This is a genomic window from Rhizobium sp. AN5, assembly GCF_900215255.1.
In the GTDB taxonomy this organism is placed as follows: Bacteria; Pseudomonadota; Alphaproteobacteria; order Rhizobiales; family Rhizobiaceae; genus Agrobacterium; species Agrobacterium tumefaciens.
Window position 1 is genome coordinate 1925195 of record NZ_OCMJ01000004.1, and the last position, 56454, is coordinate 1981648.

At 58.9% G+C, this 56454-nt stretch carries 53 protein-coding genes and 2 pseudogenes (2 of these 55 only partly in view); 32 read left to right on the forward strand and 23 right to left on the reverse strand.

What is annotated here, in order from left to right:
* A pseudogene (locus CRP02_RS22115) lies at positions 1–183 on the forward strand (methyl-accepting chemotaxis protein); it begins 1904 nt to the left of the window's first position.
* A gap of 200 nt (positions 184–383) precedes the next feature.
* Positions 384–863 carry a DUF2938 domain-containing protein gene (locus CRP02_RS22120; protein ID WP_038491718.1) on the forward strand — a complete coding sequence of 160 codons (480 nt, stop codon included), beginning with the start codon at positions 384–386 and terminating at the stop codon, positions 861–863.
* A 40-nt stretch (positions 864–903) separates the two neighbouring features.
* Here the strand turns inward: CRP02_RS22120 and CRP02_RS22125 are convergent, their stop codons facing one another.
* Positions 904–1833: a neutral zinc metallopeptidase gene (locus CRP02_RS22125; RefSeq protein WP_097172300.1), complete on the reverse strand. Its 930-nt coding sequence runs from the start codon at positions 1831–1833 to the stop codon at positions 904–906.
* 95 nt (positions 1834–1928) lie between these two features.
* Positions 1929–2417 (reverse strand): DUF2306 domain-containing protein, encoded by a 489-nt coding sequence (locus CRP02_RS22130; RefSeq protein ID WP_097172301.1) that lies wholly within the window; start codon positions 2415–2417, stop codon positions 1929–1931.
* A 48-nt stretch (positions 2418–2465) separates the two neighbouring features.
* Here CRP02_RS22130 and CRP02_RS22135 point away from each other — a divergent pair, with 48 nt between their 5' ends.
* Positions 2466–3332: a LytTR family DNA-binding domain-containing protein gene (locus CRP02_RS22135; protein WP_179784099.1), complete on the forward strand. Its 867-nt coding sequence runs from the start codon at positions 2466–2468 to the stop codon at positions 3330–3332.
* A gap of 156 nt (positions 3333–3488) precedes the next feature.
* Positions 3489–6977, forward strand: a complete 3489-nt coding sequence (gene carB / locus CRP02_RS22140; protein WP_097103002.1) for a carbamoyl-phosphate synthase large subunit — start codon at positions 3489–3491, stop codon at positions 6975–6977.
* Between the two features lie 83 nt (positions 6978–7060).
* Here carB and CRP02_RS22145 read toward each other — a convergent pair whose 3' ends face one another.
* The 3 genes from CRP02_RS22145 to CRP02_RS22155 all read right to left on the reverse strand — a co-directional run bounded on the left by CRP02_RS22145 (position 7061) and on the right by CRP02_RS22155 (position 11030).
* Positions 7061–8200, reverse strand: a complete 1140-nt coding sequence (locus tag CRP02_RS22145; protein ID WP_097172883.1) for a GGDEF domain-containing protein — start codon at positions 8198–8200, stop codon at positions 7061–7063.
* Positions 8201–8349: 149 nt separating this feature from the next.
* Positions 8350–9798, reverse strand: coding sequence for a UdgX family uracil-DNA binding protein (locus CRP02_RS22150; RefSeq protein WP_097172302.1), 1449 nt, complete (start codon positions 9796–9798; stop codon positions 8350–8352).
* Positions 9798–11030 carry a putative DNA modification/repair radical SAM protein gene (locus tag CRP02_RS22155; RefSeq protein WP_097172303.1) on the reverse strand — a complete coding sequence of 411 codons (1233 nt, stop codon included), beginning with the start codon at positions 11028–11030 and terminating at the stop codon, positions 9798–9800. Before CRP02_RS22155 ends, CRP02_RS22150 begins: the two co-directional genes overlap by 1 nt.
* Before the next feature lie 221 nt (positions 11031–11251).
* Here CRP02_RS22155 and greA point away from each other — a divergent pair, with 221 nt between their 5' ends.
* Together greA and CRP02_RS22165 are read left to right on the forward strand one after the other, a co-directional pair.
* Positions 11252–11728: a transcription elongation factor GreA gene (greA, locus tag CRP02_RS22160; RefSeq protein ID WP_003513396.1), complete on the forward strand. Its 477-nt coding sequence runs from the start codon at positions 11252–11254 to the stop codon at positions 11726–11728.
* 91 nt (positions 11729–11819) lie between these two features.
* Positions 11820–12875 carry a glycosyltransferase family 4 protein gene (locus CRP02_RS22165; RefSeq protein ID WP_097172304.1) on the forward strand — a complete coding sequence of 352 codons (1056 nt, stop codon included), beginning with the start codon at positions 11820–11822 and terminating at the stop codon, positions 12873–12875.
* A gap of 31 nt (positions 12876–12906) precedes the next feature.
* On the opposite strand, the gene CRP02_RS22170 is transcribed toward CRP02_RS22165, so the two are convergent.
* Entirely contained in the window at positions 12907–13374 is a 468-nt protein-coding gene (locus CRP02_RS22170; RefSeq protein ID WP_003513401.1) for an Lrp/AsnC family transcriptional regulator, read from the reverse strand.
* A 254-nt stretch (positions 13375–13628) separates the two neighbouring features.
* Here CRP02_RS22170 and trxB point away from each other — a divergent pair, with 254 nt between their 5' ends.
* The 4 genes from trxB (at position 13629) to CRP02_RS22190 (ending at position 17653) form a co-directional block, all read left to right on the forward strand.
* On the forward strand, positions 13629–14603 hold the full coding sequence (gene trxB, locus CRP02_RS22175) for a thioredoxin-disulfide reductase (RefSeq protein ID WP_003513403.1): 975 nt from the start codon (positions 13629–13631) through the stop codon (positions 14601–14603).
* A 24-nt stretch (positions 14604–14627) separates the two neighbouring features.
* Positions 14628–15524 carry a LysR family transcriptional regulator VtlR gene (locus CRP02_RS22180; protein WP_003513405.1) on the forward strand — a complete coding sequence of 299 codons (897 nt, stop codon included), beginning with the start codon at positions 14628–14630 and terminating at the stop codon, positions 15522–15524.
* A 598-nt stretch (positions 15525–16122) separates the two neighbouring features.
* Positions 16123–16413, forward strand: a complete 291-nt coding sequence (locus CRP02_RS22185; RefSeq protein ID WP_003513408.1) for an ArsR/SmtB family transcription factor — start codon at positions 16123–16125, stop codon at positions 16411–16413.
* 127 nt (positions 16414–16540) lie between these two features.
* Positions 16541–17653 (forward strand): alkene reductase, encoded by a 1113-nt coding sequence (locus CRP02_RS22190; RefSeq protein WP_097172305.1) that lies wholly within the window; start codon positions 16541–16543, stop codon positions 17651–17653.
* A 62-nt stretch (positions 17654–17715) separates the two neighbouring features.
* Here the strand turns inward: CRP02_RS22190 and CRP02_RS22195 are convergent.
* Together CRP02_RS22195 and CRP02_RS22200 are read right to left on the reverse strand one after the other, a co-directional pair.
* A pseudogene (locus CRP02_RS22195) lies at positions 17716–18099 on the reverse strand (DUF6220 domain-containing protein); the annotation flags it as partial.
* Complete coding sequence (locus CRP02_RS22200) at positions 18099–19136, reverse strand: NAD-dependent epimerase/dehydratase family protein (RefSeq protein WP_097172884.1); 1038 nt, start codon at positions 19134–19136, stop codon at positions 18099–18101. The pseudogene CRP02_RS22195 and the gene CRP02_RS22200, both read right to left, overlap by 1 nt.
* A gap of 63 nt (positions 19137–19199) precedes the next feature.
* Here CRP02_RS22200 and CRP02_RS22205 point away from each other — a divergent pair, with 63 nt between their 5' ends.
* On the forward strand, positions 19200–20171 hold the full coding sequence (locus CRP02_RS22205; protein ID WP_179784100.1) for a LysR family transcriptional regulator: 972 nt from the start codon (positions 19200–19202) through the stop codon (positions 20169–20171).
* Positions 20172–20280: 109 nt separating this feature from the next.
* On the opposite strand, the gene CRP02_RS22210 is transcribed toward CRP02_RS22205, so the two are convergent.
* Positions 20281–20547: a DUF2188 domain-containing protein gene (locus tag CRP02_RS22210; RefSeq protein ID WP_003513427.1), complete on the reverse strand. Its 267-nt coding sequence runs from the start codon at positions 20545–20547 to the stop codon at positions 20281–20283.
* A 197-nt stretch (positions 20548–20744) separates the two neighbouring features.
* Here CRP02_RS22210 and CRP02_RS22220 point away from each other — a divergent pair, with 197 nt between their 5' ends.
* Positions 20745–21851, forward strand: a complete 1107-nt coding sequence (locus CRP02_RS22220) for a calcium:proton antiporter (protein WP_097172306.1) — start codon at positions 20745–20747, stop codon at positions 21849–21851.
* 59 nt (positions 21852–21910) lie between these two features.
* On the opposite strand, the gene CRP02_RS22225 is transcribed toward CRP02_RS22220, so the two are convergent.
* A complete protein-coding gene (locus tag CRP02_RS22225; RefSeq protein ID WP_003513431.1) occupies positions 21911–23113 on the reverse strand; it encodes a pyridoxal phosphate-dependent aminotransferase in 1203 nt (400 codons plus the stop codon).
* A gap of 209 nt (positions 23114–23322) precedes the next feature.
* Here CRP02_RS22225 and CRP02_RS22230 point away from each other — a divergent pair, with 209 nt between their 5' ends.
* From CRP02_RS22230 to CRP02_RS22245, 4 genes are all read left to right on the forward strand, one after another.
* Entirely contained in the window at positions 23323–24252 is a 930-nt protein-coding gene (locus tag CRP02_RS22230; protein ID WP_097172307.1) for an EAL domain-containing protein, read from the forward strand.
* Between the two features lie 145 nt (positions 24253–24397).
* Positions 24398–24709: a hypothetical protein gene (locus CRP02_RS22235; RefSeq protein ID WP_081307400.1), complete on the forward strand. Its 312-nt coding sequence runs from the start codon at positions 24398–24400 to the stop codon at positions 24707–24709.
* A 141-nt stretch (positions 24710–24850) separates the two neighbouring features.
* Entirely contained in the window at positions 24851–25753 is a 903-nt protein-coding gene (locus tag CRP02_RS22240) for a DMT family transporter (protein ID WP_097172308.1), read from the forward strand.
* A gap of 443 nt (positions 25754–26196) precedes the next feature.
* A complete protein-coding gene (locus CRP02_RS22245) occupies positions 26197–26412 on the forward strand; it encodes a cold-shock protein (RefSeq protein ID WP_003494703.1) in 216 nt (71 codons plus the stop codon).
* Between the two features lie 92 nt (positions 26413–26504).
* On the opposite strand, the gene CRP02_RS22250 is transcribed toward CRP02_RS22245, so the two are convergent.
* Entirely contained in the window at positions 26505–27149 is a 645-nt protein-coding gene (locus tag CRP02_RS22250; protein ID WP_025594124.1) for an MBL fold metallo-hydrolase, read from the reverse strand.
* A gap of 234 nt (positions 27150–27383) precedes the next feature.
* Here CRP02_RS22250 and CRP02_RS22255 point away from each other — a divergent pair, with 234 nt between their 5' ends.
* The 4 genes from CRP02_RS22255 to CRP02_RS22275 all read left to right on the forward strand — a co-directional run bounded on the left by CRP02_RS22255 (position 27384) and on the right by CRP02_RS22275 (position 30839).
* Positions 27384–27983: a DUF1236 domain-containing protein gene (locus CRP02_RS22255; RefSeq protein WP_097172309.1), complete on the forward strand. Its 600-nt coding sequence runs from the start codon at positions 27384–27386 to the stop codon at positions 27981–27983.
* A 202-nt stretch (positions 27984–28185) separates the two neighbouring features.
* Positions 28186–28713: a MarR family winged helix-turn-helix transcriptional regulator gene (locus CRP02_RS22265; RefSeq protein ID WP_003513440.1), complete on the forward strand. Its 528-nt coding sequence runs from the start codon at positions 28186–28188 to the stop codon at positions 28711–28713.
* Between the two features lie 2 nt (positions 28714–28715).
* Positions 28716–29429, forward strand: a complete 714-nt coding sequence (locus tag CRP02_RS22270) for a response regulator (protein ID WP_019565223.1) — start codon at positions 28716–28718, stop codon at positions 29427–29429.
* Positions 29430–29459: 30 nt separating this feature from the next.
* Complete coding sequence (locus CRP02_RS22275; protein ID WP_097172310.1) at positions 29460–30839, forward strand: ATP-binding protein; 1380 nt, start codon at positions 29460–29462, stop codon at positions 30837–30839.
* A 121-nt stretch (positions 30840–30960) separates the two neighbouring features.
* Here CRP02_RS22275 and CRP02_RS22280 read toward each other — a convergent pair whose 3' ends face one another.
* The 5 genes from CRP02_RS22280 to CRP02_RS27350 form a co-directional block, all read right to left on the reverse strand.
* Positions 30961–31302 (reverse strand): tRNA-binding protein, encoded by a 342-nt coding sequence (locus CRP02_RS22280; RefSeq protein WP_003513443.1) that lies wholly within the window; start codon positions 31300–31302, stop codon positions 30961–30963.
* A gap of 27 nt (positions 31303–31329) precedes the next feature.
* Positions 31330–32148, reverse strand: coding sequence for a pyrroline-5-carboxylate reductase (gene proC, locus CRP02_RS22285; protein WP_097172311.1), 819 nt, complete (start codon positions 32146–32148; stop codon positions 31330–31332).
* Between the two features lie 2 nt (positions 32149–32150).
* Positions 32151–32651, reverse strand: coding sequence for a YbjN domain-containing protein (locus tag CRP02_RS22290; RefSeq protein WP_006311131.1), 501 nt, complete (start codon positions 32649–32651; stop codon positions 32151–32153).
* 432 nt (positions 32652–33083) lie between these two features.
* Positions 33084–33347, reverse strand: coding sequence for an accessory factor UbiK family protein (locus CRP02_RS22295; RefSeq protein WP_003513446.1), 264 nt, complete (start codon positions 33345–33347; stop codon positions 33084–33086).
* Positions 33348–33367: 20 nt separating this feature from the next.
* On the reverse strand, positions 33368–33559 hold the full coding sequence (locus tag CRP02_RS27350; protein ID WP_143539336.1) for a hypothetical protein: 192 nt from the start codon (positions 33557–33559) through the stop codon (positions 33368–33370).
* Between the two features lie 96 nt (positions 33560–33655).
* Here CRP02_RS27350 and lgt point away from each other — a divergent pair, with 96 nt between their 5' ends.
* The 6 genes from lgt (at position 33656) to CRP02_RS22325 (ending at position 39711) form a co-directional block, all read left to right on the forward strand.
* A complete protein-coding gene (gene lgt / locus CRP02_RS22300; RefSeq protein ID WP_179784166.1) occupies positions 33656–34468 on the forward strand; it encodes a prolipoprotein diacylglyceryl transferase in 813 nt (270 codons plus the stop codon).
* Positions 34469–34483: 15 nt separating this feature from the next.
* Positions 34484–35584, forward strand: coding sequence for a class I SAM-dependent methyltransferase (locus CRP02_RS22305; RefSeq protein ID WP_097172313.1), 1101 nt, complete (start codon positions 34484–34486; stop codon positions 35582–35584).
* A gap of 160 nt (positions 35585–35744) precedes the next feature.
* Positions 35745–36539 carry a peptidoglycan editing factor PgeF gene (gene pgeF / locus CRP02_RS22310; protein WP_097172314.1) on the forward strand — a complete coding sequence of 265 codons (795 nt, stop codon included), beginning with the start codon at positions 35745–35747 and terminating at the stop codon, positions 36537–36539.
* Positions 36540–37691, forward strand: coding sequence for a M24 family metallopeptidase (locus CRP02_RS22315; protein ID WP_025594132.1), 1152 nt, complete (start codon positions 36540–36542; stop codon positions 37689–37691).
* A gap of 90 nt (positions 37692–37781) precedes the next feature.
* The gene (locus CRP02_RS22320; RefSeq protein ID WP_097172315.1) at positions 37782–38558 is read left to right on the forward strand and encodes a hypothetical protein; all 777 of its coding nucleotides are present in this window, start codon (positions 37782–37784) and stop codon (positions 38556–38558) included.
* Positions 38559–38778: 220 nt separating this feature from the next.
* Complete coding sequence (locus tag CRP02_RS22325) at positions 38779–39711, forward strand: ribose-phosphate pyrophosphokinase (RefSeq protein WP_003513466.1); 933 nt, start codon at positions 38779–38781, stop codon at positions 39709–39711.
* A 231-nt stretch (positions 39712–39942) separates the two neighbouring features.
* Here the strand turns inward: CRP02_RS22325 and CRP02_RS22330 are convergent, their stop codons facing one another.
* From CRP02_RS22330 to CRP02_RS22345, 4 genes are read right to left on the reverse strand one after another with little or no spacing between them, the layout of a single operon-like run.
* On the reverse strand, positions 39943–40791 hold the full coding sequence (locus tag CRP02_RS22330) for a phosphatase PAP2 family protein (RefSeq protein WP_097172316.1): 849 nt from the start codon (positions 40789–40791) through the stop codon (positions 39943–39945).
* Entirely contained in the window at positions 40781–42289 is a 1509-nt protein-coding gene (locus tag CRP02_RS22335) for an ArnT family glycosyltransferase (RefSeq protein WP_179784101.1), read from the reverse strand. Before CRP02_RS22335 ends, CRP02_RS22330 begins: the two co-directional genes overlap by 11 nt.
* On the reverse strand, positions 42264–42551 hold the full coding sequence (locus CRP02_RS22340) for a lipid-A-disaccharide synthase N-terminal domain-containing protein (protein WP_029658792.1): 288 nt from the start codon (positions 42549–42551) through the stop codon (positions 42264–42266). The genes CRP02_RS22335 and CRP02_RS22340 overlap by 26 nt, the downstream gene beginning before the upstream one ends.
* A 20-nt stretch (positions 42552–42571) precedes the next feature.
* Positions 42572–43411 (reverse strand): glycosyltransferase family 2 protein, encoded by an 840-nt coding sequence (locus CRP02_RS22345; RefSeq protein WP_097172318.1) that lies wholly within the window; start codon positions 43409–43411, stop codon positions 42572–42574.
* Between the two features lie 190 nt (positions 43412–43601).
* Here CRP02_RS22345 and CRP02_RS22350 point away from each other — a divergent pair, with 190 nt between their 5' ends.
* Positions 43602–45869 carry a methyl-accepting chemotaxis protein gene (locus tag CRP02_RS22350; protein WP_097172319.1) on the forward strand — a complete coding sequence of 756 codons (2268 nt, stop codon included), beginning with the start codon at positions 43602–43604 and terminating at the stop codon, positions 45867–45869.
* A gap of 143 nt (positions 45870–46012) precedes the next feature.
* Here CRP02_RS22350 and adh read toward each other — a convergent pair whose 3' ends face one another.
* From adh to CRP02_RS22365, 3 genes are all read right to left on the reverse strand, one after another.
* The gene (adh, locus tag CRP02_RS22355; protein ID WP_003513477.1) at positions 46013–47530 is read right to left on the reverse strand and encodes an aldehyde dehydrogenase; all 1518 of its coding nucleotides are present in this window, start codon (positions 47528–47530) and stop codon (positions 46013–46015) included.
* Between the two features lie 173 nt (positions 47531–47703).
* The gene (locus CRP02_RS22360; RefSeq protein ID WP_097172886.1) at positions 47704–48663 is read right to left on the reverse strand and encodes a helix-turn-helix domain-containing protein; all 960 of its coding nucleotides are present in this window, start codon (positions 48661–48663) and stop codon (positions 47704–47706) included.
* A 107-nt stretch (positions 48664–48770) separates the two neighbouring features.
* Positions 48771–50855 (reverse strand): putative bifunctional diguanylate cyclase/phosphodiesterase, encoded by a 2085-nt coding sequence (locus tag CRP02_RS22365; protein ID WP_097172887.1) that lies wholly within the window; start codon positions 50853–50855, stop codon positions 48771–48773.
* 300 nt (positions 50856–51155) lie between these two features.
* Between CRP02_RS22365 and CRP02_RS22370 the strand changes: the two genes are divergently transcribed.
* From CRP02_RS22370 to CRP02_RS22390, 5 genes are all read left to right on the forward strand, one after another.
* Entirely contained in the window at positions 51156–51761 is a 606-nt protein-coding gene (locus tag CRP02_RS22370; protein WP_097100653.1) for a 50S ribosomal protein L25/general stress protein Ctc, read from the forward strand.
* Positions 51762–52066: 305 nt separating this feature from the next.
* Positions 52067–54451 (forward strand): bifunctional diguanylate cyclase/phosphodiesterase, encoded by a 2385-nt coding sequence (locus tag CRP02_RS22375; protein ID WP_097172320.1) that lies wholly within the window; start codon positions 52067–52069, stop codon positions 54449–54451.
* Positions 54452–54467: 16 nt separating this feature from the next.
* Positions 54468–55181 carry a substrate-binding periplasmic protein gene (locus CRP02_RS22380; RefSeq protein WP_097100655.1) on the forward strand — a complete coding sequence of 238 codons (714 nt, stop codon included), beginning with the start codon at positions 54468–54470 and terminating at the stop codon, positions 55179–55181.
* A 102-nt stretch (positions 55182–55283) separates the two neighbouring features.
* Entirely contained in the window at positions 55284–56000 is a 717-nt protein-coding gene (gene pth / locus CRP02_RS22385) for an aminoacyl-tRNA hydrolase (protein ID WP_097172321.1), read from the forward strand.
* A gap of 6 nt (positions 56001–56006) precedes the next feature.
* Positions 56007–56454 carry the 5' portion of a GNAT family N-acetyltransferase gene (locus tag CRP02_RS22390; protein ID WP_097172322.1) on the forward strand. Its footprint extends 5 nt past the window's final position, so 448 of the gene's 453 nt are visible here — the first part of the coding sequence; the start codon lies at positions 56007–56009; its stop codon lies off the right edge, out of view.

Here is a 56454-nt window from a genome sequence, read left to right on the forward strand (position 1 = left end):
GAAATCAACACCGCCATCAACACCATCGATCAGGGCACCCAGCAGAATGCCGCCATGGTCGAAGAACAGACTGCGGCAAGCCACGGCCTCGCCTCGGAAGCGGCGGCGCTCAACGAATTGCTTGCGCAGTTCCAGCTCGCCACGGCAACACGGCGGCAGGCTGAATATGGGCGTGCTGCGTAGAGCGAGAATAGCTCACTGGTGAGACCATCGCACCGTTACCCCGGATCTGGTCCGGCATGACGGAGGAGACGTTTCAGTCTTCATTGTGGTCGGAGCGATCCGGCCATTTTTCTTGTCCGCCCCCAGCAAGCGAAAAACCCTGTTCACGCCACTCACACGATCAGCTAGAGCTTGATCGATCATGATTTGCGGAGGGATCTATGCTGGATTTGATTTGGCGCGGTATTGCCATGGGGGTGGGTGGCACCGTGTTTATGGATATATGGGCTATTGTGCTGCACCGGTTTTTCGGCCAGTCCGCTCCGAACTGGGCACCGGTCGGCCGCTGGTTCTGGCATGTGCCGAAGGGCCGGATATTCCACGATACTATCGCGACGGCCGCACCTTACGAGCATGAACTGGCGCTCGGCTGGGTCTCGCATTATGCCGTCGGCATTCTCTACGGCATCATTCTCGCCCTCATAGTGCCGGCCTCGTGGTTTTCAGAGCCTTCCTTCATTCAGCCTTGGATCGTGGGCATCGTCACGGTCGGCGCGGGCTGGTTCCTGCTGCAACCTGGCCTCGGCATCGGCTGGGCGGCATCGAAGACGCCGAACCCGAACAAGGTTCGCTTTCTCAACCTCGTTGCCCATACGATCTTCGCGCTTGGCATGTATGCCGTGGCGCTGTTGATGCGCTGAATAAAAAGGGGGCTGAAAAGCCCCCTCGTTCATTTGATTCTCAGATATTCGCCGAGAAGGTGTCGCAGTCCTCGACGCGTCCGTTCTGGAAGCCGCGCTTGAACCATTCCATGCGCTGCGCCGACGTGCCGTGGTTGAAACTGTCAGGCACCACATATCCTTGAGTCTGCTTTTGCAGGGTGTCGTCGCCGATCTGGTGAGCGGCGTTGAGCGCTTCCTCAAGGTCACCGGTTTCCAGAATGCCCTTCTGTTCGGTGAACTTGCCCCAGATACCGGCATAACAATCCGCCTGAAGCTCCACACGCACCGACATCTTGTTGGCGTCCACCTGGCTCATGGACTGGCGGCGGCGGTTGAACTCCGGCAGGACACCGGTCAGGTTCTGGACGTGGTGACCCACCTCATGCGCAATCACGTAAGCCTGCGCGAAATCGCCAGACGCGCCGAAACGCTTGTCCAGTTCACTGAAGAAACTGGTGTCGAGATAGACCTTGCGGTCACCAGGGCAATAGAACGGACCGCTGGCCGCCGAAGCAGAACCGCAGGCAGACGCAACCTGCCGGGAAAACAGCACAAGGGTCGGTTTCTGATAGGTCTCGCCGGCGGATTGGAAAATGCCGCTCCACGTATCTTCGGTCTCAGCCAGCACAGTGCGCACGAAAGCCGTCGTCTCGTCGGACGATTGGCCCTGCGGCCGAGTGCCCGCCTGCTGGCCGGATTGCTGCGTGGTACCGCCGCCATCCAGTGAAATGTCACCGCCCGAAAGCAGCGTCAGCGGATTGATGCCGAGCACCCAGCTGATCAGCAGGATCAGCAGAAGACCGCCGATGCCGATGCCGCCGCCGCGACGTCCGATCGGCACGCGCATTCCGCCACGCGAAAACGGATCGTTGCCGGATGGCCCCGATCCCGCCGACATGCCGCGCCGATCCTCGATATTGTCCGACTGGCGGCGCCCTCTCCATTCCATGCTTTTCTCTCCGCAAACGTCGCCTCAACAGGCAACCTTATAACGGCACTATAATACATCTTGTTCCGGAAGAAAGCGGAGGTGGGCGCATTCGTTCAGGAGGCTCGCCGCCTTTGCCTGAAGATGGTCAGAGACAGCAGGGCAAACACGAACACGCCCGCGAAAAGCACCACAAGACCCGGCTGACCGTCACCGAAAGCAACCTCATGCATGATCCGCCCCGGAACGAAGGTGAAACCGCCTGCGATGACGATACCGCCGAGATAAACACTCTGCATGATCCTCATATGGCGCCTGATTTCGCCCCTGCGCGCGAACAGGACCGATTGCAGACAGCCATATATGGTGAAAACCGAGAGAAGATGGATCGGGCTGAAACCGTAAAGCATCCTTAATTCATGGATGAAGAAGGTCGAAACGGACGTCATGACCATCAGCGTCACCCAGATCTTGCCGAGTAGCCGGTGGATGGCGGTTCCTTTGCGGCGAAGGAAAATGAAGGCGCCGAGAATCGCGGCCGGAACAACGGTGGCGACATGGAATTGCACGGCAAGCGGTGCGTCTAGCAAAGGCTGGAGTGACATGGTGAAGCGTTTTGACCCGGTTGAAATTACCGCTAACTTCGGCAAAACATGCGCGAAAGAAAAACGCATTGGCGTCAACCGCAGGAAAACTTCGTGGATCACCTCTCTTTGCAGTCCACGCTTCGTGAAATGCACGCCATCCTGCAATCACGCAGACTGTGGCTGACCTTTCTCGCCATATTGGCGATCTTCATTCTGACCGGCCCTTTCGGGACAAGTGAGACCATGAGTTTCGCCGATCGGCTGCTTTACTGGACAATCGTTCAGGCTGGCGCATGGACGTTCGCCATATCCTTTTCCATCGTCGCCAACACCATCCTTGCCGGCAGCATTGAAAATATGCTGACACGCATGATGATCGGTTCGCTGACGGCGGCCCTGCCCATCGGGCTGCTGCTTTCCATCATGAACCAAATCTTTTCCGGCAGGGAAATGGGTTTCGCGGCCTTTCTGAAAAGCAGCCTGTCGGCCCTGCCGCTCTGCGCCATCTTTTGCCTGCTGAGCTACCTCACGGCCTACCAGTCACGCGCAACGGCCGCGGATGCCGTTTCGGACGCCAATGGAGATGCCAAAGGTGAGGCAAAAACTACCGCGCCGCTGCTGGAGCGGCTGCCGCCGCAAAAGCGCGGAGAATTGCTGCGGCTGTCGGTGCAGGACCACTATACCGAAATCATCACCACGCGCGGCCGTCAGCTCGTTCTGCTGCGTTTTGCCGATGCGCTGAAAGAAATAGGCTTGACGGAAGGCTTGCAGGTGCACCGTTCCCACTGGATTGCCATTTCCGACGTCGTCTCCTTGCGTAAACAGGCTGGCCGTCTGCACGTCATTACACGAGACGGCTCGGAAATACCCGTCAGCCGCTCCCATAGCGCGGCGGTGCAGGCCCGTTTCGCCGCGCATACACCGGCGGGTTAAGAGTTTCTGTCGATTCCGGAATTTATGGGGTTCCGTTCTCAAAAACATTTGCCTATAAGCCGCTTCTAGCCTGAAAACTTTGAATTGCGCGCCCCGGCCGGTGATCTTTCACCCTGGCTGGTGTTTTGCGCAACCAAAACGCGGAACGAGAGAGCCATGCCGAAGCGCCAAGATATCAAGTCCATCCTCATCATTGGCGCAGGACCGATCGTCATCGGCCAGGCATGTGAATTCGACTATTCCGGCACCCAGGCCTGCAAGGCGCTGAAGGAAGAGGGTTACCGGGTCATTCTGGTCAACTCCAACCCGGCCACAATCATGACCGATCCGGGCCTTGCCGACGCAACCTATGTCGAGCCGATCACCCCGGAAGTCGTTGCCAAGATCATCGCCAAGGAACGCCCGGACGCGCTGCTTCCTACCATGGGCGGCCAGACCGCACTCAACACCGCGCTGTCCCTGAAGCGCATGGGCGTTCTCGACCGCTACAATGTGGAAATGATCGGCGCCAAGCCCGAAGCCATCGACATGGCCGAAGACCGCGCCCTCTTCCGCGAGGCCATGGCCCGCATCGGCCTCGAAACGCCGAAGTCCATGCTGGCCAACGCCACTGAAATCAAGGACGCCGACCGCAAGAAGCACGAAGCTGCCCGCGCCGAACTGAAGGCGAAGCTTTCCGGTGCGGAACTGGACAAGGCGCTGGACGATCTGGAAAACCAGTGGAACCTTGGCGAGACCGACCGCAAGCAGCGTTACATGGCGCATGCGATTGCAATCGCCGCCCAGGCGATCGACCATGTCGGCCTGCCCGCCATCATCCGCCCGTCCTTCACGCTCGGCGGCACCGGCGGCGGCATTGCCTATAACCGCTCCGAATTCTTCGACATCGTCTCGGGCGGCCTCGACGCTTCGCCGACCACCGAGGTGCTGGTCGAAGAATCGGTTCTCGGCTGGAAGGAATATGAGATGGAAGTGGTCCGCGACACCGCGGACAACTGCATCATCATCTGCTCCATCGAAAACATCGATCCGATGGGCGTCCACACCGGCGATTCCATCACCGTTGCGCCAGCGCTGACGCTGACCGACAAGGAATACCAGATCATGCGCAACGCCTCCATTGCGGTGCTGCGTGAGATCGGCGTGGAAACCGGCGGCTCGAACGTGCAGTTCGCCGTCAACCCGAAAGACGGCCGCCTCGTCGTCATCGAAATGAACCCGCGCGTTTCGCGCTCGTCCGCTCTCGCCTCCAAGGCGACCGGCTTCCCGATTGCCAAGATCGCCGCCAAGCTCGCCATCGGCTATACGCTCGACGAGCTGGAAAACGATATCACCGGCGGCGCGACGCCTGCATCGTTCGAACCGTCGATCGACTACGTCGTCACCAAGATCCCGCGTTTCGCCTTCGAGAAGTTCCCGGGCGCCTCGCCGATCCTCACCACGGCCATGAAGTCCGTCGGTGAAGTCATGGCCATCGGCCGCACCTTCGCAGAATCGCTGCAGAAGGCGCTGCGTGGCATGGAAACCGGCCTCACCGGTCTCGATGAAATCGAAATCCCCGGCTTTGAAGAGGGCGAAGGCTCCAAGAACGCCATCCGCGCCGCCATCGGCACGCCGACGCCGGATCGCCTGCGCATGGTTGCCCAGGCGCTGCGCATGGGAATGACGGAAGAAGAAGTCCACGAAAACTCGAAGATCGACCCCTGGTTCATCGCCCAGTTCAAGGCAATTGTGGACATGGAAGCCCGTGTCCGTGAGCAAGGCCTCCCGCAGGACGCAGAGAACCTGCGCATGCTCAAAGCCATGGGCTTTTCCGACGCCCGCCTGGCAATTCTGACGGGCAAGCGCCCGAAGGAAGTGGCCGAACTGCGCAACAGCCTCAATGTTCGCCCGGTCTTCAAGCGCATCGATACCTGCGCAGCAGAATTCGCCTCGCCCACCGCCTACATGTATTCGACCTATGAAATCCCCTTCGTCGGCGCCGCCCGCTCTGAAGCGCAGGTTTCCGACCGCAAGAAGGTCGTCATCCTCGGCGGCGGTCCGAACCGTATCGGCCAGGGCATCGAGTTCGATTATTGCTGCTGCCATGCCGCCTTCGCGCTGAAGGATGCAGGCTTCGAAGCGATCATGATCAACTGCAACCCGGAAACGGTTTCGACCGACTACGACACCTCCGACCGCCTCTATTTCGAACCGCTGACGGCCGAAGACGTGATCGAGATCATGCGCGCCGAACAGGAAAAGGGCGAGCTGGTCGGCGTCATCGTACAGTTCGGCGGCCAGACGCCGCTGAAGCTGGCAGAAGCGCTTGAAAAGAACGGTATCCCGATCCTCGGCACCGCGCCTGACATGATCGACCTTGCCGAAGACCGCGACCGCTTCCAGAAGCTGCTGATGAAGCTTGACCTCGCCCAGCCGAACAACGGCATTGCCTATTCGGTCGAGCAGGCGCGCCTCGTCGCTTCGGAAATCGGCTTCCCGCTGGTCGTGCGTCCGTCCTATGTTCTGGGTGGCCGCGCCATGCAGATCATCCATTCGGAAGGCCAGCTCCAGACCTATCTGCTCGACACGGTTCCGGGCCTCGTACCTGAGGACATCAAGCAGCGTTACCCGAACGACAAGACCGGCCAGATCAACACCCTGCTCGGCAAGAACCCGCTTCTGTTCGACAGCTACCTGACCAACGCCGTCGAAGTCGACGTCGATGCACTGTGCGACGGCGAAAGCGTCTTCGTGTCGGGCATCATGGAGCACATCGAAGAAGCCGGTATCCACTCGGGCGACTCGGCCTGCTCGCTGCCGTCCCGTTCGCTGAGCAAGGAAACCCTCGACGAACTGGAACGCCAGACGACGGCGCTTGCAAAGGCGCTCAACGTCGGTGGCCTGATGAACGTTCAATACGCGATCAAGGACGGCACGATCTACGTTCTCGAAGTCAACCCGCGCGCCTCGCGCACGGTGCCCTTCGTTGCAAAAACCATCGGTGCGCCGATTGCCAAGATCGCTGCCCGTGTCATGGCCGGCGAGAAGCTTGATGCGGCGATTGCCGCTTACGGCAAGAAACCCGACCCGCGCAACCTGAAGCACATCGCCGTCAAGGAAGCCGTTTTCCCGTTCGCCCGCTTCCCCGGCGTCGACATTCTGCTCGGACCGGAAATGCGCTCGACCGGCGAAGTCATCGGCCTCGACACCGATTTCGCACTGGCCTTCGCCAAGAGCCAGCTCGGCGCCGGCGTCGACCTGCCGCGCTCCGGCACCGTCTTCGTCTCGGTGCGCGACGACGACAAGGACCGCGTATTGCCCGCAATCCGTATTCTGGTCGAGAGCGGCTTCAGGGTACTGGCAACCGGCGGCACCCAGCGTTTCCTTGCTGAACAGGGCATCAACGCCGAGAAGATCAACAAGGTGCAGGAAGGTCGTCCGCATATCGAAGACGCCATCCGCAACCGTCAGGTACAGCTGGTCATCAACACCACCGACAGCAACAAGGCGATCTCCGACTCGAAGTCGCTGCGCCGCGCAACGCTGATGCAGAAAGTGCCCTACTACACCACGATGGCCGGTGCCGAAGCAGCAGCCCTTGCCATCAAGGCGCTGAAAGCCGGCAACCTCGAAGTGAAGCCCTTGCAGAGCTACTTCCTGTAAAACCAGCCGACAACGAAGATCATGGAAACGCCGCGGGTCATGCCTGCGGCGTTTTGCATTGTCTCACAAAAAGCTCAAAAGCCTCATGCCGCCAGCGCTTCTCGCACGCAATTACGCCCATCTGTCTTGGCGCGGTAAAGGGCGCGGTCCGCCATTTCCGCCAGGGTCTGAAGATCGCAGCGCACATCTCCGCTGGTTGCGACGCCGATGCTGATCGTCACGCCGACACGCAAACCGCCGCAATCGACTTCGGTTATCGCAATCGCATCGCGAATGCGTTCTCCGATCATGGAAGCCTTTTGAACACCGGCACCCGGCAGGAAGATGATGAACTCCTCGCCACCGTAACGCGCCAGCACGTCACCACCGCGTATGCTGCCGCCGATACGCTTCGCCACTTCCTGAAGAACGCTGTCGCCGACGGCGTGGCCGAAGCGGTCGTTGATTGATTTGAAGTGGTCGATATCGAGCAGCATCGCCGCATCGGTGGGACCCGGCACCGCCGGCATGGCCTGGAAGAAAAAACGACGGTTCTTGACGCCCGTCAGAGGATCGGTGTTGGCGAGAACCAGCAATTTCCGCTCTGACCGCTCGGCTACCAGCATCATCACGAACAGCGCAATGGCGAAGTTCAACATGATGATCAAGAAAAACGCATTGACCAGATCGATGGTGGCGTATTGGGGCAAAAGCACGCTCTTTGCCACCGACAACGAAATCAGGCCGGAAATACCCGCAATCGCGCCCAGCGCGAAGCGGGACAGGAGTGGCTCCTTGCGCCACCGCGCGAAAAGCCCGCCCGCTCCCGCAAGATAGGCCAGAGCCGCACAGCCGTTGAACAGGGCCGCACGATAAGCGTTGTTGTCAGCCACCTGCTGTGCAAGGACAATTGCCAGCAAGGCAATGAAACAGACAGTTGACACTGTCCTCCTGCTGGCAGCACGTCCGTCGCTCAGGATTTTCAGGCCAAGCCAGATCAGCGCATAACCCACAATACCGAAGACGATGCTGCCGAATTGCCACAAGGCCGGAGACATTATTCCCCACTCACCATACCCAGCGAGCGTGGAGCCGGCAGCCATGGCTGCGAAGCCTGCTGCAAGAGATGTCGGGCCGCGCAAACCACGATTTGTGAGCTTCAGATATATAAAACTCAGCATTCCAACAATGTAAGAACACTTTTGCATCAGTATCACTGTTGCAAGATCTAGTTCGCCGAGCATCATACATCCACGCAATGAATAAATATAAATAGCTGAATTATAGTATCAAGTATAAAATTTCAATAAAAATAACCAATAAACAAAAATTTAATCATATCGATGAAGACATCGATGATCATCCAATATAACATAGCAATACACAAAACGGTCTATTCGAATAATCTTATAAAATCAATTTCATTCCTGAAATTTTGCATTTCCGCCTGCTTCTGCCGCGAGTCGGGAAGGCGAAGAAGATAGGAAGGGTGCACCGTGACAAAAAGCGTCCGCTCCTCCTGCATCGGAATCGGGCGACCCCGAACCTCGGAGACCTTTTCCTTTCCGCCCGTCAGCGCATAAAGCGCAGTTGCACCCATGGCAACGATAAGCTTCGGCCGTACCAGCTCGATTTCCTTGTTAAGCCACCAGCGGCATTGCTGCACCTCGCCCGCATCCGGTCGCTGGTGGATGCGCCGCTTGCCGCGGGCCTCATATTTGAAGTGTTTGACGGCGTTGGTGACATAAAGCTTTTTGCGGTCAATACCGGCTTCAACCAACGTCCGGTCGAACAGCCGACCAGCGGGACCGACGAAAGGTTTTCCGGCAAGATCCTCGTGATCTCCCGGCTGTTCCCCGACGATCATCACTTTCGCATCTTCAGGTCCCATGCCGAATACCGTCTGCGTTGCCTTGCAATGCAGGGCGCAGCGCGTGCATTGGCCAGCCTCCCGCGCCAATGAAGCGAGCGTACCGTCCGGCGCCAGTGGCGGCTCTTCACGCGCCGAGGCCGCCGCCTGCAGGCGGTGATGGAATGGTTGCGGCTGGCTCGCAGCCTTTGCCGCCATCTCCAGCACCCGCGCCTCGGCACCGAGAACGAGACCTGGAATAAGCTCGGCTTCCGGTAGATTCTTCCAGTATTTCTTTGGCATCTCTGCCGTCATCGCTTTTATCTTAAGACGCGCCGGATTGAATATATTGGCATAATAGGTTCGCCACAGCTCGTCCGTTTCATCCGTCAGCTCAGGCTTGGACGCGGCCTGCCGCGATGTCTCCAGCACGTTTCCGTCCCACCGCGCGGAGCCGTTGGGTGTCGCGATCAGCCAGTCCATATCCGTGAACCGCCGCTGGAAAAACGGGGCCGTACGCTCGACGATGAAGTGATCCGGCTCGAACCATGCGACGAAGCGCCGCCGCCCGCCCTGCCCCTGCGGCAAGGATAATTCCTTGAAGCGAACAAAGGCCGTCATCTTGTGACAATCGCGACGGACCGATTTTTCAAGCTGCCGGGCTTCGGAAACATCCGCATCGGACTTGAACTGCAACAGGGCGCGATCCCGCTTCAGCCGCCACAGCAACCGGTAAAGCAGTGCGAAACGACCCGGATCGCTATGACAGATAATCGCTTGCGCCAAAGTCAGAAAGGAGGCTGGAACGGATACCTGCACGTCATCCGCACGGGCCGCCGGCAAAGGCTCTCCGGCAAAATCGAGAAGCCCCGCTTTGTCATCCCGCAACCGCCAGTCAATCGCCTCCGGCGGCACATTGGCGGCGAGAGCCGCGCGCGCCGCATCACGCCACTCTCCGAAATCGCCCCGCCCTTCCAGAACCGGGCCGTACATCACAGCAGCGATAACTGTTCGGGCTGCGGAGCAAACATCGCTCGCAAATCCGGCCGTTCTGTCAGCTTGCCCGGCGTCCAGCCCTCGGCGACGATGAAGGCCTTCACCTTTTTCACGGAAACGCCGAAGCGGGCGATATCCTCCAGCCGCAACCGTCGAAACCGGCGTGAAGACAGGATCGAGGCGACCGTCTTGGTACCGAAGCCGGGCACGCGCAGCAATATTTCACGATCCGCCACGTTCACGTCCACCGGAAAACGGTCGCGATTTTTCAGCGCCCAGGCAAGCTTCGGATCTATATCGAGATCGAGCATACCGTTACCGCCGATCGCGGTTATTTCACCAATGTCGAACCCATAAAAACGATAAAGCCAGTCGGCCTGATAAAGCCTGTGTTCCCGCATCAAAGGCGGTTTGATGAGCGGCAGGTTCTTCGACGAATCCGGAATGGGGCTGAAAGCCGAATAATAGACGCGCCGCAAACCATAGCTGCCATAAAGCCGGGCGCTGGTGGACAGAATGGTGCTGTCATCAGCCCCATCCGCCCCCACGATCATCTGCGTGCTCTGTCCGGCAGGCGCAAAACGTTTGGTCTTTCGCGTCCTGACAGTCGGCTCCCCCGCCTCCTCGATCTTCAGGCGGATATCGGCCATCGAGCGGCGGATATTGGCGGGCTGCTTTTCCGGCGCAAAACGGCTGACGCCGCTATCGGTCGGCAATTCGATGTTGATCGACAGCCGGTCGGCGTAAAGCCCCGCTTCCTCAATAAGCTTTGGCGATGCTTCGGGAATGGATTTCAGATGGATATAGCCGCGAAAGCCATGTGTTACGCGCAGTTCCCGCGCCACCCGCACCATCTCTTCCATCGTATGATCGGACGAGCGGATAATGCCGGAAGAGAGAAACAGCCCCTCGATATAGTTGCGCCGATAGAACTCCAGCGTCAGCCACACCACCTCCTCGGCAGTAAACCGCGCCCGCTCGACATTGCTCGAAGAACGATTGATGCAATAGGCGCAATCATAGATGCAGAAATTGGTGAGCAGTATCTTCAGGAGCGAAATGCAGCGCCCATCTGGCGCATAGGCATGGCATATGCCCGACCCCTCCGTGGAGCCAAGTCCGCCGGATGCAGCAGAGCTGCGTTTCGTCGTGCCGCTGGAGGCACAGGACGCATCGTATTTGGCCGCATCGGAAAGAATGGCCAGCCGTTGCCTGATTGACTTCTTCATGGTTATGTTCACTATATGTTCTATTGAAAAATGTCAATCTCATCTGTTAAAGCCCTGAACGAATGCAAGAAAATGCCCGTCTCAAATTTGCTGGCATTTCGCTGTCGTCTTCTGATATAGTCGGCTTAGTTATGATTTTGGCATGGTTCCGGAGTTCCCCTCCGGAACCTGTTTCTTTTTGTGTCTGCAAGTAAAGCGACAGGACTGCGAAGGATAAAAAAATGGTAGAAAAAGTACCGATGACGCACGGTGGATTCATCAAGCTGCAGGAGGAGCTGCGCTTTCGCCAGCAGGAGGAGCGTCCCCGTATCATCGAGGCAATTGCGGAGGCGCGCGCCCATGGCGACCTTTCGGAAAACGCCGAATACCACGCTGCCAAGGAAGCCCAGAGCCATAACGAAGGCCGCATCACCGAACTCGAAGATCTGACCGCACGCGCGGAAGTCATCGACCTGTCCAAGATGTCCGGTTCCAAGATCAAGTTCGGCGCCACCGTCAAGCTGATCGACGAGGATAGCGACGAGGAAAGAATCTATCAGATCGTTGGCGACCAGGAAGCCGATGTGAAGGCTGGACGCATTTCCATTTCCTCGCCCATCGCCCGCGCCCTCATCGGCAAGGAAGTCGGTGACAGCATCGAAGTCAACGCACCGGGCGGCGCCAAGGGTTACGAGATTCTCGCCGTACAGTGGGGCTGATCTGCCCTTTCATGCAATGCGCCCCTGGGGCGCATTGCATTGATATCCTGAACTGAACATCCTGCCTTAGCCGCAAAGACGGAAGCCCATCTTGTCCCACGCCAGTCTGAAAGATGTGCAGGTGCTTGCGCCGAACTTCAAGCGCAGGCTCTCCGGCGTTACCTCCACCATCGTTCAGCTTATTCCGGTACAAAACCGGCTGGGTCAGAAAGTGGCCGTCATCGGCCCGGGCCTGCCGCAGCATCTGCCACATGTGCGCTTCCGTGATCTGTGGCGGCTCTGGCAAAACGGCCCGCTCAGCGGTCCGCGCATCTGGCACGCCCGCCGCAATCTCGAAATGTTGCCGGGCATTCTCATGCGTGACGTGCTGCGCATGCAGGTGAAGCTGATGTTCACCTCGGCGGCGCAAAGGCGACATTCCGCCTATACCCGCTTTCTGATTTCGAAAATGGATGCGGTCGTCGCGACAAGCGGCCGCTCAGGCTCGTTTCTGGAAGTACCACACAGCGTCGTCATGCATGGCGTCGATACCGAGCTGTTTCACCCCGCAACCGGCCCGGAGGATACGGTCGCTTCGACCGGCCTGCCGGGGCAATATCTCATCGGATGTTTTGGACGGGTGCGCCACCAGAAGGGCACAGACCTTTTCGTGCGCGCCATGATCGAACTCCTGCCCGACTATCCCGAATGGACGGCCGTCGTTTCCGGCCGCGTGACGGGAGAGCACAAGGCCTTCGCCGACAAGCTCGTGGCCGATGTCGCAGCAGCCGGTCTTGCGGACCGCATCGCGTTTCAGGGCGAGGTGGACGACATCAAGCCCTGGTATCGGCGGCTGACCCTCTATGTCGCGCCGTCACGCAACGAGGGCTTTGGCCTGACGCCACTGGAAGCCATGGCGTCTGAGACGGCTGTCGTTGCCAGCAATGCCGGCGCCTATGAGGAAATGATCGTCAAGGGCGAGACCGGCATGGTCGTTGAGGCCGGCGACTACGCGTCCCTGCGGGATGCCATTAAAACCTATCTTGCCGATCCTGCTCTCGCCAGGGACCATGCCCGCGCCGGACTTGCGCATGTGCGCACTGCATTTCCGCTGGAAAAAGAGGCGACAAGCCTCGGCACGATCTACGACGCGTTGCGGCGCGGGTAAGCGCCGGCGCAATCACTCAAAGGTCCGCCGATCAGATTTCCACCAGACCGACGCGCTTGACCTGACGGATGGTGAGCATGGTGCGCACGGTGTCGACGTTTTCGTCCGCTGTCAGAACCTCGATGACGAAATCCTGAAACTCGGTCAGGTTTCTGGCGATGCAATGCAGAAGGAAATCACTTTCGCCGGATACCATCCAGGCCTGGCGCACCAGCGACCATCCGGCCGTCGCCGCTGCAAAGGCTTTCAGATTGCTGTCCGACTGGCGCTTGAGGCCGACCATGCAGAAGGCAACGAGATCGAAACCGAGCTTCGGCGCGTTCAACATGGCGTGATAACCCTCGATCACGTCAGCTTCTTCCAGCTTGCGGACGCGCCTGAGGCACGGCGGCGCGGAAATACCGACCCGTTCGGCCAGCTCCACGTTGGTCATGCGCCCGTCGCGCTGCAATTCGCGCAGGATTTTCAGATCGATGGCATCGAGTTCGACGCTGGTCACGGAGAGGTTCCTCGTTAAGCCGGAGAACTTCCTTGTACTACCAGGCGCAGGATTCGCAACAATATGCCGCCGGCCGGTCACAAAATTGCGCGCGCATCCACAACTGCCTTGTTGGTAACGCAAGGCTGCCCTTGAATAAAGGCACTAGACAACCTTAAATACCGGGCAACGAAGGGGTTGCGGCCTGTCCACCGTGATGCGGCTGGAATGTTCTGCTGCCGAAAGGCCCCGCTACTTTAAAAAGGATTGTTTCCATGTCTGCCCGCCATACCAAGGTATTGATCATTGGCTCTGGTCCCGCCGGTTATACCGCGGCGATCTACGCGGCCCGCGCAATGCTGAAACCCGTGCTGATTGCCGGCATGGAACAGGGTGGCCAGCTGATGATCACCACCGATGTCGAAAACTATCCGGGCTTTGCCGATCCGATCCAGGGCCCCTGGCTGATGGACCAGATGCTGAAGCAGGCGACGCATGTGGGTGCGGAAATCGTCAGCGACCTCGTGACCGAAGTCGAAACCAACACCCGCCCCTTCGTGGTCAAGACCGATTCCGGTCAGGTCTGGACCGCTGACACGCTGATCATCGCAACGGGCGCAAAGGCCAAGTGGCTCGGTATCGAGAGTGAGCAGCACTTTCAGGGCTTCGGCGTTTCCGCCTGCGCCACCTGCGACGGTTTCTTCTATCGCAACAAGGATGTGATCGTGGTTGGCGGCGGCAACTCTGCCGTTGAGGAAGCGCTCTATCTCGCCCATATCGCCAAGTCCGTAACCGTCGTGCACCGCCGCGACAGCTTCCGCTCGGAGAAAATCCTTCAGGAACGGCTTTTCGCCAAGGAAAACGTCAAGATCCTGTGGAACACGGAAATCGCCGAAATCACCGGCGCTCCCGCCAAGCCGCCCATGCCGCCGTCCGTCTCGGGTGTGCGGCTGCGTGACACCAAGACCGGTGTGATCAGCGACACGCCCATCGACGGCGTATTCGTCGCCATCGGCCACGCGCCGGCCGTCGAACTGTTCAAGGGCAAGGTGAAGCTCAAGGACAATGGCTACATGTGGACCGCGCCCGATTCCACCGCTACCGACGTGGAAGGTATTTTCGCCGCCGGCGACGTTACCGACGACATATACCGTCAGGCCATCACCGCCGCCGGTATGGGCTGTATGGCCGCCCTCGAAGCAGAACGGTACCTCACCGCGCAGCAGCCGCTTGCGGTAGCAGCCGAATAACCGAAAGGCAGGATAGGCATGGCAATGCCATTGGACTGGGATAAACTGCGCATTTTTCATGCCGCAGCCGAAGCGGGGTCTTTCACCCACGCTGCCGACAAGCTGCATTTGTCCCAGTCGGCCATCAGCCGCCAGGTCAGCGCGCTGGAACAGGATGTTGGCGTGAAACTGTTTCACCGCCACGCCAGAGGTCTCATCCTCACCGAGCAGGGCGAACTGCTGTATCGCACCGCCCATGACGTGTTGCTGAAGCTCGAAACCGTCAAGATGCAACTGACCGAAACGACAGAGAAGCCGAGCGGCAAGCTGCGCGTGACGACGACGGTTGGTCTCGGCCAGGGTTGGTTGACGGACAAGGTGCAGGAATTCCTGCAGCTCTATCCGGAAATGTCGATCCAGCTGATCCTCGACAATGAGGAGCTGGATGTGAACATGCGCCACGCCGATTGCGCCATCCGCCTGCGCCAGCCGCAACAGTCCGACCTTATCCAGCGCAAGCTGTTCACGGTGCACATGCACGTCTATGCGGCGCCGTCCTACATCAACCGCCACGGCGAGCCGCAGTCGATCGAGGATCTGGACAACCACCGCATCATCTCCTTCGGCGAACCGGCACCCAACTATCTGCTTGATGTCAACTGGCTGGAAAATGCGGGACGCTCGTCGGACAACACCCGCATTCCGCATCTGCAGATCAACAGCCAGACCTCGATCAAGCGCGCCTGCCTGCTGGGAATAGGTATCGCCTGTTTGCCGGATTACATCGTCGGGCGCGATCCGGGATTGATTCAGTTGTCGCTTGCCGCCGATATTCCCTCGTTCGACACTTACTTCTGTTACCCGGACGAGATGAAAAACGCTGCAAAACTGAAAGCCTTCCGCGACTTCGTCGTTGCCAAGGCACGGAACTGGAACTTCTGACGTTTAAATAGGCCAGCACCACAAAATATCATACTAATTCATGGGGTTGGCCGTCCCAAGATGGCGGCGCGACAGACGCGCCGCACTTAAGCTTTGCACATAAATTATACCGGAAATATCTAGACCTGCATCGCACGCATGCCTGACCTGCACAAAAAAGAGTTGTTTCGTGCACAAAAAAGCACCATATCGCTCTCAGTTGATGCACACGGTGGCTTTTCCTCCCAGTTCCACCGCATCAGCTGTTCCCCTCTGGAGGTTTTTGACCTTCACACTTAAAGGGCCCTGGATTTATCCGGCGGCCCTCTTTTTTTACCCGCAAGAATTTTCTCCAATTTGGCGAAATATCGCATGATGCAACCTTGTTTTGTATTCTTGCCACTCCCATATTTCAATCAGCTGTCACGCCTGCCTATGCACGCGACAGCTGTTCCCCTCTGGAGGTTTTAACCTTCAAACTCATTGGCCGCGGAGAAATCCGGCGGCCATTTTTTTGCGCGCTGTTCTCGGCCCGGGTGACAACCTCACAGAGACGTGAATTGTATATCGGAAACTATCGATATAAATATCGAGCATGCCAGATATTAGAGAAACGCAGATGAACCCGGAGGAAATCCTCAAAGCCCTTTCACACCCCGCAAGGCTGAAGTTCCTCGAATGGCTGAAGAGCCCCGAAAGTCACTTCTGTCAGGATCATCCGCTCAGCATGGGCGTATGCGCCAATCAGTTCCAGATCAGCGGCCTGTCGCAATCGACGGTCTCTTCACATCTGGCGGTTTTGCAGGCAGCTGGCCTGATAAGGTCAAAGAAAGTCGGGCAATGGGTGTTTTTCGAACGCAACGAGGAAACCATCGACGCCTTCCGCAATTATCTGCAAGCCAATCTTTGAGCCTCCCAAGCTTATAAGACCGGGGCGTCGGACCGGAAACTGCAAGGCGGTTTTCTCTCCGATGCCCAGACATTAGGAAAGCGCGCCAGCCGCGCAATTTCGCCAACCGACCAGAAAGTGAAGTCGCATGACAAGTCTTTTCGAACCGGCACAGGCCGGCGATATCGCACTCGCCAACCGTATAGTCATGGCTCCCCTCACCCGCAACCGCTCGCCGGGGGCAATTCCCAACAATCTCAACGCCACCTATTACGAGCAGCGCGCAACAGCCGGGCTGATCGTGACCGAAGGCACGCCGATTTCCCAGCAAGGTCAGGGTTACGCGGATGTTCCGGGCCTCTACAAGAAGGAAGCGGTCGAGGGTTGGAAAAAGATCACGGATGGCGTGCATGCCGCCGGCGGCAAGATCGTCGCGCAGATCTGGCACGTGGGACGCATTTCCCACACCTCGCTCCAGCCGCATGGCGGACAGCCGGTCGCCCCTTCCGCGATTATCGCCAAGTCCAAGACCTATATCATCAATGATGACGGCACCGGCGCGTTTGCGGAAACCTCCGAGCCGCGCGCACTGACCATCGACGATATCGGCCTTATCCTTGAAGACTACCGCACCGGCGCGCGCGCCGCACTTGAGGCCGGTTTCGACGGTGTCGAAATCCATGCCGCCAACGGTTATCTGATCGAGCAGTTCCTGAAATCCAGCACCAACCAGCGCACCGACGAATATGGCGGCTCGATCGAAAACCGCGCCCGCTTCCTTCTGGAAGTCGTGGATGCGGTTGCGGAAGAGATCGGCGCAGGCCGCACCGGCATTCGCCTGTCCCCCGTCACGCCCGCCAACGACATTTTCGAGGCCGACCCGCAGCCACTCTATAATTACGTTGCGGAAGAACTCGGCAAACGCAATCTCGCCTTCATCCATGTTGTTGAAGGTGCGACCGGCGGTCCGCGTGACTTCAAGCAGGGCGACAAGCCCTTCGATTACGCAGCCTTCAAGGCCGCCTATCGCAATGCGGGCGGCAAGGGCCTGTGGATCGCCAACAATGGCTACGACCGTCAGAGCGCCATCGAGGCGGTGGAAAGCAGCAAGGTTGATGCAGTGGCCTTCGGCAAGGCCTTCATCGCCAACCCGGATCTGGTGCGTCGCCTCAAGGACAACGCGCCGCTGAACGAGCCGAACCAGCCGACCTTCTATGGTGGCGGGGCCGAAGGTTATACCGACTACCCGGCTCTTGGCTGATCAGTGCTAGACTCGAAACGCCGCACCGCTCCACAGCGGTGCGGCGTTTTGCCGTTTCGGGAAAGGCCTCGCGCCTGCCGCGCAGCAAAGTCTGAAAATGCGCCCATCACGAAGGCGTTGGCCACGTGCAGCGCCTGCAGAAAGCCACTGCCCGTTTCCCGACCGATGCTCATCAACGCCACCTGAAGGCAGTAGAGAGCGAGCAGCACGAGCGCGCGCCCAAGGTTCGGCCGGAGGTCATCATGACGAAGGGCGAGCACGACCAGCGACACAATGGGAACGGCAATCAGCATGCCAAGCCCCTTGTGAAGCGTAAGCAGCGATCCGTCATAATAGATCGACAGCCCGGCCAGCAGCACCTGCGCGAAAATCAGCACCGGCACGGCTGCAGAAATCACGGCGAACATACGGCGCCGGCGAGAAAATTCATTCGCTGCCGTGGCCATCACACCCTACCCCCGGCATCAGTCGCATGATGAAGGCCCGCCGGTTGCTGCACCTCGGCGAGACACCCAAGGCTCGCCAATGTTTCCGATACTGCCGCATCGATCGGCGTTCGCGGTTCCGCGCCGAGGAATTCGACAAGCTTGCGGTTGCTCATCCGGATCGGCATCTGCCAGAGATATTTCATTTCCATGACGTCGCGGAACAGGGGAACGAACGGTGCAGCCAGCCCGACGGCTAGCCACGAAAGCCGCCGCATCTTGACCGGATGGCCAACGGCCCGCTCGATTGCCCCGACCAGTTGCAGCCCGTCGAAATCCCAGACACCCTCCTTGTGGTAGACGGCAAACGTTTGAAGCTGGTCCGAGCGATCGAGCATCCGTCCGATTATCTCCGCAACATCCGGCAGATAGGCCCATTGATGCCCGGCATTCGGTACTGCTGGATTCTGAACGCTGCGAACCGGCTTGCCCGGTCGCACCAGCATCTGCGAAAACCAGTTGTTCTTCGCGTCCGGACCAAAGAAATCACCGGTGCGGACGATCAGGACCGGCACGCCGCGCATCGACGCCATTTTCAAACGCCGCTCCATTTCAACGCGCAAGCCGCCCTTGCGGGTGAAAGGCTTTTGCGGGCTGTCCTCCGTCAGAAGCGGAAAGGCATCCGGGCCAAAATTATAGATGCTGCCTGGAAACACGATCCTTGCCCCGCAGGCCTCGGCAGCGGCAATGGTATTGTCGAGCATCGGCAGCACTTGGCTGTCCCAGTTGCGATATCCCGGAGGATTGACCGCATGGACGATGAGCCCGGCGCCTTTTGCCGCCTCCACCACATCCTCCCGGTTCATGGCATCGCCAGTCACGCGCTCGACGCCATCGGCGGCATCAACTGGTGCCGATCGGCGAGTCATCGCCCGCACCCGCCAGCCGCGCTGCAACAACATCTTCGAGACATGGCTGCCGACGCCGCCATTCGCCCCAACAATCAGGGCCAGAGGCTGGTTATTCTCTGCTGTATTTGCGTGGTTTTCATATATCATTGCCATTACTCCTTCTTCTGGGCTGGAGTATCGAGCCATCAGGCGATATACGAAATTGTCCAAATGAGTGGAGCCGCTATACAAAATCTTATAATCAGAAGCCGCAATGTCAGCTGGGATTTTTACCGCACCTTCCTCAGCGTGCTGCGCGACGGCTCGCTTTCCGCCGCCGCCCGCGAACTCGGCATTACCCAACCGACAGCTGGGCGCCATATCGGAGCGCTGGAAGAGGCCATCGGCTTTCCGCTGTTCATCCGCTCGCCGCACGGGCTGATGCCGACGGAAGCGGCGCTGGCGCTCCGGCCCTATGCGGAAAATCTGGCGGCGACGGCCGCAGCCCTTATGCGGGCAGCCTCCGGCGAGGTCGGCAAGATCGAAGGAACCGTGCGTATCAGCGCATCGGATATCATCGGCGTCGAAATGCTGCCGCCGATCATCGCTGCCATGCAGGAGATTCACCCCCGGCTTGAAATAGAACTTTCACTCTCCGACACGCTGGAAGACCTTTTGCGGCGCGAGGCTGATATTGCCATCCGCATGACCGAACCGCAGCAGGATGCGATCGTCATGCGCTATATCGGCAATTTCCGTCTGGGATTTCATGCGACACGCGACTATCTGGCAAGAGCCGGCATCCCGAAAAACATGGAAGAACTGAACAACCACCGTATGATCGGTTTTGACCGCAAGACGCCTTTCATCAGGGCGGCGATCCAGCGCATGCGCGCGCTCGATCCGGAAATACCCGATATCGAAGAAATTTCCTTCGAAATTCGCGCCGACAGCAACCTCTCCCAGCTTGCCATGATCCGCGCCAGCGCGGGCATCGGCGTCTGTCAGATCGGCCTGGCACGCAAGGATCCGCGGCTTGTCCAGGTCCTTCCGAAAACCGACATCCCGCTGCACGCATGGGTCGCGATGCATGAAAATCTCAAGACCTCGCCGCGATGCCGTGCCGTGTTCAGCGCCCTTGTCGACGGCCTGAAGGCCCACCTGAAGGAAACCGATCCGGGCGCCCCGCCGCAACGACGCTAGCGCTATTACGGCATCGATGGCGCACGGCCTTGCGCCCGCAATTTCGCAAGACATACCGGCGAAGCATGGAGGGTGATGCTGTTATCACCGGAAATGTTGACGCCCTTCATCAAAACGGTCTGGCGGGCGGTGAAATCTTGTCGACCACTTCCGCCTCCGGCCGATCGCCGCCCTGGCTGTATTCCTCATGCCACTGGCCGCGTTCGTCCTGATAGCTGATTTCCTCGTCATCGCCGCCCACCTGCTGTTCGGCAGCAACGATGCGCGCGGCCTCAACGGCATCGGCATAGGTAGGAAATGTTTCGGAATAAGCGCCGTTCATGCGGTAGGCGAAGCCACCGTCATGTTCCACGACTTCATATACCACTTTTGTCATGCATGTTCCTCCTGTTTCAGTAGGCGACATGGCAACCACAACCGCGCTTCAAGCATTGCACCCAACGGGGGACAACACGGCATGAGCAGCATGTCCTTGACCGTACCACTATCCTACCAAACGCACTCAAGCGCAAATCCTGCTTGATCTTAACGACGATACGTCACAGCCTCATACTCTCAGGGGAAGGGAAATCGATGGCGGGTTCTATTTTAAAGCAGGAGCGCATGTTGCTGCTGGCAATACCGGTGGCAGTCGTCGCCTATATGGCCGAACATGCGATATTCGAGGCCGGCAAAACGGCGTCGCTGATTGCCGCGATCGCCCTGATCGGGATGATCGTTCTGGTGTCGATGCGGGTTGCCCATCACGCCGAAATCCTCGCCGCCAAGGTCGGCGACCCCTATGGCACTATGATCCTGACGCTGTCTGCCGTGGCGGTGGAAGTGCTGATCCTTGCCATCATCATGAGCGAATCCAACTCGCCGACGCTCGTGCGCGACACGATCTATTCCGCCGTGATGATCGACATCAACGGCATTCTGGGCCTAGCCGCCCTGCTGGGCGGTCTTCGCCACGGCGAGCAGCCCTACAATGACGATTCAGGCAAGACCTACGGCGTCATGATCCTGACCGCCATGGGCATTTCGATGATCGTGCCGGAATTCATCCCCAAGGAAAGCTGGCACGTCTATTCCGCCTTCACCATCGTCGCGATGATCGCGCTTTATGCGCTGTTCCTGAAAATGCAGGTTGGTCCGCACAGCTATTTCTTCAGTTACGCCTATCCCCGCAAGGCTCACCCCAGCGGTCATCCATCCGGCGATCACACGGAGGACGAGGATGAGGGCAGCGTGTCCCTCTCCATCGGTCTCATCATCGCGGGTGTCGTGCTGATCGGCGTGCTGGCGGAATTCATGGCGGCCTTCCTAAGCCAGAGCCTCGAGGGCACAAGCGCGCCACCGGCACTGATGGCCGTCGTGGTCGCGACGATCTCCGCATCACCGGAAATCCTGACCGCGCTCAGGTCCGCATTGCGCAACCGCATGCAGGCCGTGGTCAATATCGCCATGGGCGCATCGCTATCGACGGTCATCCTCACCGTCCCTGTGATGGAGGGCATCGCACTCTACACCGGTCAGCCATTCATCATGGCGATGACGCCGGTTCAGACGGTCATGGTCTTCATCACCCTCATCGCCGCCGCCATCAACCTCAATGACGGTGAAACCAACGCGATCGAAGGAATGACGCATTTCATCCTCTTCGCCACCTTCATCATGCTGTTGTTTCTCGGGCTTTAGCCGCAACAAAAAAAGCCCGGCATCGCTGCCGGGCTTCTTCGTTCAAGATCGCAAACCGATCAGCGGCAATCGGCGCAGAAGCGCTGGATGCGCTTGCAGGCCTCTTCCAGCAGTGCTTCCGACGTGGCGTAGGAAATGCGGAAGTTCGGGCCGAGGCCGAACGCCGATCCCTGCACGACGGCAACACCTTCGGCTTCCAGAAGCTCGGAGACGAAATCCACATCCGACTCGATGACCTTGCCGGACGGCGCGGTCTTGCCGATCATGCCGGCGCAGGACGGATAGACGTAGAATGCGCCTTCCGGAGCCGGGCAATTGATGCCTTTCGCCTGGTTGAGCATGGAGACGACGAGATCGCGGCGGCCTTCAAAAATCTTCTTGTTGGCCGGAATGAAATCCTGCGTGCCGTTCAGCGCTTCGACAGCCGCCCACTGAGCAATCGAGCTGGCGCCCGAAGTCTGCTGGCCCTGGATCATGTCCATGGCCTTGATGAGCGGCAGCGGGCCGGCTGCATAGCCGATACGCCAGCCGGTCATGGCATAGGCCTTGGAGACGCCGTTCATCGTAAGCGTGCGGTCATAGAGCGAAGGCTCCACCTCAACCGGCGTGACGAATTTGAAGTCGCCATAGGTCAGGTGTTCGTACATGTCATCAGTCAGCACCCAGACGTGCGGATGCTTGACCAGCACGTCCGTCAATGCCTTCAGCTCGTCATGCGAATAGGCCGCGCCCGAAGGGTTGGACGGCGAGTTGAAAACAAACCACTTGGTCTTCGGCGTGATCGCCTTTTCCAGCGCTTCCGGCTTCAGCTTGAAATTGTCTTCGAGCGTCGTGTCGACGAAGACAGGCGTACCGCCGCAGATCGCCACCATTTCCGGATAGCTGACCCAGTAAGGTGCAGGAATGACGACTTCGTCACCCGGGTTGAGGGTGGCCATGAAGGCGTTGAAAAGGATCTGCTTGCCACCGGTGCCGACGATGGTCTGCTCCGGCTTGTAGTCCAGGCCGTTTTCGCGCTTGAACTTGTCGGCGATCGCCTTGCGCAGTTCAGGAATACCTGAAACGGGCGTGTATTTCGTTTCGCCGCGCTTGATGGCGTCAATGGCGGCTTCCTTGATGTTTTCGGGCGTATCGAAATCCGGCTCGCCGGCGCCAAGGCTGATCACATCGCGGCCCTTCGCTTTAAGCTCACGGGCTTTCTGGGTAACAGCGATGGTGGCGGATGGCTTTACGCGGGAGAGAATGTCGGCAAGGAAGGCCATTTTTAATCGGTCCTGTTGTGGTTGACATCGGCAGAGGCGGAAAATCCTGTCTTCTGCGGCATTTTCTATGTCGAAAGACAGGCGCTCTTTCAAGGTCAAAAGCAGCATATGTGACACGGGAAAGAATTTAAACCTTCCTTAACCCGGAAGTAACGCTTGATGCGCTATATTCTCCGGCTAGAGGTCGTGTCTCTGTAGCTGGTTGAAAAATGGCGCCCAAAAGCATCTTTTCCAGTCTTGTCCGCGAGGTCGATGGCACATGGTCCACGGCCTATGGCACCTTCAACTTGAAATCCGCCCTGCAGCCCATCTTTCGCCGAACGATGAACGGCGCTCTCGACATCGATTCCTTCGAGGGTCTGGTGCGTCCCCATCGCAACGGCGAACCGGTGACACCGGGTGAATTCTTCTCGCTGGTGGCGCCTGAAGATATAGAGAATATCGACAGTATTCTGCGAATGATCCACATTCTCAATACCGGCAGGCTCAATCGTTCGCGCGCCCGCGTCTTCGTAAACTTCCATCCGGGCCTGTTCCAGACCCCGGCCAAGATGCGTCAGGAAGTGGAGCGCATGCGCCTTACCGCCCACGAGGCCGGCATGACGGCAGACCGCATCGTCTGCGAAATCTCCGAGAAAAAGGCGTCCGATACGCAGATGGTCGCCGACTTCGCCTATCATATGCACGACATCGGTTTTCGCGTCGCGCTGGACGATTATGGCGCGGGCGATTCCGACATTGACCGGGTGAAACTCATCAAGCCGGACTATGTGAAATTCGAGGCAGGCTGGGTGCGTGATTTCATGCAGAATTCGGCAGGCGCCGCCCTTCTGCGCGTCATCGTCAGCCAGTTTCGCGACGACGGGATAGAGCCGGTGTTCGAAGGACTGGAAACCGGCAGGCAGGTGGATATCTGCGAGGACCTCGGCGTCTTGCTGATGCAGGGATACGTGTTGGCAAAACCCGAACTAGCACCGACGAGTTTCGACGCGCGCTTTCCCGAACTCGGCAGCGGATATTTTTCACCCTCGCCAAGGTCGGACAGGAGCGCTGCGACACCGGCATTCCCGCGTGAAGAACGCCCCGCAGAGCCGCATACCCTGCGCCAGACCCGAACCTTCGGAAAACGCGGCCTTTGAGGCCGTTGACAGCGAAATTGTCCCGAAATCGGCTTTGCCACGATATTGCCACAATAAATACTGCGGAACGCCTGAATTCGGTCTCCAAGCCGTCCATTTCGAAGCCTCTTTTATCCTTTGAGAACAGGGACAAGAGGCGATCGCCATGTTTACCAACGACAGGACATCAGTTGAACGGTTAAGGGCGCAGAGAACGCTGTTTTCCCTCTGGATGGCCATTGCGGCCTTTCTTGTCGTCGTCACCATGGCCGCCGGGATCGCAACCTCGGCCAATGCGGCCCCTCAGGCAATTGACACCCTGCAGACATCCTCTATTCCGCAGGTGACGGCAACCGCGCGGGCGGGCGGCCACCTGTTGCTAGTTATCTTCTCGGCCGCAGCCTTCATCAGCCTTGGCATAGGCGGCCTCGCGCTCACCCGGCGAAGCCTGAAGGACGAGGCCCGCCGCCACAAGTAAGCCGCCCTCTCCTCGACTTGCGGCATCGGCGTGTTGCTGCTAAAGCACAGGGGAAGTCGTCAGAACGACGTTTCAAAAATCCCCGAAATGCCAAGGCCGCGACGGAATGATCTTCGGGCCCCTGCTGTGCTGGTGCCATCAATGACGCGTATTCAGGCCAACATGCTGCTTCTGCTCGCCGCGGCGATCTGGGGAGGTGGTTTCGTCGCACAATCATCCGCCATGGCCTCGATCGGGCCATTCTGGTTCGTCGGTCTGCGCTTCGCCATTGCCGCCATCGCCGTGCTGCCATTCGCCCTGATGGAAACCCGCTCGAAAAAATCGCCGCCACGTCGCAGGGAAATCGGCGGCTTCATCCTTGTGGGACTCGCCCTGTTCGGCGGCGCGACGACGCAGCAGGTCGGACTTTTGACCACAACCGTCACCAATTCCAGCTTCCTGACGGGGCTTTACGTCATCTTCGTGCCCGTGATCGCCGTCGTTCTTTACCGGCGCCATCCCCACTGGATCGTCTGGCCCAGCGCCCTGATGATGCTGGGCGGAATATTCCTGCTCTCGGGCGGCGCATTCGAGGCACTGACGCAGGGCGATATTCTCAGCATCATCTGCGCCTTCTTCTGGGCAATCCAGATTACGCTCGCAGGACGTTTCGTTTCCGCAAGCGGACGGCCGCTTGCGCTCTCATGCACTCAGTTTGCCATTTGCTCTCTCTTGAGTTGCATGATCGGCCTTGCGGTAGAACCCATCAGCATGGCGTCCATAGAGGGGTCGCTGGCGGAAATTCTATACGTCGGCCTCGTATCCTCCGGCCTCGCCTTCGTTCTGCAGGTCGTCGCCCAGCGTTATACGACCGCGCCGCAGGCTGCGATATTTCTCTCTTCAGAGGCGCTTTTCGGCGCCTTGCTGGCGTCGATTTTCCTGAAGGAAACCATTTCCAACGCCGGTTATATCGGCTGCGTGATCATTTTCGCCGCTATATTGATCGTCGAACTGGTGCCGGAACTGACGCGTAAACGGCAAAAAACCGTCGCTGGAACGGCCTGACGCAGTAAGAACTGATTTTTCTGTTTCGAGGAAAAATCGTACTGCCGCATTCAAAATTTTGCCCGGAAACCGAAGGCAACCGGCAATTATTTCATCAATTATCAAATATGCGGAAAAAATGTGCGACTACGCGCAAGAATTCTACCGCAGGTTTTTATCCGACAAAAAGCCCGTGAAAACTTTTGCTTGCCAATTTTCCATAAACGCAGCAATCTACTGCGGTTCGGGCAATTTGCGAGCATGGGAAGGCCTATAAATTTGCGCACTGGGGACGCTATAAACCTCGGGCGGTGGGACGAAAAACGTTGGATGAGAACGCCATTACTTCCCGCTGTGAAGGTCCTTTTTCTCAATAGTCAAGAGCTGCCTGCCAACGCCCTCGCGGGGCAAAACTGTAATGCTGCCTGTAGCTGAACGCGGGCAGAGCGAAAAGGACCTGATGCATGGCCGAAACTGGCACCGTAAAATTCTTCAACACAGACAAAGGCTTCGGCTTCATCAAGCCAGACAATGGTGGCGCTGATATCTTTGTTCATATCTCTGCCGTACAGGCTTCCGGCCTGTCCGGACTTTCAGAAAATCAGAAAGTGAGCTTCGACACGGAACCGGATCGTCGCGGCAAGGGCCCGAAGGCAGTCAATCTGCAGATTGCTGGCTAACCCTAAAACGGCTTTCATTTCTAGTTGAAGCCCGGCAGGAATGCCGGGTTTTTTTATGCCCAATCCGGAGGCGCCAATACGCGCCCGGAAACTCAGATCCCCTTGAGATAGGGGTTGGTGCGCCGCTCCTCGCCAAGCCGCCCGCCGGGGCCATGGCCGCAGATAAATCCGACATCATCACCCAGCGGCAGCAGCTTGTCGCGAATGGACGCCATCAATTGCTCGTGGTTTCCGCCCGGCAGGTCGGTACGCCCCACCGACCCCGCAAACAGCACGTCGCCGACATGGGCGAATTGCTGGTCGCGATTATAATAGATGACGTGTCCGGGAGCATGACCCGGGCAATGGTAGACTTCAAAGACATGATCCCCGAAAGATACCGTGTCGCCCTCATTCAGCCACCTGTCCGGCAAAACGTTCTGAAGACCGCTGATGCCGTATTTTTCGGCCTGGGTCTCGATCCTCTCGAGCAGCGGCCGATCGTCCTCATGCGGGCCGATCACCGGCAGGGAAAGCTTCTCGCGCAGTTCCTTGGCGCCACCGGCATGGTCGAGGTGGCCGTGCGTCAGCCAGATTTCCTTGAGCGCGATGCCGTTTTCGGAAACCACCTGAAGAATGACATCGACATCCCCACCCGGGTCGACGACAACGCCTTCCTTCGTATCCTCATCGAAGAGAATGGTGCAGTTCTGCTCGAACGGCGTGACCGGAATAATGCCCGCCTGCAACTTTCCCATATCCCGTGTCTCCCTGTCTGATAAATTCCGCCTGCTATAGCCTGCGGTCGGTTCCGGCACAATGGCGGAGGAAAAAGCAACGGTTTCCGGTGACCTTGCTACTTCTAAAAACTATGAGTTAATTCAATTAGATATCGGAAATATTCCCGCTCAAGACGGAAGGTGACTGTGAAAAATGTGGAACGCCCTGAAGGCTGCGACGTTGTAGGTCCAGTCTTAAAAGGAGTGAGACACATGGACAAGACGCTTAAAATGCTCATGGCTGGCGGCGCTTTCGCCCTGATGGCCGGTTACGCAAACGCCGCCATGGTCGCCACAACAGCATCGGACGTTTCCGTTCGGTCGGGCCCAGGCGAGGACTATCCCGAGCTTGGCCTTGCCACCCGTGGCAGCAATGCAGTTCTTGATGGCTGCATGGACGGCAGCAGCTGGTGCCGCATTGAAGTCAACGGCCTGCGCGGCTGGGCACATGCGGATTATCTGAATGTCATGTATGAGGGCTCTCCCGTCATTCTAGAACAGCGCCGCTCCGATATCAGCGTGCCGGTCGTGACGTACGAGAAGACCTCGAGCGTACAGGCAGAACCCAACCCCGGCGATCCGAACCTTGGCCGCGTCGGTGAAGTCAACCCGCCCGAAACCGTCATCTCCTATATTGACGAGCACCCTGCGGACACTGTCACCTTTGATGGCGAGGTAGCGGTCGGCAGCACCCTGCCCTCCGATACCCAGCTCGTGGAAATTCCCGATTACGAGTATCGCTACGTTCAGGTGAACGACGTGCCGGTTCTGGTGGAGCCATCGACGCGCCGGATTGTTTACGTCTACCAGTAGACGCGAACTCGATACCGGCAGCATGAAACCAATGAAGAGCGCGGGCTTTCCGCGCTCTTTTCTATTTCCGGTAAAGGCCAGTCAGGATTCCAGTTGCACCGGCACCCGCAGCATATTATCCACCGCAACAGAAAATGATCGCGGCATCCTCCCGAGCGGACGCATTTTCGGCTATGTTTACAGAATATTGGCGCATCGACGTATGTCAGCCGCAGAATATGAAGGAACCGCAGTGCCACCGCAATCGCTCAAAACCGCAGCCGCCAGGCAGACACCGGCACTCCCGAAGGTTGACGACGGCAAGATCGACTTCGATACGATAGAGGCGCTGTTCTTCGCTTATCGCGATTTCGTCTCCGATCCAGATGTCATTCTTTCGAAACTGGAATATGGGCGCGCGCATCACCGGGTGGTCTATTTCGTCAGCAGGCAGCCCGGCATGACGGTGGCAGATTTGCTCGACACCCTGCAGATCACCAAACAGAGCCTTGCCCGCGTGCTCAAGCAATTGATCGACGATGGTTATATCCGCCAGATGGCTGGCCCGGAAGACCGCCGCCAGCGCAGGCTCTATCCGACGCTGACAGGGCGCGAACTGGCGCTGGCGCTGAGCGAGCCGCAATCGCGGCGGATCGACCGTGCGCTGGAAGGGCTTGGACCCGACGCCCGCGCCTGTGTTCGCAAGTTTCTGGCGCAGATGCGCAGCCCGACACCGGGGGAAGGCGACTGACGATGGCCACGGCAACGACAAAACTCCCCCCCGCCGATGACGATGCGGCCCACCTTCTGATCGTCGATGACGACGCCCGCATTCGCAATCTTCTGCAACGTTTCCTCGGCGACAAGGGATACCGCATCTCCGTCGCAGCCGATGCGGCAGAAGCCCGGCGCAAGATGGTCGGCATCCGTTTCGACCTTCTTATTCTCGACGTGATGATGCCGGGGGAAAACGGGCTTTCGCTCACCCGGTCGCTGAATGAGAACAAATCCGTGCCGGTCATTCTCCTGACCGCCCGCTCGGAGGCGGACTCCCGAATTGCTGGGCTGGAAGCCGGCGCGGATGATTATCTCGCGAAGCCTTTCGATCCGCGCGAACTTGTCCTGCGTATCAACAACATCCTGCGGCGCAACACTTCGCCGGATACGCCCAAGATCGAACAGATCATGTTCGGCCCCTACAGCTTCTCGATCCCCAGGAAGGAATTGCGGCGCGGCCCTGAAACGATCCGCCTGACGGATCGCGAACAGGAAATCATGCTGCTTTTTGCGCTTCGCGCCGGCGATACCATTCCACGGCACGAGCTGGTCGAGGCGGAATCGGAAGTGGGCGAAAGAACAATCGACGTGCAGATCAACCGCCTTCGCCGCAAGATCGAGGACGACCCTGCCAACCCGGTCTATCTGCAAACGGTGCGTGGTATCGGCTACCGCCTGAGCGTGGATTGACAAGGACAAACGAAAGGCGGGCGCACAGCCATGGCGAGCCTCGATTTTCTAATCACTGTCAGGAATAGCGGCGTAGCCAAGACCTGGCGCGCATTTACCAGATGGCTTCGCCACTGGCTGCCCACCGGGCTTTATACGCGCTCGCTGCTGATCATCATCCTGCCGATGATCCTGCTTCAGGGCGTGGTCGCGGCCGTTTTCATGGAGCGTCACTGGCAGCTGGTTACCGAGCGCCTTTCCTCCGCCGTAACGCGTGATATCGCAGCGATCATCGAGCTTCTGCAAACTGATGAGGAAGAAGACGACTATCAGCGCGTCATTCGCATCGCCCGCGAGAAGCTGGGCCTCAGCATCTACATCGAGCCGAAGGCCGATTTGCCGGCCCCGAGACCAGAACCGCTGTTTTCCATTCTGGATACGATCCTCGCCAATCAGCTGACCCAGCAAATCGGCCGGCCATTCTGGATCGATACTTATGGCAATGGTTCCCTGGTGGAAATACGTGTCCAGCTCGAAGACAAGACGCTCCGCGTCTTTACCAGTCGCAGCGCCGCCTATGCCTCCAACACGCATATCTTCCTTGTATGGATGGTCGGTGCATCGCTGGTCCTGATCGCCATTTCCATCCTGTTCCTGCGCGGACAGATCAAGCCTATCGAAGCGCTTGCCAAGGCGGCCGAAAATTTCGGCAGGGGCCAGAAGATTAGCGCCTATTCCCCACGCGGCGCAGACGAGGTGCGGCGGGCGGGTCTTGCCTTCATATTGATGCGCGAACGCATCGAGCGGCAGATGGAACAGCGCACTGCCATGCTGAACGGTGTCAGCCACGACCTGCGCACCATCCTCACCCGTTTCAAGCTGCAACTCGCGCTTGCCGGCGACAATCCTGATCTGGAAGGGTTGGACAAGGATGTCGAGGATATGCAGTCGATGCTGGAGGCCTACCTCACCTTTGCCCGCACCGATGTCGAGGAGGATGTCGGCACGCTGGAGCTTCCGGCACTTCTGGAAAAAATCGACTATGATTTCGAGCTGCACGGCAAGAAATTCAGCTACGAGCTTTATAATATCGACCAGATCATCGCGCGCCCGAATGCCCTCTCCCGCCTCGTCGCCAATCTCGCGGAGAATGCCCGGCGCTATGCCACCAAGCTCCATATCGACATCCGCAAGGCGCCACGCTCCATCATCATGACGTTTGATGATGACGGGCCGGGTATTCCGGAAGCGTCAAGGGAGGATGTCTTCAAGCCGTTCTTCCGGCTGGACGAGGCACGCAACCTCAACGCCTCTGGCACCGGGCTCGGCCTCTCCATTGTCCGCGACATCGCCCGCAGCCATGGCGGTGACGTATCGCTGGACGACAGCCCCATGGGCGGATTGCGGGTGATCGTCAAAATTCCGGCGTAGAGCAGCGGAGAGAAAAATGTGACGCGGCTCGCCCGCTTCCGTCATTCCAGCCTTGAACCGGAATGACGGAGAAAGAATGTTCAGCCTGCGCAATCTCTGGGTTGAGTGTTGTTGTGCTTTCTCAGCACATTTTCTCGCCGTTCGGCACCGGCCGCTCCACCGCGGCAAGCACGATGTCGCCGTTGCCATCGGCAAACCCCAATGTCAGAACCTCGGAGCGGAACGGGCCAATCTGGCGCGGCGGAAAATTCACCACTCCCAGCACCTGCCGGCCGATCAGACTTTCCGGGGTATAATGCACCGTGATTTGCGCCGAGGATTTCTTGATGCCGATCTCGGGGCCGAAATCGATCTTCACCTTGATCGCCGGCTTGCGTGCTTCCGGAAAAGGCTCTGCCTCGACGATCGTGCCGACACGGATATCGACCTTCTCGAAATCGGCATAGGAAATTTCACTGCTCATGCCCTGCTCCCGCCAGCCTGCTCGTCTTCAACCAGCCAGTTCTTCAGCGCGATTTTTCGCCGCAGCGATCGCCTTGTCAAACAGGGGCTGCATGCCGTCTTCGGCCATCAGCACCGAAAGTGCGGCAGCCGTTGTACCGCCCGGCGAGGTCACGTTTTGGCGCAGGCGCGCCGCCTCGTCTGAGGACTGATGCAGGAGTTCGCCAGCACCGGCCACGGTTTCACGCGCCAGCCGCATGGCTATATCCGCCGGCAGACCGGCCTTGCGACCGGCTTCCGCCATGCATTCGACCAGATAGAAGACATAGGCCGGACCGCTTCCCGAAACCGCGGTAACCGCGTCGATATCGCTTTCGGTTTCCACCCATTCGACCGGACCGCTGACCTTCAGCAATCCATCCACCACGGCCTTAAGCGCCGGCGTCACCAATTCATTGGCATAGGCTCCCGTCACGCCACGACCAACCATGGCGGGCGTATTCGGCATGGCCCGCACGGCGGCGACCGAACCGAAATGCGAAACGAAAGTGCCGATGGTGGTGCCGGCCGCAATCGAAACCACGACGGTCTCGGGTCCGAGCAAGGGCTTGAGGGAGGGTAGCACTGCTTCCATCATCTGCGGTTTTACCGCAACAAACAGAATGCCCGCCTTCACGCCGTCAGGCACGCTTTCGCTATGCGTGGCACCCGCTTCCGCAATTGTCGTGCGCATGGAGTCGGAGGGGCGCGGATCGATGACGATAACCTGCGAACCCGGCACGCCCTTTTTCAGCCAGCCCGAAAGCAAAGCGCCGCCCATATTGCCCGCCCCAACGAGGACGAGAGGACCGGAAGCCCTGTAGACCATTTTCAAGCTTCTCCGACGGTCTCGAACATGACCGCTTCAATTGCACTTTTCGCATCCAGCCCCGACCATACGACGAACTGGAATGCCTGATAATATTGTTCGCATGCCTCAAGCGCGCTGGAAAGCAGCACTTCCACCTGCTGGTTGTTAGGCTCCGCACCGCCAGCCAGAAGCAGCGACTGGCGGAAGATCACAACATCTTCCTGCCGCCAAAGATCGAAATGACCCATCAGCACCTGGCCGTTGACCTGAGACAACAGGCGAATGACTTCGTTGACGCGCTGATCGGGCACCTTGATGTCGAAGGCGCAGGCCAGATGCAGTGCCTCGAAATCTTCCATCCAGGAAAAGGAAACGTGATAATCGGCCCAGTGGCCCGCCACCGTCATGGCGATCTCGTCTTCGCCGGAACGTTCGAACGACCAGTCGTTCGAGGCGGCGACAATCTCGATCATGTCCACGGGATTGGACTGGCGCTCAATTTCAAATTCTATCAGGCTCATGCGGCACCTTCTCATCCGGTATGGATGTTCTGTTTTGAACGCCGGGCACAAAACGCACACACAAACCGGATTCAACACTTGAGACGATTGCCCGACACCAACAGAGTTACACATTCACCCTGTGTGGAGCTTACCAGGTTCGTTTCGAATCATCATTTAAAATCAGTGTATAATGGCCGAGTCCTGCTGCCACCCCTCGGGCAGCATTTTTACTTTTTGAACAGTGGATATCTTCTCCCCCATCACCTCAGGCGAGATACATAAGCGACTCTGGCAATTGCGTTTTTTGGAAGTGTCCACAGGCCTCAAAAAATTAACGAAGGAGGCAGGTCCGGATCGACAGGGAGTAATTTCGGGTTGCATGGCCCGCAAACAAAAAGTCCCGGAATCGCAGGCGATCCGGGACCTCTTGATGAAAAAGCGCGAAAAGAATCAATCCTTGGCGGCAGAAAGCTTTGCTTCCAGAGCCTCGATGCGGGCGCGCAACGCATCGTTTTCATCGCGCGCCTTGATCGCCATCTCGCGCACCGCGTCGAATTCCTCGCGCTTGACCACGTCGAGGCTGTTCAGCCAGCGATCCGCCTGTGCGTGCAAGGCAGCCTCGGCCTCCTTGCGCATTCCCTGCGCAGCGCCCGCCGCATCGGTCATCAGCTTGGCGAATTCATCCAGAAAACGATTGGTGCCTGTCGTGCTCATGGCCCTGTTCCTTCGTCGGTTCAGGGAGCGTTCCGTTCCCTGCTGTTGATGCCTTTCAGGTAGGCACTCGACAGCCGCCTTGCAAGCAAAATCGAAAAATCGGCATGGCTTGCAATGGCCTTCGACATCGCAAAGCGTCCCTTGAAGAATAATCTTGACCGGCGCTGCGGCAATCGCCATTTTCCTCGCGTAAAGAGACCGGTGAGCATCATCGCCCGGCTCCTTGAGGCAATGGGTCATTCTGTTGTCCGCCCAGCAACGATGACGGAATATACGGATTGTTAGCCGCTCCCACCCAACTTGCCATCATGCCATTTCCGAATATCGATCCGGTTGCCCTGTCTCTCGGGCCTCTGGCGATCCATTGGTACGGCATTGCCTACGTCGCCGGCATCATGCTCGGCTGGTTTTATGCCCGCCGCCTTGCGCTTACGCCTCGCCTGTGGCCAAACGATACATCGCCGATCTCGGCGCAGCATCTCGACGACTTCATCCTGTGGGCAGCCGGCGGCATCGTGCTTGGCGGGCGTATCGGCTATATCCTGTTTTACGATCTTGGCGCCGTCGCCGCAAACCCTATAAGAGCACTTGAGATATGGAACGGCGGCATGTCGTTCCATGGCGGCCTGATCGGCACGACCATCGCCATGATCCTCTTTGCCCGCAAGAACGGTATCCCTGTCTGGAGCATGTTCGATATCATCGCAGCCGTCGCACCCGTCGGCCTGCTGTTCGGACGCATCGCCAATTTCATCAATGGCGAATTGTGGGGACGTATCGCCGACGTTTCCTGGGCCGTCGTGTTCCCGACCGGCGGGCCGTTTGCGCGTCACCCCAGCCAGCTTTACGAAGCGGGACTTGAAGGCCTCGTTCTCCTCGTCATTCTGGCGGTCACCATCTACGCTTTCAGGGCGCTCAAGACACCTGGCATCGTCACCGGCATCTTCGTTTGCGGTTATGCTCTGTCGCGCATCTTCGTGGAATTCTTCCGCGAGCCGGACGCCCAGATCGGTTATCTCGCGGGCAACTGGCTGACCATGGGCATGTTACTCTCCACGCCGATGTTCCTTCTTGGCCTCTGGGCCGTCTTGCGTGCGCGGCGCGCGAAAATACGCGCTTAAGCGGTATGGCCTGCCATGACGACACCGCTTGCGCAACGCATCAAATCCCTCATCCGCCTGAACGGCCCGCTCAGCGTCACCGATTTCTTCTCGCTTTGCCTTGCCGATCCTGAACACGGTTATTACCGAAGCCGCGAGCCTTTCGGCCGATCCGGTGATTTCATCACCGCTCCGGAAGTCAGTCAGCTTTTCGGCGAAATGCTCGGCGTTTTCGTGGTTCACGCCTGGCAGCGCCATGGCGCGCCCGCAGATATTCGTCTGGTGGAAATCGGCCCCGGCCGCGGCACCATGATGTCTGACATGCTGCGCGTTATCCGCCGCATCGCCCTACCGCTTTACGAGACGATGCGGGTGCATCTGGTGGAGACCAGCCCTCGCCTTTGCGCCATCCAGAAAGAGACGCTCGCCGCGCATGCCGACCGGCTAACATTGCACGACAGTTTCGATGCGGTGCCTGAAGGTTTCCTGCTCCTCGTCGCCAACGAGCTTTTCGACGCCATCCCAATCCGCCAATTCGTGAAGACGCCGCAGGGTTTCCGCGAACGGGTGATTAGTCTTGGTACCGATGGTGAACTGGTCTTCTCGACTGGGCTTGCCGGCATCGACCCGACGCTGCTGCCGCCCGGCCCGGAACGGCAGCCGATTGGCAGCATATTCGAGATCTCACCCGCCCGCGAAGCCGTAATGACCGCCATCTGCCAGCGCCTTTCCGCATATGGCGGCACCGCACTTGCGATCGACTACGGCCATCTGGTCGCCGGATATGGCGACACATTGCAGGCCATGCGCAACCATGCCTTCGACCCGCCGCTTTCTCATCCCGGGCAAGCCGATCTGACCAGCCATGTCGATTTCGAAAGCCTCATCAGGACGGCTGAGGCAAACGGCGTTCATGTCAATGGCGGCATCAGGCAGGGCGACTTTCTTTATGGTCTTGGCCTGAAGGAACGGGCCACCGCCCTTGCCGCAAAAGCAACGCCCGACCAGACGCTTGAAATCGCCGAAGCGGTCAACCGTCTCGCTGGCGAAGGGGCTGGCAGGATGGGGGAACTTTTCAAGGTCATCGCCGTTTCAAGTCCCGCGCTCCATCTCATGCCGTTTCGCGCGGTGGATTGACAGTGCAATCACCTCTGGGCCAACATCGGCCCAGAACGAAGCAAGCGAACGCAGACACACTGCACCAGACAAACGCCGCGCAACGCCGCGGCAACAGGAAACATCTCGCTTAACGCATCCCACTGGCCAACAGCGACATTCTCCAAGGAACTCCCGCACCATGCAGAACGAAACGCTGCCGCTCCCCATCCAGAGCCCCCTGCTTGCCGCCTTGAGTGAAAACCGTGTCCGTCACGGTTTCTTCACCCGGCAGGGCGGTGTCTCCGAGGGGCTTTATCAGGGCCTCAATGTCGGCCTCGGCTCGAATGACGAGCCGGAACTGGTGCAGGAAAACCGCCGGCGCGTCACGCAATGGTTCGGCTTGTCCCCGGAACGTCTCGCCACCGTACATCAGGTCCATTCCCCTGACGTCCTTGTGGTCGATGAAAGCTATGACGGCAGCCGCCCGCAAGCCGATGCGATGGTAACGGCGACACCGGGTTTCGTGCTCGGCGTTCTGAGCGCCGATTGCGGCCCTATCCTTTTTGCCGACGCTGAAGCGGGCGTTGTAGGTGCCGCCCATGCCGGCTGGAAGGGTGCATTGTTCGGCGTGCTCGAAAACACGATCGAGAGCATGAGGAAGCTGGGCGCCAGCCGCGAGCGCATCTCCGCCTCTCTCGGACCCTCCATCAGCCAGGCCAATTATGAGGTCGGGCCTGAATATGTGGCGCGCTTCACCGATTTCGATCCCGCCTATGCGGCGTATTTCACCGCTTCGGACAAAGGCGGCCATGCGCTGTTCGACCTCAAGCAATTTACGGTGGACCGGCTGGTCAATGCGGGCGTGAGAGCGGAAAACCTCGGCCTATGCACCTACCCCGATGAAGAACGCTTCTATTCCTACCGCCGCACGACCCACCGTGCCGAGCCCGACTACGGGCGGCAGATTTCCGCAATCGCAATTCTGGAGGACTAAATGGCCCTGCACTTCGAGCTCTCGGAATTCGATGCCCGCCGCGAACGGCTGATTGCGAAGATGGCGGAAGAGAAGCTGGACGCCATTCTGCTTTTCGCCCAGGAAAGCATGTACTGGCTTACCGGCTATGACACCTTCGGCTACTGCTTCTTCCAGACGCTGGTGGTCAAGTCGGACGGCTCCATGATGCTTCTGACCCGTTCGGCGGATATGCGGCAGGCCCGGAATACTTCGACGATCGAGAATATTCTCGTCTGGGTCGACCGGCCCAATGCCGACCCGACGCTCGATCTTAAGAACCTCCTCAGCGATCTCGATCTCCTTGGCGCCAAGATCGGCGTGGAATACGACACCCACGGCATGACCGGGCGCGTCGCCCGCCTGCTGGACAACCAGCTTGCCAGCTTCTGCCAGATGATCGACGCCTCCTATCTGGTCAGCAGCTTGCGGCTCATCAAGAGCCCAGCCGAGATCGCCTATGCGAGGAAGGCAGGCAGACTTGCGGACGAGGCTCTGGACGCTGCACTGGAACTCATCAAGCCCGGTGCGGACGAAGCCGCGATCCTCTCGGCAATGCAGGGAGCGGTTCTGGCCGGCGGCGGTGACTATCCCGCCAATGAATTCATCATCGGCTCCGGTGCGGACGCGCTGCTGTGCCGTTACAAGGCCGGGCGCCGCAGGCTCGATGACAAGGATCAGTTGACGCTGGAATGGGCGGGTGTCAGCGCCCACTACCACGCCGCCATGATGCGCACGGTGGTGATCGGCGAACAGGACTTCCGCCAGAAGGAGCTTTACAGCGCCTGCCTGCAAAACCTCACCGACATCGAAGAAGTGCTGCGGCCCGGCAAGACCTTCGGCGATGTCTTCGACGTGCACGCCCGCGTCATGGACGAGCGTGGACTGACCCGCCATCGCCTGAACTCCTGTGGTTATTCGCTGGGCGCGCGTTTCTCCCCGTCATGGATGGAGCATCAGATGTTCCATGCCGGCAATTCGCAGGAAATCGCCAGCGACATGACCCTGTTCGTGCACATGATCGTGATGGATTCCGATTCCGGCACCGCCATGACCCTCGGCCAGACCTACCTCACCACGGAAGGCGCGCCGGAACCGCTCTCGCGCCATAGCCTCGATCTTCTCACAGCTTAAATCTGCACCGGGTTTGACAGAGCGGGAAAACCGGCCCTACATTGCCGCCACCTTGGGCAAGAAGGAGCGGAACATGAGAGGAAACGTCGCATGAGCCGGACGGGGTTTACCCGCCCTTTCCAGACGTTTGTCGTTTCGGTCCTCGTCATTCCGGCGCTGGCGTTGACCCTGTCGGCCTGCAACACCACGGAGGCGCTGACGCCGCAGGTGAATGTCGGCCAAAATGGCTCGCAATCGACACCGGTGACGCAGGGCGATCTCGACCAGATGGCTGCCGCCGCCGACCGCGCGCCCGCAGGCGCACCGGCAACCGCCTCTTCCGTGCCCGCTTATGCACCGCAGAACTCCCTGCAGGCGCAGGCACAGGCGCTTTCCAACGGCAATGAGTACGGCGAACCGCTTGCTCAGACCCAGTCTCCCGGACAATCCTCAGGCCGCTCACCCGCCAGCAGCGAGCCGCCGCCTCCACAGCAGACGGCTGCACTTGCCCCCGCCGCTTCCGGCAACACCATCCGCTTCCTGCCGATCATCGGCGCGCCCGTTCAGGCCGTCACGCCGCTTTCGCGGCAACTGGGCGCCGAGGCACGCGCAAAGGGGCTGACAATCCGCGCCTCCAACGACAATTCGGCAGAGAACATCCTCAAGGGATATTTCTCCGCCTTCGCCGATGGTAGCAAGGTCAACATCATCTACGTCTGGGACGTTCTGGATGCCAATGGTGTCAGGCTCCACCGCCTGCAGGGGCAGGAAACGGTGGCAGCGAAGGGCAGCGATCCCTGGGCCGCCGCGACCGACAGGGTCATGCAGGATATCGCCGCAAAAACGCTCAACGAGTATTCGTCATGGAAGCAGTCTCAAAGGGGATGAGATGAAACGGCGGGAGAAGTCACAGAGATTTCATGAAAATCAGTGCGAAAGCACGGAGTCCTCTTGCAATCGGAAGCAACAACGCTATTAAGGCGCGCATGGCAACAAGGCGTATCCGGCAAAGGCTTTTCAGCCGGATGTTCCTCCCCTTGAACGACGCTTGGTTACGGCAGACACTTTCCCGTGGCGCAAGGCGATTGCATGGAAACAGGCGGGCGCAATGAAGGTTTTCGCAGGCAATTCGAACCGGCACCTTGCCGAAGCGATCTGCAAGTATCTCAACGTTCCCTTGGGAAATGCCACCGTAAAGCGGTTTGCTGACCAGGAAATTTTCGTAGAAATCAGTGAAAACGTACGCGGGGAGGACGTTTTTCTCGTCCAGTCCACTTCATTTCCGGCAAACGATCATCTGATGGAACTGCTCATCATGATCGATGCCATGCGCCGCTCCTCGGCAAAACGCATCACGGCAGTACTTCCCTATTTCGGTTACGCCCGCCAGGATCGCAAAGCCGGCCCCCGCACACCGATTTCCGCCAAGCTCGTCGCCAACCTGATCACCGAAGCCGGCGCCGACCGCGTTCTGACGCTCGATCTTCACGCCGGCCAGATCCAGGGCTTTTTCGATATTCCGACCGACAACCTCTTCGCAGCGCCCATTCTGGCCCGCGATATCAAGGACCACTACGACACCAACAACGTCATGGTCGTTTCGCCTGACGTCGGCGGTGTGGTGCGCGCCCGTGCCCTGTCGAAGCGTCTGGACTGTCTGCTGGCCATCGTCGACAAGCGCCGTGACCGTCCGGGTGAATCCGAAGTCATGAACGTCATCGGCGACGTATCCGGCAAGGACTGCATCCTGATCGACGATATCATCGATTCCGGCGGCACGCTCTGCAACGCTGCCGAAGCGCTGTTGAAAAAGGGCGCAACCAGCGTCACCGCCTATATCACGCACGGCGTGCTTTCCGGCGGCGCCGTTGCCCGCGTGGCCTCATCGAAGCTGCGCGAACTCGTCATCACCGACAGCATCCAGCCGACCACCAGCGTCCAGTCCGCGCACAATATCCGCGTGATCAGCACTGCGGGCCTTCTGGGCGAAGCGATCAACCGCACCGCGCAGGAACAGTCGGTTTCCGGCCTGTTCGACTGAAGCAATCGTTTCTCTCGCACATCTGCAAAATCACTGCATCCGCATACCGTCACCCCGGATTTAGTCCGGGGTCCAGTGCGATCAAGTCTTTGATCGCGTAAGACCCTTTCTTACGGCGCAGACGCGCCGTGGCTGGATGCCGGTTAAAGATTGGCATGACGAGAAGAGGGCTTATCAACTTTGCCAGCTATCTCAGCATCCGCAGAGATCGCATCACTCCATCTGCACCACTCAGGAAGATGCCGTGCCCGCATCCGGCGGTCGTTGCAGCCGTGTGGCGGCGGCCTTGATTTTCGGCCACCAGCGCCGAGCGCGGTTGCGAACGGCATGGCTGCCATTGCGCCAAAGGCTGATGGCATCGGCCGTAACGGCATCGCCGGTAAACAGATGGCGATGACGGGCAATTGCCAGCGCCCGGTAAAGAAACAGCGTCGTCAGTGCGGAAAACAGCACGGACATCACCACATCGCTCAGGAAATGCCCGCCAGCTGCAATACGCAGACCGGACATGAGGATTATGGCTCCGGCGGCAGTGCTGCCCATGAAAAGACGCCCGCCCCATTGCAGACGGTTCCAGACAAGCGCGCAGAGCGGCAGGAAAAAACTCGCTATGAGCGCCGTTTCACCGGAGGAAAACGAACAGTTTGAATAACATTGCGTGCTGAACTGGAAAGGCGGCGTAAAAAGCTGATGTCCACCGAAATCGCTGACGCTGAACGGCCGGGCGCGGCCGATATTGGCCTTCAGCACCCCGTTTACCAGAAGCCCGGCGCAGAGCACCACGGGCCCGCAGAGAAAGGCCCAGACGCGCCAGCCCGTGCGCTGCAGCGCCCCCAGCCTGATGTTGCCGACCAGAACGATGAAGGCCAGAAGCGTGGCCAGTTCCGTTAACTCCCGCAACGTATCGCGAAACCATTCCGGAACCGGCAGGCTTCCAGCCCACAGGCGCGCTTCGGGCGAGAAGAACAGGGAAGAAAACTCGAGGTCGATGGACGGGAAGGTCGCGAACAGGATGACGAGCGCCAATGTGGCGAACGTAACCCAGATCGTGATCCGCATATGCGAAAGATCATTGTCCATCGGCAACCCTCGGGATGCATTGTGGCGGCAGACGCCAGAGACCGATTTCCTTGCCTTCGAACGAGCCCGGCCCGGCAACCCAGGTCGATAGCGGTGCCTCGCCATTGAGACAGCCCGGCAAGCCGTCTGACCTTGCAAGAAACACCGGATTTTTCGCCTCGCCGGATTTCAAGGGATAAAGAAGCGCGTAGTGGCTGGAAGGAACGCCGGTTTCAGGCAGCGCACGCCGCAATACCTGCTTTTCGTCCCGCAGCTGATAAAAAAGCTCGGCGAGAATGGAGCGATCTGCAGCGACGATTGCATCCGCCCCCGCCTCGCGCGCCCGGGACAGGCCGGTCGACACAAGCTCCGAGCTGCCGAGATAACGCTTCATCGCCAGGTCGCCATTCGGCAAGCGCAATTCCGTTCCGGCGATCGTCATCAACGGCAGTGCGATGGCAACGATGCCGCCGAGCACAAGGCTGGAAATGGTGAGCCAACGTCGGGATGCCAGAACAGGCACTGCCAGAAGCACGCCCGCGGCATAAGCCCCCACCGCCCAGTTGGCGAGCGCCCGTGACATCAGCCCTTGCGCGGTGATCAGAAGCACGATCGGTACCGAAAGGGCGACAAGCGCCCGGGTTTCAGCGGTTTTCGCCCTGAACGTCGCGACGATCATGCCGATGAAGACGAACGGCCCGACAACACCCGCCTGCGAGAAGAAGAACTCGAGCGCCGGACCGATTTTCAGCTTAACGCCATGCCAGTTGGCATTGTCCGCCGTGTGGCGCGCGGTCATGAAATCATGCGCGGCATTCCACCACAGATTGGGAGCGATGACCGCGGCACAGACCAGAACAGCAATACCGGCGTCGCGCCAACGGATGCGCCAACCCACACAAAGCCAGCCGGCAGCGATGAAGCAGGGCAGAAAATAGATCATCGCATATTTAGACATCAGCCCGAGGCCGAAGCTTAGACCGAGCGCAATGCTCCAGAGCATCGCGGACACAGCGGAGGCGCGTGCTTCTGCGAGCTTGCGCATGCAGATCATCGACAGCACGATGAACAGCATCATCGGCGTATCGGTCGAGATCAACAGGCTGCCGAGCGTCACGGCGGGCAGCGTCAGATAGATGACGGCAGCCAGCGAAGCGAGCTTCGCATCATAGATCATGCGCCCGAGCGCAAGGATTACCGCGGCCGCTATGCCATGGATGACCGGCGCGGCCAGCCGCACGTCGAAGGTGCTCTCGCCGCCGCTCAGAGTGGTGGCGGCGCGAATGATCCAGCCGATCAGCGGTGGCTTGGAATAGGCGCCGAACGCCATCTCCCGGCCCCACAGCCAATATTGCGCCTCATCAACGAAAAGATCGGTGCGGTTGAAAGCAAGCCCGAGGATGCGCAGCACGGTGACGAGCACGATTGCCGCAAGCGCAAACGTCATCCATTGGCGCTGCTCATTCGCCTGCGCGTAAGGCAGAGCTGCGGCCTCATGCATGCTGGCGGCGTTCTGCATGGATCAACCAGAGATTTCGGGCATAAATGAACAGGCCGGAGGCCTGCCCCAGAATGAAAACCGGATCGCGACGCCAGATCGCGTATAATAGCAGCACAAGGCCGCCGAAGATGGAGAAATACCAGAAGGCTACTGGAATGACCGAGCGGTTCGCCCGTTCCGACGAAATCCATTGAACCAGAAAACGCATGGTGAACAGCATCTGGCCCATGAAGCCTGTGCAGACCCAGAGAAATTCCTTCCAGCTGTTCACATGCAGCATGGACCATAAGGCCGGTGCGTTCACGGCGATGTCTCCGTTTTGAAGGTTTCGGCCCAGCTTGCCCGCTTGCGCCGGCGCAACAGCCAGGCAACGCCGATCAGGTCATGGATGCCGACAAGCGCGCGGCCGATATTGGTGTAATGGGAGTTGCCATGCAGGCGCGCCCGGTGCGTAACGTCGACATGGGCAACCTGCCAGCCGTCGCGATTGAAGAGCGCCGGAAAATAGCGGTGATGGTGATCGAAATAGGGCAAGGCGAGATAGGCGTCGCGACGGAAAGCCTTGAGGCCGCAGCCGGTATCCCGCGTGCCGTCCTTCAATATCCGCGCCCGCAAGCCATTGGCGAAGCGGGAGGAAAGACGTTTTGCGAGCGTATCGCGCCGGCCGACGCGCTGGCCGGCCACAAGCGCAAGCCGGCCGGGCGCGTTCGTGGCAAGAAGCGGCGCAAGAAGCGCCGGCAGATTGTCCGGCGGGTTCTGCCCGTCTCCGTCAAGCATACAGACAACCGGCGCGCGCGCTGCCTGCACACCGCTGTGGATCGCAGCCGATTGCCCGCCCTGCCGGTCATGCCGCACCAGCCGCAGCATCGGATAACGCCCGGCAAGCGAAAGCGCCACATCCGCCGTGCGATCGGAAGATGCGTCGTCCACCACGATAATCTCGAACGGACCGACCGGCTGGCAGGCAGCAACGATCTCAGCGACAAGCGTTTCAACGCTCGCTTCCTCATTGTGCATGGGTACGATAACCGCGAAATCCGGAATCGATCTCAAAGGGGCTCCGTCATATCCAGCTGCGGGTGTTCCGCAAACATCGTCGATAGTGGCAAGAGCAGGAGCGCGAAAAGCTTGCATGAATATGAACAGCCGTTGAACTTCGCACGGTATGCGCCCGTTCCATTGCAGTTTTATTACGGAGAATGGCCGGCCAGGGCCTTCGATTTTTTCACGGTATGCGGGAAATAATCATACAATTCCCCACCACGCTTAACGCGACCGTAAACAATTGTTGCGACGGTACCGCAACGTTCTTTTGGGGGGAGGAAACAGGATGCCGGGTGCAAATCCGACTGCTGTCAAAGCTAAATCATTGTCAATCAAGGCCAAATTCGCAGCGCTCGTCACGGGCGCGACGCTGGTTTCGTGCCTGGCCGTTGGGCTGCTGTCATACGAAACGGGCAAGTCCGGCCTGATCGACGCCAGCAAGATCAGGCTCGAGACGGTTGCGGGAAACCAATCCAAGCAGCTTGATGCCTATACGCTGCGCGTCGAACAAAGCATTTCCGAGCTGTCGCAGAACGCTGCGATCGCTCAGGCGCTGGAAACCATGACCACGGTCGTACCGACGGAAAAGGATGCGATTATCCAGGCATTCCGCCGCGAGGGCGTATCCGAGGAGGAGCGCGCCTCCTTCAACGGTGAAGGTTTGCGGCTGCTCTATGCCATTCGCCATGCCACGATCAACGCGGCCATTGCCAGCGTCTGGCGCAACACCCGGGTCAGCGACATCTACGTCATCGACAAGGCAGGCCTCATTATCTATTCCGTGACCAAGGGCAAGAACTTCCTGACCAATGTGACGGAACCGCAAAACAGCGCGATCAAGGAATTGTTCGATCGCATCGAGGCCGGAAAGGACGGTGTCATCAGCACAACCGGGTTCAGCGATGGCAGCACCAATGACTCGGCCCTGATCGGCATGCCGCTCGCGGTCTCGAACTGGGGCCAGTTGCAGCGCAAGGGCGCCGTCATCATGCGCATTTCCGCAGACCGTATCGGTGCGGTGGTAACACCTGAGGAAACCGGCAAGTCCATCGACGACGCCGTTCTTCTGAGCGCTGACGGCAAACTTCGCGCGGGCGTGCTCTCCGGTGGGGCTGGTGTCGCCGTTTCAGAAAGTCTCGCGGCACTTACAGGTGCCAGCGAAGCCGGAACGGTTATGGCGAAGACCCCAGCGGGCAGCATCTTCTACGCCTATCGTCCGGTCTCCGTTTTCGGACAGAAGCATCTTCTGGCCATCGGCCAGCAGGAGAGCAAGGTGCTGGCGGCGGCCAATGATCTCGCCTTCTGGGCAACGCTTGCGACACTTGCGGTGCTTGCCGTCATGACACTCATCGGCATTTTCGTTTCCGCCAGCCTGACCAAGCCGCTGACCGGCCTTGCCGGGTTGATGGAACGTCTGAACGGCGGTGACAATAATATTGAGATCAAGGCCGTTTCCCGTGGCGACGAAATCGGCACCATGGCGCGCGCACTGGAATCCTTCCGCCAGGGCATTCTGGACAAGCAGCGCATGGAAACCGAGTCCCATCGCAAGAGCGAGGAACTGGACGAGGAACGTGCCCAGCGTGAGATGGAAAAGGCAAGAAGTGCAAAGGAGCTGGAAGAAGCCGTCGATGCGCTTGCAACCGGCCTTGCCAATCTTGCTGCGGGCAGGCTCGATCTTCGCATTGAAAAACCCTTCGTGCCGTCGCTCGACCATCTGCGCGTCGATTTCAACAACTCCATAGCGGGGCTGGATGCGACGATCTCCAGCATCGGCGAAAGCGCCAATGCCATCCGCTCCGGCTCCGGGGAGCTGAAAAGCGCATCGGAAGATCTGTCGCGGCGCACGGAACGCCAGGCGGCCGCCCTTGAAGAAGCAGCCGCCGCACTTGGTGACATGACGCAGGCCGTCAACATTTCCCTCTCCCGCTGCGACGTCGCAGTCGGAACGACGGCGGAAACCATGCAGGACGCCCATAAATCCACCGCTGTCGTCAAAGAAGCAATCGTCGCCATGGAGCGTATCGAGACGTCGTCGTCCAAGATCCGCCAGATCATCGACGTCATCGACCAGATCGCCTTCCAGACCAATCTTCTGGCGCTGAACGCCGGGGTTGAGGCCGCCCGCGCCGGTGAGGCCGGAAAGGGTTTTGCGGTCGTGGCACAGGAAGTACGGGAACTCGCGCAGAAATCGGCGGCTGCCGCACGGGATATCACGACGCTCATCGCCACCTCTGCGGGCGATGTGGAAAGCGGCGTGGCACTGGTGCTGAAAACCGGAGAAAGCCTCGAGCAGATCCAGAAACGCATCCAGTCGGTCAACGATCAGATCGGTGAAATCGCCACAGCATCGCGCGAACAATCCGGTCGCCTCGGCGAAATCAACGCCTCCGTCAACGAACTCGACCATGTGACGCAGCAGAACGCGGCGATGGTGGAAGAAACGACGGCTGCGGCCTTCTCGCTCGCAAGCGAAGCTGATGGCCTGACCGAACAGGTGGGCCAGTTCTCCGTAGGCGCCACCCGAAACCGCGACCAGCGTTACGCGGCATAGTCCGCAGTAAAAAAAGGCCGGAGGCAAAACCTCCGGCCTTTTATTTTGCTGAACTTCATCCGGGTTCCCAGGGACCGAAGCCCCTGGGAACTCGCCGGCGGCCGGAAATCAAGACGATCCGTCGCCGGCTTCCGGGGAGGAACTCAGAAGAAGCCAACCTTGTTCGGGCTGTAGGATACGAGCAGGTTCTTGGTCTGCTGGTAGTGATCGAGCATCATCTTGTGGGTCTCGCGACCGATGCCGGACTGCTTGTAACCGCCAAAGGCGGCACCGGCCGGATAGACGTGGTAGCAATTGGTCCACACGCGGCCCGCTTCGATGCCACGGCCAGCGCGATAGGCGATATTGGTATCGCGGCTCCAGACGCCAGCGCCAAGACCGTAAACCGTGTCATTGGCGATTTCGAGCGCTTCTTCCACCGTCTTGAAGGTGGTGACCGAAACGACAGGACCGAAGATTTCCTCCTGGAAAACCCGCATCTTGTTGTTGCCTTCGAAGACCGTCGGCTGAATATAGTAGCCGTCCTTAAGATCGCCCGTGAGCGTCTTGCGGTCACCGCCGGTCAGAACCTTTGCGCCTTCCTTCTTGCCGATATCCAGATAGCGCATGATCTTGTCGAACTGTTCCTGCGAGGCCTGCGCACCCAGCATGGTCGACGGATTGAGCGGGTCGTCCTGGCTGATGGCCTGAACGCGCTTGATCGCCTTTTCCATAAAGCGGTCGTAGATCGATTCATGCACCAGCGCACGCGACGGGCATGTGCAGACTTCGCCCTGGTTAAGCGCGAAGAAGGCGAAACCTTCAAGCGCTTTGTCAAGGAAGGCGTCGTCTTCATTCATCACATCGGCAAAGAAGATGTTCGGCGACTTGCCGCCCAGTTCCAGCGTGATGTTGGTGACATTGTCGGCCGCATAACGCATGATTTCCTTGCCGACCGGGGTGGAGCCGGTGAAGGCGATCTTGGCGATGCGCTTGCTCTGCGCCAGCGGCTTGCCCGCTTCAACACCAGTACCGTTGACGATGTTGAGCACGCCCGGCGGCAGCAGGTCTTCGATAAGCTCCATCACCACCAGAATAGAAGCAGGCGTCTGTTCCGCCGGCTTCAGTACCACGCAGTTGCCGGCGGCGAGTGCCGGTGCAAGTTTCCATGCGGCCATCAGGATCGGGAAGTTCCACGGAATAATCTGGCCGACGACACCGAGAGGCTCATGGAAATGATAAGCGACCGTGTCATTGTCGATTTCACCGATCGTGCCTTCCTGCGCGCGGATGCAGCCCGCGAAATAGCGGAAATGGTCGATCGTCAGCGGAATATCCGCATTGGTGGTCTCGCGTAGCGGCTTGCCGTTATCCCAGGTTTCGGCCCGTGCGATGAGATCCAGATTGTCCTCAATGCGCTGGGCGATCTTGAGCAGGATGTTGGAACGTTCGGTAACGCTCGTCTTGCCCCACTTCTCCCGCGCCTGGTGGGCGGCATCCAGTGCGAGTTCGATATCGGCCGCATCGGAGCGCGGAACCTCACAAATCTTGTGACCCGTTACCGGCGACAGATTGTCCATGTAGCGGCCGGATTTCGGCTCCACCCATTTGCCGCCGATGAAATTTCCGTATTTCAGCTTGAAGGGCGCTTCGCCAGCTTTGTGCTGAACCTGAATATTCATGATTTCATCCTCCCTGATGAAAACGATCCGCGACGGACCGCATGACAGGAAGGTGGGCCTAGATGATCGTTGCGGGTAGTGGCACCGCGCGGTTCCGCAGCGCACATTGTCTCACATCTGCGACAAACCCGCTCCGATCCCGCTGAATTGAGCGGGTATCGTCTCGGGTAGCCTCAATGCACGTCGAATTTCTTCATCTTGCGATGAAGCGTGGCGCGGCTGATGCCGAGCAGGAACGCGGCCTGCGTGACATTGCCATTGGTGCGCGACAGAACCCTGCGCAAAGCCGAACGTTCCGCCTCCTCGAGATCGGAACCGCCATCGTGACGCTGTTCCTGCAAGACATCGGCGGCGGGCAGCCCCTGCGCAATGCGATGGTCATCGAGCTTCAGCGCAAGCCGCGCCGCGCGCGTCGCCCCAAGCACGAGATCGTCCTGATCGACGGCAAGCAACGAAAGTGCCGGACTGAAACCCGTAGGCACCACGACGATGCGCGCGCCGGGAAAGGCCCGGCGGAAGAGATTGCCCTCGATGCGCTGCGCCGCATCCCGCACCGCCTGCGTGACGAAAGAAAACGTCATTTCGTTGATGTCGTCGCGGCACGTGGAAATATCGAGAGCGCCCGTCACCCGGCCGGTATGGTCGCGGATCGGGGCCGTGGTGCAGCAGAGTTCCGTGTTCGATGTGAAGAAATGCTGGTCGCGATAGACCACCACCGAACGTTCGTCGGCAAGTGCCGTTCCAATACCGTTGGTTCCGACGCTCGCTTCGCTCCAGACGGCGCCGGACCAGAGACCGAGCGCCCGGAAATCACGATCGTCGCCGGCAGCACCCCGGCGCTCCAGCGCGACGCCTTGGGCGTCGGTCAAAAGCAGGCAGCAGCCGGATTTGCCGACACTGTGAAAAATGCGGTCGAGTTCATCCGTGCTTTCGGCAATCAGGCCCGCCGCACTTTCGCGTGCGCGGCGGAATTCGACGTCGGTGAGAAAGATTGGCTTGCGGTTTTCCTCCGGCGCAAGACGGTGCGTGACCATGCAGCGGCGCCATGAGGCGATGATCGGAGAACTTGCGGCTGCAGAACGTTGGCGCGCTGTTTCATACACGCGGTCCGCATGGGCGATGTCTGTCGGCATTCGCTCCTCCCAAAGCTTTTCGGCAATGGTGCGCTGGAAGCGTTCACGTTTCAACTAAAAACTTTGCGACCCGCATCCGTCAGCGCAACCGCGGGCTGCGCCTGATATCATACCGCCTTGAAATAGCGTTGGCCGGTGGTGGTGACCTCCGGCTCGTCCTCCGTCGAGAGGAACGTGTCGTCGACGAGATTGGCGATTGAGGTCAAGGGACCGGGCCTGCCGAAGAAGAAGCCCTGCACCTGCAGGCAGCCTTCGCGGCGCAGGAACTCGATATGGGCCTTGGTCTCGACACCTTCCGCAAGCACCGGAATATTGAGGCTATGCGCCAGAATGAGCGTGGAGCGAACGATCGCCTCCGACTGCACATTGGTCGACAGGCCATCGATAAAGGCCCGGTCGATCTTGATCTTGTCGAAGGGAAAGCTCTGCAGGGTCGACAGGGAGGAATAGCCCGTGCCGTAATCGTCCATGGCGATCTTGACGCCGAGCGCCTTGAGTTTTCGGATCGTGATCAGCGCGTGGCGGTGGTCGGCGATGATGCTGCCTTCGGTGATTTCAAGCTCAAGCCTCTCCGGTGCAAGCGCCGTCTCCCGAAGAATCTTCTCGACTTTCTCGGGGAAATCATTGTCCGCAAGCTGCTGCGGGGCGACATTGACGGCGATGGAAAGCGATTTTTTCCAAAGGGCAGCCTGCGCGCAGGCTTCGCGCAGAACCCATTCGCCCAATTCGACGATAAAGCCGGTCTGCTCCGCGATCGGAATGAATTCGACGGGCGAGATCATACCGCGTTCCGGATGTTTCCAGCGCAACAGCGCCTCGAAACCGACGATGCTGCCGCTCTTGGTATCATTCTGCTGCTGGTAATAAAGCTCGAACTCGCTGTTGGCGAGACCGCTGCGCATGGCCACGGCAAGCGCGTTGCGTTCGCGTGCGGCTTCATCCATGGACTTGTCGTAAAAGCAGATCGTGTCGGAAGTCCCGCCTTTTGCCCGATACATGGCGACATCGGCCTGGGCCATCAGCGTGTCGGCGTCGATGGCGCTGGTATTGCGCACCGATATGCCCACACTTGCGCCGACCGAAAATGTCTGCCCGTTCCATTCAACCGGCCTGCTGATCTGCTCGATCAGCCGCTGGGCGAATTCTGCACCATCAGCGCGGGTATAATAGGAATGGGTCATCGCCACGAATTCATCCCCGCCCATACGCGCCAGAAACTCCCCGGCTTTCAGAACGGAACTTGCGCGGTCGGCAATGGCGCGCAGCACGGCATCGCCCGCCGCATGGCCGTGAACGTCGTTGATTTCCTTGAAGCGGTTGAGATCGATGGACAAAAGCGCCGTGTGTGCGCCCATGGAGAGATGGCGCGTGCGGCGGTTGAGATGTTCGATAAATGCCGCGCGGTTCGGAATGCCCGTCAGCGGATCGTGCAGCGAAAGATGACGATAGCGGGCGACCGCCTGCTGCGTGGACTGGGCGTCGATGACATAGGTGGAAAGCCCGAGCGCCAGCAGGAGAAGCGTCACGGCGATGGCGCCTCCACCCATGATGGCGGGCGGCAGCAGACTTTCCGAAATGACGATGCGCGGATCGAACTCGAACAACATCGAAGCCATGCCGGTGTAATGCATGGAGGCGATGGCCAGGATGAGGAACGCAACCGAGCTATATTGGCAAAACCGGTTGACCGGGCGCGCGATGCGATTGACCGCGAGCGCGCCGAATACAGCCCCGAGCACCAGCGAAGCGATGACGTAGGTCTGGTTCCAGAAAATCATGCCCTGGATCTGATAGGCAGCCATGCCGGTATAATGCATGGCCGTGATACCGAGACCGACTGTCGCACCACCCGCTTCCACTAGGGCTGTGCGTCCGCCATAGGCGGAAATGGCAAAGCCGGTTGTCGTTGTGGCAATGGCGATGAGAAGCGAAAGCCCGGTCAGATAGGGATCGTAACCCACCTCCCCGGCAGCGACATAACCCAGCATCGCCACGAAATGGGTGGTCCATATCGCCGAACCACCATTGACACCAGCCAGAAACAGCCAGTTGACCTTTTGCCAACCCCTCGCCTGACGCGCCCTCGAGAATAGACGCATCGTGACGAAGCTTCCCAGCATGCAGACGAGGACCGCTGCTGTGGTGTATCGGAAGTCATGATCGACGGTAAGGCACTGGAGAACTTTAAGCATTGTCATCTACGCAATTGGAATTCCAGGCAGCCTTATCACTTGCCAAGTTTGCAGCCGGTTTATATGAATGGATAAGCATATATTAAAAGTTGCAATGCACGAGTGAATTAGAAAAATCTAATAAAATCACAGCTTAGCATCCGTGGAAAACGGCCGCTCTTGTCTTTGTCTTCCGTTTGTATTATAGCGCCCGCACCCGTGTAGACACCCTTGGAGGCAACGCGGGCGAGATGGCTTTTAGCCTCTCCAGTTCAGCGCCCGCGGGCATGAACTCTCCATATAACCTCGAAAGGAATTGCCATGAGCAAAGAATCGTATGAGCTCAAGGCCGAGGCGCGCGAACGAGTTGGTAAGGGGTCCTCTCGTGAACTTCGCCGCAACGGTTTGATTCCCGCTGTCATCTATGGTGACAAGCAGGCCCCCATTTCCATCGCTCTGTCGACCAACGAAGTAACCAAGCGTATCCACGCTGGCGGCTTCATGACGACTGTTGCGGTAATCGACGTCGACGGCAAGAAGATCAAGGTCCTGCCGAAGGACTACCAGCTTGATCCGGTCCGCGACTTCACCATGCACGTCGACTTCCTGCGCGTTTCGGGCAACACGCTCGTCAACGTTGAAGTTCCGGTTCACTTCGAAAACGAAGAAAAGTCGGACATCAAGATCGGCGGCGTTCTGAACATCGTTCGCCACACGGTGGAATTCCACTGCCCGGCCAACGACATTCCGGAATTCATCACGGTTGATCTCTCCGGTCTGAAGATCGGCGACAGCGTTCACATTTCGAATGTGAAGCTGCCGAAGAACATCACGCCTGTAATCGCTGACCGTGACTTCACGATCGCAACGATCGTTGCTCCGGCTGGCGGCGTTGCTGAAGAAGAAGCCGGCGAAGCTTCTGAATAATAATCTGCGGCCATAAGGTCAGATAGATTTGAGCTAAAAGGCCCGTTCCGTTTTCGGAACGGGCCTTTTAGTTTTTATGAACTTTAAAAGCAAAAACCTCTCGCCGCGTGCAGGATGCCGGACCCGTTTCAGCGTGAATTAACAATTCCATGAAACGATGCCCATTGCGTTATCGTGAAAACACCGGACGGGTTGAAGAAATACAGTGGGGATACAAGGCCGTTGCCGAAAACCTCAAGGATGTCTCTCCGGACGGGGCGGAAACGGGGCGCAGTTATCTGGGGTAGAGGGTACTGCAATAGAACATGGCTCATTCCGTCGAAAGTCGCTTTATCGCGATTGTTTCCGGTGCACTTCTCACAGTGGTCGCCCCGCTTTTCACCCTTTTGCTGACCCTCTCCTATCACGAGGCTATCCGTAGCCAGCGCAATCACCTTGAGATTCTGCTGTCAACCAATGCGCAGGCGCTTGCCCGCCCGCTATGGGATCTCGACGACGACACCATAAATCAGATTACCGGCACCCTCGTTTCCGACCCCGTGATCCGCATGGTCGAGGTCAAGGATACCTCTGGCCAGCTGGACATCATCCAGACGGCTGGCAGCGACATCATTCAGGATGCGGCCTCCACGACCCGCGAAGTGACCTACAAAACCACAAACGGTGTCGTCACCGTCGGGCAACTGACAGTCTATTACGACGATATCGGTCTTCTGACCTCTCTCAGCCGCACCGAACTGGCGTTCATCACAATTTTCATTCTCGCCATTCTCACCACCGTTCTTGCGGCCATCGCCGGCAACCGCTTCATGGTCATCCGCCCGCTGATGCGGCTGGCGGCAGCGATAGAAGCGACACGCCGCGTCGGCTCCCGCCACCATGTCGACTGGCGCTCGAAGGACGAGATCGGCAGGCTGGCAAAAAGCTTCAACGAAATGCAGACCCAGCTTGAAAAGGAAGAGCTGGAAATCAAGCATGCCCATGAGCGGAAGACGGAAATCTACAACCGCACGCCCGCCATGCTGTTCTCGCTTGACAGATACGACCGGATTGCCGCGGTCAGCGACTATTGGGTGCAGGCGACCGGTTATGATCGGGCCAGAATACTCGGCCTGAATTTCGCCGACCTCATCCACCCGGATGACCGGTCCTTTTTCCTGCAGCGCAAGGCGGTGCAACATTCGCCCGACGCCGCACAGGCGGGTATCACGGTGCGTTTTCATTGCATGGATGGCAGCGTTATGGACGCGCTCATCCTTGAAAAAGCCCTTGATTCCGGTAACGCACATCAGGGCACATATCTCTGCGTCATGACTGACGTGACGGAGCTGCGCCAGTCGGAAAAGCGCAACCGCCAGCAGGCTATTTCCGACCATTTGACCGGCCTCTTCAATCGCCAGGGTTTCGAGGCCATTCTCGACGTGCAGATCCGTGACGCCGACAGGAACGGCAGCGAACTGGCATGCCTTTTCATAGACCTCGACCGGTTCAAGGCCATCAACGACAATCTCGGCCATGCGGCGGGCGATGCGGTCCTGCGGGAATTCACGCTGAAAATCGAACCCCTGCTGACACCGCTGGACAGCGCATCGCGTCTGGGCGGCGACGAATTCGCCATTCTGCTTGCGGGCGACAAGGTGGAGGAGCGCGCCCAGCTGTTCTGCGAGCGGATTTGCACCATGCTGGACACACCCTTCGAGATCGAAGGCAACAGCATCCGTCTCAGCGCCAGCATCGGCATGGCGATCTACCCGCTGCATGCCGCAAGCGCGTCCGAACTTTTGCAGAATGCCGACATGGCCATGTATACCCGCAAGAGAACGGGCAAGAACGGCTCGCAGATCTTCGACAGCTCGATCATGGACCGCGCCCGCGAACATGCGGAACTGGAAAGGGATATCGCGCAGGCGCTTTCCGACAATTGGTTCGAGGCTTATTTCCAGCCGATTCAAGATCTTGCAACCGGCCAGACGGCGGGTTTCGAGGCACTGTTGCGTCTCAACCATCCGGAAAAGGGATTGCTTTCTCCCGCCACGATCATCAGCCTTGCGGAAGAAAACGGCACCATCCATCGCATCGGCAATGTCATCCTCGACCAGTCAATCGCCAATCTGGCCAGACTGTCTCACCTGCCCGGCATGGAGCAATCCTATGTGGCGGTGAATTTTTCGCCGCTGCAGTTCGAACCGGGATTGCCGACCCGTATCGCCGGCGTCCTTCATCGCTACGGCATTCTTCCCAAACGGCTGATTATCGAGATAACCGAGGCGGTCATCATGAAGGACGATCCGCAAATCCGGGCGATCCTCAATGCCATTCACCAGCTGGGCTGCCGCATCGCGCTGGACGATTTCGGCACGGGTTACTCGTCGCTGAGCTATCTCAGCCGCTTTCCGGTCGACATCGTCAAGATCGATCAGTCCTTCACGCGCTCGATCTGCGACGACACGGTGGAGATAAGGCAGCGCAGCCGCATGCTGGTCGAGGGTATCGCCGCAATCTCACACAAGATGAATTGCTCCGTCATCGCCGAAGGCGTCGAGACGGAAGAGCAGAAGGAGCTTCTGACAGTGATAGGCGCGGATTACGGACAGGGCTATTATTTTGCGCGACCGCAGCCCATCGAACGGCTGATCGCCGCATTGAATGCGGATAACGGCGCAGACCGCGCCGCAGCGCGCCAAGCGTAAGCGGGTGGGAGCAGCCATGGGATTGATCCGCTTTTGTCTGATCTTTCTTGCTCTTGCCGGCCCGGCCAGCGCAGCCAAGCTTTTCCTGACCACCGAGGTTTACCCACCTTATAATCTGCAAAACGACGACGGCAGCGTGGCGGGCGTTTATATCGACCAGCTCAAGATCGTGCTTGAGGATACCGGCACGGATTACGAGGTCGCCGTCATGCCCTGGGCGCGGGCAATCGCATTGGCCACTACCCAGGCCATGCATTGCGTCTTTGCCACGGCGCGAACGTCCGAACGGGAAAAACTATTCAAATGGGTCTCGCCGATCCATAGCGACCGCAACATCCTCGTGGCGCGCCAGAATGCGGATATCAACGTCTCCAGTCTGGAAGACGCCAGGAAATACCGGGTCGGCACCCAGCGTGGCGACTACACCGAGGTCCTTCTTGGCAACCTCGGTTTCGAGCATGTGGATGTCGGCGCTGATTTCCAGATCACGCTTCACAAGCTGAAAGCAGGCCGCATCGACCTGATGCCCATGTCGGAAAGCACCTTCAAAAGCCAACCCCCAGGCACGTTCAGGGAAGTGATAACGCTGGCGCGGCAACAGCTGGGTCTTGCCTGCAACAAAAGCGTTCCTGACGAGGTCATTGCAAAATTGCAGGCGCGGCTGGACAGGCTGATCGCTGATGGAACGCAACAGCGCATATTCGACCGCTACAAACTCGTCAGCCCTTGAGCGCCCGCTCGCCACATCCAAAAAATCCATAAAAAGATTGACAGCCGGAACATTTCGGGGTGGTGACAACAGCATCGTCAGGCAAAAACGCGGACATGCCCCATGAAGATCATCGCAGGCCTTGGTAACCCCGGCGCCCAATATGCGGGAAACCGTCACAACATCGGCTTCATGGCCGTGGACGCGCTGCAGCGCCTGCCTTCCTTCTCGCCCTGGGCGCGGAAATTCAAGGCGGAGATTTCCGAAGGCGAAATCGGCGGTGAGAAGGTTCTGCTGATGAAGCCCCTCACCTACATGAACCTGTCGGGTGAATCCGTCGGCGAGGCCATGCGTTTCTTCAAGCTTGCACCGGCAGACATTATCGTCATCCATGATGAACTCGATTTGCTTGCAGGCCGCGCGCGCATCAAGACGGGCGGCGGCCATGGCGGCCACAACGGCCTGAAATCGATCGACGCCCATTGCGGCAAGGAATACCGTCGCCTGCGCCTCGGCATCGGCCATCCCGGCGACAAGGAACGAGTGCATGGCCACGTTCTCGGTGATTTCGCCAAGACCGACCGGGTCTGGCTCGATCCGCTGCTGGACGCCATTGCCGACAACGCCGCCATGCTGGTGAAATCAGAGGATTCGCAGCTGATGAACAAGCTGGCGCTTGCCACCGGCAGCAAGCCGGAAACGGAAAAACCGGCCAAGGCGGCCAAGCCCGCCGCGCAATCCCACATCTATCAGGCGCGCAACAACGCCCAACCGAAAAAACTGCCGGAAACCGGGCCGATGGCGGAGATGCTGAAGCGGATGTTTGGTAAGAAGGATTGAGCGCAGATGTCTTCAGAGACCATGAGCCTTCGCGAAGCTGGCCCGGACGATCTGCCGAAACTGCTCGAACTTTACCAGGCGCTGAACCCTTCAGACCCGCAACTGACGGCGCAAGAGGCAAGCACGGTTTTCGCCGCCATGCTCGGCCAACCCGGCCTCACCGTGTTCTTCGCCATGGAAGACCAGGAACCCGTTGCAACCGCCACGCTTCTCGTCATCCCCAACCTGACGCGCGCTGCCCGTCCCTATGCCTTCATCGAAAATGTGGTGACGCTGGAAACCCGTCGCAGCCGGGGATATGGCCGCGCAGTCGTGCGCCACGCCATCGAGACCGCGTTTGCCGCAAATTGCTACAAGGTGATGCTGCTGACCGGCCGGCAGCGTCCTGAGGTGCATGCCTTCTACGAAAGCTGCGGCTTCATTCAGAACAAGACGGGTTTCCAGATCCGGCGGG

What these genes read in the sequence shown, in the direction of transcription:
- CRP02_RS22265 (WP_003513440.1), top strand. Translation starts at nt 28,186, where the DNA reads ATGTCAGCCGCAGAATATGAAGGAACCGCAGTGCCACCGCAATCGCTC.
- CRP02_RS22325 (WP_003513466.1), top strand. Translation starts at nt 38,779, where the DNA reads ATGAAGGTTTTCGCAGGCAATTCGAACCGGCACCTTGCCGAAGCGATC.
- CRP02_RS22240 (WP_097172308.1), top strand. Translation starts at nt 24,851, where the DNA reads ATGACGCGTATTCAGGCCAACATGCTGCTTCTGCTCGCCGCGGCGATC.
- CRP02_RS22200 (WP_097172884.1), bottom strand. Translation starts at nt 19,136, where the DNA reads ATGATATATGAAAACCACGCAAATACAGCAGAGAATAACCAGCCTCTG.
- CRP02_RS22135 (WP_179784099.1), top strand. Translation starts at nt 2,466, where the DNA reads ATGCGCGAAAGAAAAACGCATTGGCGTCAACCGCAGGAAAACTTCGTG.
- CRP02_RS22125 (WP_097172300.1), bottom strand. Translation starts at nt 1,833, where the DNA reads ATGGAATGGAGAGGGCGCCGCCAGTCGGACAATATCGAGGATCGGCGC.
- CRP02_RS22350 (WP_097172319.1), top strand. Translation starts at nt 43,602, where the DNA reads ATGCCGGGTGCAAATCCGACTGCTGTCAAAGCTAAATCATTGTCAATC.
- CRP02_RS22235 (WP_081307400.1), top strand. Translation starts at nt 24,398, where the DNA reads ATGTTTACCAACGACAGGACATCAGTTGAACGGTTAAGGGCGCAGAGA.
- CRP02_RS22275 (WP_097172310.1), top strand. Translation starts at nt 29,460, where the DNA reads ATGGCGAGCCTCGATTTTCTAATCACTGTCAGGAATAGCGGCGTAGCC.
- CRP02_RS22145 (WP_097172883.1), bottom strand. Translation starts at nt 8,200, where the DNA reads ATGCTCGGCGAACTAGATCTTGCAACAGTGATACTGATGCAAAAGTGT.
- CRP02_RS22150 (WP_097172302.1), bottom strand. Translation starts at nt 9,798, where the DNA reads ATGTACGGCCCGGTTCTGGAAGGGCGGGGCGATTTCGGAGAGTGGCGT.
- CRP02_RS22185 (WP_003513408.1), top strand. Translation starts at nt 16,123, where the DNA reads ATGAACCCGGAGGAAATCCTCAAAGCCCTTTCACACCCCGCAAGGCTG.
- CRP02_RS22155 (WP_097172303.1), bottom strand. Translation starts at nt 11,030, where the DNA reads ATGAAGAAGTCAATCAGGCAACGGCTGGCCATTCTTTCCGATGCGGCC.
- pgeF (WP_097172314.1), top strand. Translation starts at nt 35,745, where the DNA reads ATGCAGAACGAAACGCTGCCGCTCCCCATCCAGAGCCCCCTGCTTGCC.
- CRP02_RS22375 (WP_097172320.1), top strand. Translation starts at nt 52,067, where the DNA reads ATGGCTCATTCCGTCGAAAGTCGCTTTATCGCGATTGTTTCCGGTGCA.
- CRP02_RS22290 (WP_006311131.1), bottom strand. Translation starts at nt 32,651, where the DNA reads ATGAGCCTGATAGAATTTGAAATTGAGCGCCAGTCCAATCCCGTGGAC.
- CRP02_RS22205 (WP_179784100.1), top strand. Translation starts at nt 19,200, where the DNA reads ATGAGTGGAGCCGCTATACAAAATCTTATAATCAGAAGCCGCAATGTC.
- CRP02_RS22225 (WP_003513431.1), bottom strand. Translation starts at nt 23,113, where the DNA reads ATGGCCTTCCTTGCCGACATTCTCTCCCGCGTAAAGCCATCCGCCACC.
- CRP02_RS22330 (WP_097172316.1), bottom strand. Translation starts at nt 40,791, where the DNA reads ATGGACAATGATCTTTCGCATATGCGGATCACGATCTGGGTTACGTTC.
- CRP02_RS22315 (WP_025594132.1), top strand. Translation starts at nt 36,540, where the DNA reads ATGGCCCTGCACTTCGAGCTCTCGGAATTCGATGCCCGCCGCGAACGG.
- CRP02_RS22295 (WP_003513446.1), bottom strand. Translation starts at nt 33,347, where the DNA reads ATGAGCACGACAGGCACCAATCGTTTTCTGGATGAATTCGCCAAGCTG.
- CRP02_RS22360 (WP_097172886.1), bottom strand. Translation starts at nt 48,663, where the DNA reads ATGCCGACAGACATCGCCCATGCGGACCGCGTGTATGAAACAGCGCGC.
- CRP02_RS22320 (WP_097172315.1), top strand. Translation starts at nt 37,782, where the DNA reads ATGAGCCGGACGGGGTTTACCCGCCCTTTCCAGACGTTTGTCGTTTCG.
- CRP02_RS22370 (WP_097100653.1), top strand. Translation starts at nt 51,156, where the DNA reads ATGAGCAAAGAATCGTATGAGCTCAAGGCCGAGGCGCGCGAACGAGTT.
- CRP02_RS22190 (WP_097172305.1), top strand. Translation starts at nt 16,541, where the DNA reads ATGACAAGTCTTTTCGAACCGGCACAGGCCGGCGATATCGCACTCGCC.
- CRP02_RS22380 (WP_097100655.1), top strand. Translation starts at nt 54,468, where the DNA reads ATGGGATTGATCCGCTTTTGTCTGATCTTTCTTGCTCTTGCCGGCCCG.
- CRP02_RS22255 (WP_097172309.1), top strand. Translation starts at nt 27,384, where the DNA reads ATGGACAAGACGCTTAAAATGCTCATGGCTGGCGGCGCTTTCGCCCTG.
- CRP02_RS22230 (WP_097172307.1), top strand. Translation starts at nt 23,323, where the DNA reads ATGGCGCCCAAAAGCATCTTTTCCAGTCTTGTCCGCGAGGTCGATGGC.
- CRP02_RS22220 (WP_097172306.1), top strand. Translation starts at nt 20,745, where the DNA reads ATGGCGGGTTCTATTTTAAAGCAGGAGCGCATGTTGCTGCTGGCAATA.
- CRP02_RS22120 (WP_038491718.1), top strand. Translation starts at nt 384, where the DNA reads ATGCTGGATTTGATTTGGCGCGGTATTGCCATGGGGGTGGGTGGCACC.
- CRP02_RS22130 (WP_097172301.1), bottom strand. Translation starts at nt 2,417, where the DNA reads ATGTCACTCCAGCCTTTGCTAGACGCACCGCTTGCCGTGCAATTCCAT.
- CRP02_RS27350 (WP_143539336.1), bottom strand. Translation starts at nt 33,559, where the DNA reads ATGATGCTCACCGGTCTCTTTACGCGAGGAAAATGGCGATTGCCGCAG.
- CRP02_RS22210 (WP_003513427.1), bottom strand. Translation starts at nt 20,547, where the DNA reads ATGACAAAAGTGGTATATGAAGTCGTGGAACATGACGGTGGCTTCGCC.
- lgt (WP_179784166.1), top strand. Translation starts at nt 33,656, where the DNA reads ATGCCATTTCCGAATATCGATCCGGTTGCCCTGTCTCTCGGGCCTCTG.
- CRP02_RS22365 (WP_097172887.1), bottom strand. Translation starts at nt 50,855, where the DNA reads ATGCTTAAAGTTCTCCAGTGCCTTACCGTCGATCATGACTTCCGATAC.
- pth (WP_097172321.1), top strand. Translation starts at nt 55,284, where the DNA reads ATGAAGATCATCGCAGGCCTTGGTAACCCCGGCGCCCAATATGCGGGA.
- CRP02_RS22245 (WP_003494703.1), top strand. Translation starts at nt 26,197, where the DNA reads ATGGCCGAAACTGGCACCGTAAAATTCTTCAACACAGACAAAGGCTTC.
- proC (WP_097172311.1), bottom strand. Translation starts at nt 32,148, where the DNA reads ATGGTCTACAGGGCTTCCGGTCCTCTCGTCCTCGTTGGGGCGGGCAAT.
- CRP02_RS22180 (WP_003513405.1), top strand. Translation starts at nt 14,628, where the DNA reads ATGCCATTGGACTGGGATAAACTGCGCATTTTTCATGCCGCAGCCGAA.
- CRP02_RS22250 (WP_025594124.1), bottom strand. Translation starts at nt 27,149, where the DNA reads ATGGGAAAGTTGCAGGCGGGCATTATTCCGGTCACGCCGTTCGAGCAG.
- CRP02_RS22305 (WP_097172313.1), top strand. Translation starts at nt 34,484, where the DNA reads ATGACGACACCGCTTGCGCAACGCATCAAATCCCTCATCCGCCTGAAC.
- CRP02_RS22270 (WP_019565223.1), top strand. Translation starts at nt 28,716, where the DNA reads ATGGCCACGGCAACGACAAAACTCCCCCCCGCCGATGACGATGCGGCC.
- greA (WP_003513396.1), top strand. Translation starts at nt 11,252, where the DNA reads ATGGTAGAAAAAGTACCGATGACGCACGGTGGATTCATCAAGCTGCAG.
- CRP02_RS22280 (WP_003513443.1), bottom strand. Translation starts at nt 31,302, where the DNA reads ATGAGCAGTGAAATTTCCTATGCCGATTTCGAGAAGGTCGATATCCGT.
- adh (WP_003513477.1), bottom strand. Translation starts at nt 47,530, where the DNA reads ATGAATATTCAGGTTCAGCACAAAGCTGGCGAAGCGCCCTTCAAGCTG.
- trxB (WP_003513403.1), top strand. Translation starts at nt 13,629, where the DNA reads ATGTCTGCCCGCCATACCAAGGTATTGATCATTGGCTCTGGTCCCGCC.
- carB (WP_097103002.1), top strand. Translation starts at nt 3,489, where the DNA reads ATGCCGAAGCGCCAAGATATCAAGTCCATCCTCATCATTGGCGCAGGA.
- CRP02_RS22335 (WP_179784101.1), bottom strand. Translation starts at nt 42,289, where the DNA reads ATGCAGAACGCCGCCAGCATGCATGAGGCCGCAGCTCTGCCTTACGCG.
- CRP02_RS22340 (WP_029658792.1), bottom strand. Translation starts at nt 42,551, where the DNA reads ATGCTGCATGTGAACAGCTGGAAGGAATTTCTCTGGGTCTGCACAGGC.